This is a genomic window from Mesorhizobium sp. WSM4823, assembly GCF_055811195.1.
Window position 1 is genome coordinate 507170 of the sequence record NZ_JBVVQL010000002.1, and the last position, 57467, is coordinate 564636.

Genomic DNA, 57467 nt, shown 5'->3' on the forward strand with positions numbered 1-57467 from the left:
ATTTCTCGTTCGGGAAGGAAGATCCGCAGGGGCTGCATTGCCCACTGGGCTCGCATGTGAGGCGCTCCAATCCGCGCGACTCGCTGAGCGAGGATCACGACAGCCAGATCAGAATCAACAAGCGTCACCGTATCCTGCGCGTCGGCCGCACCTATGAACGGGATGAGGAGAAGGGTTTGCTCTTCATGTGCCTGAACGCCGATATCGAACGTCAATACGAGTTCATCCAGCAGAGCTGGGTTTCGGCCGTCTCCTTCCACGGCTTGCAGGAAGAAAAGGACCCAACGATCGGCGCGCAGAACGGAGGCGGCCGATTCACGATCCCGTTACCGGGCGGAGGCGTCGTGATCGAGAAGCTTCCTGATTTCGTGACCACACGCGGCGGCGGCTATTTCTTCATGCCGAGCCGTTCGGCAATGCGCTATCTCATCTCCCGGCTGTGAACAGTGGACGACGGATCACTCGTCCTCTAAATCGGCAATATCGCGCAAGGCCTGCTTGTCTGTGATGCGAATGCCACCCCTCTTTATCGCGATAAAGGATCGGCTTCGCCAGTAGTTCAGCGTCTTGTTGATCGATTCGCGCGTTGCGCCGAGGAACTCTGCGACATCGGCTTGCGAGATCGGTATCCAGCCCTCCGCGTCGGCTAACAGGCCGGACAGGAAGATCAGCCGCTTGGCCAACCGCGTCTCGATCTTGAGCAAGGCATGGTCGCCCATTTCGCCACTGATCCAGCGCAGGCGCGCGCAAAGCAATTCGATCAGCGCGCGCGCCAGCGGCGGGTGCTCGTCAATCCGCTCGAAAAGCTTCGCGCGACTGACCGAAACCAGCTCACAATCGGTAAGGCATATGGCGGTCGCCGTGCGGGGCCCTCCGTCGAGAGCGCCGATTTCTCCCACGAGGCTCTGCAACAGTTCGATGTTGGCGACAAGCTTGCGGCCGCCGGGCGAATAGAGCGATATCTCTATCGTGCCGCTTATGACGCCGTAGACGCGATCGGAACTATCTTCCTGCATAAAGAGATGCTGTCCGGCACTGTAGCGCTCGGCCTTGCACCCCTTGAACAGTAGGCTGAAGAGGTCAGGCTTCAACCTAGCTATAGGCAAATCCGATCCGCCGCGGTTCCCCGCGCCGGCGCGCGGCAATCGGTCATCTTCGGATGGCATGAATAGTTAACTCGTTCATTCAACTCCAAGACGCAAGGACATTCTGTCCGCGACGCAACGCGCGACTAGCTAGCCATGTTGAAAGGCCCCCAATTCCGGTCGTCTGGATGACGACGTCCGGTGCCTGGATCCAAACGGCGATCCTTATGGCAAGACCGAAATACGCCCCAGAAGAGCCACCAACTCCGCTTGGCGTCTCGTTTCGGTCTTGGCGAAGAGCGAGGCAAGCTGGGAGCGGATCGTGGTGCGGCTGAGGCGCCAGCTGCGGGCGATCTCCAACGGCGCATCGCCCTGAGCCAGACGCAGGGCCAGGTGGGTTTCTGCGCTCGTCAAGCCAAACATCCTTTGCAGCGTCTGCGGATTTGGCCCCGACCTGTTCTCACGATCCAGCAATGCCACGATGCTGGTTCCGTCAGGCGCGACAACTCCGTTCTCTTTCAGTATCACCGGCCTGTCGCCTGCGCTGCGGATCACCACCCAAGACAGTGAACCCGGCAGGAAATGGGCCGGAACGTTGGCGACCAGCCGCCTCAGGGCGATCGAAAGCTCACTGGCTGTTTCAGCCACTTCGCCCTGGCGCTCCAGCGTGGTTTGAGCGGCTGCGTTCCACTCGATCACTTTTCGTTCGCGGTTCAGCACGAGATAGCCGCAGCCGATGCGATCAAGCATGCCAGTGATGGATTCAAGGCTGCGTCTCCTTGGTTCGTCGCCGCCTGCATCCGGCCGATCAGATGCACGAGTTGAAGGATAAGGATATGAGGGCCGCAGCATCTCGGGGCTATACGCCTCAGGGGCATACTTGGCGCCCACTACGATGTATCGGTTGCGCGCTACAGCATCACTGTGTCTGTCGATCAGAGTCATCTTGTTAATCTCCCCAAAGTTTAACCAGCCCGAAATAAGTTATTCGGGATTTACACGCAGTCTTTTGTGTATAGGGCTAAAAAAATGACCCTATCACCTTGAAACTCTATATATTATGAGGAGTTCTGACCAAGTCATTCTCCCCCCGCCACATAAAATGCGCGCTGTGACAGCGGTATGGCAATCCGGCAGTCGTACTAGGTTGTACGTTTTCTGTTCTAGTCTCGACGGCCTAGTTAAAAGGTTGTAGCCTATGTCTATGAACTCGCATTCGCGCAGGACGATTTCGTACCCGCCAGGCAGATTGCTAACTCATATAGCCTCCGCGTCGGTACTAATTGCTACCCTAATATTCGAAACAAAAGCCTCGGTATATGTCGGAGGAGGTTCGAGTTTTTTAGAGTTTATTCCAGCTATTATTATTATTTCTTATCTCGAAGATCGCGGGCCTGCACTTGCCGCGACGATTCTGATGGTGGCAGCCGGCCTATGGGTACGGGGCGCCCTGCACGGTCAGATCTCCAGCGAAGATTGGGCGCGCGCCATCCTGCTTCTGGTTTCGGGTGCAGTGATTGCCATGACCTTCAATCGGCTGCGGCAGGATTTGCGTGATGTACTGGAAGTAGCGGAAGCGAGACTTGCTGCCGTCGAAGCAACCGAAAGCCGCTACCGTTGGGCCTTCGAACGCGCCGCTATGGGATTTGCAAACACCAACGAGCAAGGTGAGTTGCTGCAATCCAACAGACGTCTTTGTGAGATGATAGGTTACAAGGAGGAGGAGCTTGCGCATTTGCGGCTCAGGGCACTCGTCCATCCGGCCGACCGCGATGCCTTGGCACGGTTATTGGCGGGCCTGGGGAACGACAGTGCTCCGTTCGCTTCGGAGGTCCGTCTGACACGAAAGGACGGTACGGCATTCTGGGCTCGGCTAACCTTGTCTTCGTCAGTGCCCGACGGGGTTCTCTCAGAAAGTATCTTCGTGGTGGTCGACGATATTTCGGAACGACGGGCTGTACACGAAGCGCTTCGGGCTCAGAAGGAGTGGCTGGATCTCGCCTTGTCTGCTGGACGCCTGGCCACGTGGCGGATCGACCTCAAAGACGGGATCGTCACCGGCTCGGGCACGTTCTGGGACATTCTCGGCCTGCCCCCCGCCGCCAGCCGCCGCCTCGATGAGCTGACAGCCGTCATTCATCCAGTGGACTGGCCAAAGCTGTTGGCATCGAGGAAGCTCGCATCGGTCACGAACTACGACGTCGAGATCCGCGTCCGACGACCGGACGGACATATCCGCTGGGTTGCCTTACGCGGAAGGGAAGAGAAGTACGATGATCGTCTACAGCGGATCGGAGTGGCCGCCGACCTGACCGAGCGACGACAAACCACCCTGTTGCGCGCCGCGGCAAAGAAGCGGGAGCGCATTATGCTGGAACAACGACACAGGTTCAGCAATCTGTTCCCAGTGATCACTGCGCTCGTGAACATGGTCGATGCTCCAGAGAACAATGTCGCCAAGTACAAGGAGACGCTCATCGACCGGATCCGTGCGCTCGAGGCAACGCATTTGCTGCTTTCACGCAACGGCAACGCAACGGGGATGCTCCATGATCTCGTTGTCCTGGAGCTGCAGCCTTATATGGGAACCCGCGACATATCGGTCAGCGGTCCCTCCGTCGTGATATCAGGCGGCGCCGCTGAAAGCTTTGCGATGGTTGTTCACGAGCTGACGACCAATTCCTTGAAACATGGGGCGCTTGGCGATCCCAAGGGCCGGATCGAGGTAAGCTGGACATTCGCATCGGAAGATCCGGGCAGTGACGTCGTGTTCGAGTGGGTGGAATCGGGGCGGCGGCAGACCGCAAGAGTCGTCCGTCATGGTTTCGGGTCCATGATAATCGGGGTGGATGGGGCGCCGCTTGTCGGTCACTCCCCCAAGCTGGAAATATCGGATCACGGGCTGCGATATTCGCTACGACTGTCACGCAAGGAAATCGGCGCCTAACGCATCGTGCTTCCAGAAATCGGAACCGATTTTGGAAGCACGAAGCGTAATTCCAGAGTTTGTTTAGAGCGCCGTTTGCGTATCCAGAAGGGCGCGCACGACGCTCTAATTGATATTGTTGATATTGCCCGTTAGCCAGGTCTTCAGCATAACGGCAGCCTCTGTCCGATTCCGCACCCCAAGCTCGCGCAGAACCGCAGCGGCATGGATTTTCGTTGTCGCTTCGGCAATTTCGAGATCGCGCGCGATTTCCTTGTTGGAATACCCTTCCGCCATCAGCTTCAGGACCTCCTTTTGCCTCGAGGTCAGCCTGCCAAGGTTGCCGGTATTGGTACGTCGCTGTGGGATTTGCTCGGCGGGAGCAGGCGCGTGGGTCGCTAGCGCCGCACCCGGGCGCGACAGAAGGGCAGGGACATAGATGCGGCCCGAGAGGATTTCGTTGACGGCCATGACGACCTCCTCGTCCCTTTGCGACTTTACGATATAGCCGTGAAGTCCGATCGATAGAGCCGTGAGGATCTCGGAGCGTGAATCGTTTCCGGAAACGATCGCAAATCGGGTGTCGGGATAAGCCGACAGAATGCCACCGAGCACTTCCTGATTGAACAATCCCGGCATGTTCAGGTCCAGGATCGCAAGATCAACGGACGCCTGTTCGGCCAACAGACTAAGTACGGCATCGAAACACGATGCCTCAAATATCTCTACACCTGGAATGCCTGCGGTCAGTGCCAACCGCAGGCCACGACGATACAAGCCGTGATCGTCGGCGATGACGATTCGATACATTGAACTACCCCAACGAAACCTGGAACCATTGAACGGTGATGGCCTTAAGATCATGGCCGACCACTCGTCGATTTATCCAGTCAACACCTGCTGTGCCCCAACACGGCAAGCGTCAGATTGCTAATATAACCCCAAATAACCGGAAACGCTCCTCTTATTTTGAGCCCTGCGATCGGAATCCGCTGACTTGCCGAATATCCGTTCTCAACCGCCGAGACCCGTGTCCAACAGCGCGCTTCGATGCCGATATCTCGCAATCGCCGGGTTGTTGTAGGTCGTTCCGGCAATTGATGGACACTTGGCTCACTGCAAGCACTCATTCGGGTTTTTGTCGGTCTCATGGCCACAGCTGATCGGCCAAGAACTGTTCGCTGAACCCCGCTCCGAACCTGCCTTTGCGACAGGCGTCAGCCTTCGTCGATCAGCACGGCCATTGAACACCATAATGTCTAGATCGCTACCATTCGAATGCACGACGACATCAACCCCGGCGGCCACATACCATCCAGATGCAATGTCCGGATAAGGGCCGACGGGAATCCCATCGGTCTTTGTAAGAGAACAAGAAAGTGACTTTCGGATGCTGCGGCCGTGACGACAGCGCTCAGGCCGAGTGAACATGGGGAGAATTCAGATGAAAGCAGTGATTCAATGTGGCGGAATGGGCACACGCCTTCGCCCCTTCACATCGGTCTTGCCGAAGCCGCTCATGCCGATTGGTGCCCGGCCGGTTCTCGAGATGCTTCTGAAGTGGCTGCGCCGCAATGGTATCCAGGAGGTCTACATCACAACCGGATATCTCGGCCACTTGATCCGCACAGTGTGCGGAGATGGCTCGCAGTGGAACCTGAAAATTCGATATACGCAAGAGATGGAGCCGCTCGGCACCATCGGCCCGCTCTCGTTGATCAGAGATGAGCTGACGGAACCGTTCATAGTTCTCAATGGCGATGTCCTCACCGATTTGAGCCTCAGTCGATTTGTGGCTGCCCATCGCAAGCATACCGACCCGGTAACGATCGCCACAGCCTGCCGCCTGATCAAGATGGACTTCGGCGTCATCGACGAAGTCGATAACACCGTTCAGGTCTTTCGCGAGAAGCCGACGCTTTCGCACCTTGTCAGCATGGGAATCTACTGCATGAATCCAGACGTTCTGCCGTTTATTCCATCCGGCATTCCCTTCGGGTTCGACGACCTGATGCTGCAGATGATGCAGAACGGAACAGCCGTCCATGTATACAAGCATGATGGTCTCTGGCTCGATATCGGGCGCGTCGACGACTTCCAGAACGCACAAGCCATTTCCTGGGAAGACCAGTCGGCCTCGATCGAGGTCACTGCCACGGCCGCATGACGAGATCACGAAGCCAATCCCGTAGTCTAACAGTCTAGGAGGTTATGATGCTCTTGGTCAGTGCCCCAATTTTGGGTGTGCCGGAGAAGGCAGCTTTGTCCAAGGTCGTCGATAGCGGATGGCTGACGATGGGAGAGCAGGTGAAGGCCTTTGAAGAGGCTTTTGCCGCCATGCATGGCGCGGATGATTGCGTCGCGGTCAGTTCTTGTACCGCAGCGCTTCATCTCATTTTGCATGCACTCGGTATCGGACCAGGCGACGAAGTGCTGGTCCCGTCGATGACTTTCGTCGCGACCGCAAACGCGGTCCTCTACGTCGGTGCCACTCCGGTCTTTGTCGACATCGAGTCCGCCGACGTGCCGCTGATGTCGATCGTGGAAGCCGAAGCGCGATGCACGGCGCGCACCAAAGCGGTCATTCTCGTACATTTTGCCGGCTACCTTCCCAATCGGGAAGAATGGCAGAAATTCGCCCGCTCCCGGGGGCTGCAGATCATCGAGGATGCCGCGCATGCGCCCGGCTTGAAGGAAGTGGGTACATATGGTGCCGCGGCCGCCTTCAGCTTTTATGGCAACAAGAATATGACCACGGCGGAAGGTGGAGCCGTGATCGCCCGAGATCGCAAGCTGCTTGAGACGATCCGTCAGGCCCGTGGTCACGGCATGACCACGGGGACACATCAGAGGCTGAACAGTCGCACGCCGCAGTATGATGTTACCATGCTCGGATTCAACTATCGCATGGATGAAATGCGGGCTGCCATCGGATTGGTCCAGCTGCAGAACTTGCAGGAGTGGAACGAGATCAGGCGCATACTGGTTATACTGTATCGACGTCTCATCGCAAAACATTGTCCGGCCGTAACAGTCCCGTTCCACGAGCCGCGGACGTCGGCTTATCATATCATGCCAGTCCTTTTGCCGCGTTATGCCGACAGGCAAGACGTCATCGACGAGTTGCGCAGGCAAGGAATACAAACCACCATCCACTATCCGCCGGTGCACCAAATGACGCTCTATCGCGAGCTTTTTCCCGGCACCCATTTGCCGCGGACAGAAGACTTTGCCCAGCGTGAGCTCACGGTGCCGCTGCATCCCCAAATCACCGCGCCTGTGGTCGAATCGGTGGCGGTTGCGCTTGCCACTGCGATCAACAGCTGCGCCCAAGCAGGAACAGCAGCATGAATGCCTTGGATTTATCCATGCATCGACCCATTGTCTCGAGCGCCGCCCATGGCTTCGCGAGACGGGCAATTGATCTCATCGTCGCTACGGCAGCCGTCATCGTCTTCGCTCCGCTGATGATCGTGATCGCCCTGGCGCTCTTACTGGAAGGCGGCCGGCCTGTCTTCTTTGCGCAGACCCGCGTGGGTGCTGGTGGGCGGCCATTCCGCATGTACAAGTTCCGCAAATTCGCCGTGCGATGCGACGCCGGCGGCCTGGCGCTGACCATGGCCGGCGACAGTCGTATGACGACGATAGGGCGGTTTCTTGCACTCACCAAGTTCGACGAGCTTCCGCAACTGTGGAATGTCTTAAGAGGCGACATGGCAATTGTCGGACCGCGACCGGAGAGCCTTGTCTTCGCCGATTGTTTCCGCGGCGGCTTTGAGGCCGTCCTGCAATACAAGCCGGGCTTGCTGGGTCCGGCCCAGGTTCTCTTCCGGCATGAAGCCCATTTTTATCCGCGATCCGAGGATCCGCTACTTTTCTACCGTGAGGTTCTGTTCCCTGCCAAGGCCAGGCTTGACCTTGCCTATTATCCGCAGCGAACCGTCGCCTCCGATATCGTTTGGATGGTGCGCGGTTTTCTGGCGGTCATCGGCCTGGTTTCACCGCCGCCGATCGGCCCGGTCACGCCGCCGATCGGCATGTGAGAGCAGCTCGGGCATGGCCGCGCTCTGTTGGATTTGCAAGGTCAGCGCTTCACGTTATAGGGGGAACGCACAGTCATGAATTACAGGGGCAGGAAAGTTCTGGTTACGGGCGCCGATGGGTTCATCGGGTCGCATCTCACCGAAGCGCTCGTCCGTAACGGGGCGGATGTGACGGCGTTGGCCCTCTACAATTCCTTCGACAGTCATGGCTGGCTCGATGATTTGCCGGACACCATTCGAAGCCAGCTGAATCTTGTCCGCGGCGACGTTCGCGACAGTGCGTTCCTGAACCGGATCGTGCGTGGCCAGGCCGTCGTGTTTCATCTCGCCGCACTCATTGCGATTCCCTATTCATATGCGGCCGCCCAGTCCTATGTGGAGACCAACATACTGGGCACGGTGAATGTTCTCGAAGCGGCGCGCCAATGGGAGACCGAGCGTGTGGTGCACACTTCGACCAGCGAGGTTTATGGCACCGCCCTGACGATGCCAATCGATGAATCCCATCCACTGCAGGGCCAGTCACCATATTCGGCATCCAAGATCGGCGCAGACATGATGGCGGAGTCCTTCGCCAGGTCGTTCGACACCCCCGTGGTCATCATGAGGCCGTTCAATACGTATGGCCCACGTCAGAGTGAACGGGCCATCGTACCGACCATCATAAGGCAAGTCCTCGACAAGAATTGCCCGGCGATCATGGTCGGGGACACAAGCCCGATCCGCGACCTCACCTTTGTGGAAGACACTGCCGCGGCGTTCCTGACCGCAGGTTCGGCCGAGCTTGAATTTGGTCGCCCCTACAATGCCGGGAGCCAACGCGCTGTGACGATCTCGGACATTTTGGATCTGGTGCTCGAGCTGAGCCGCACCAAAAAGCCCGTCCATCGCGACGAACGCCGCCTGCGGCCGCAGAATTCCGAGGTCCGTGCCCTATTGGCCGATTCTTCGCGCCTCGAGAGCAAGACCGGGTGGCGGGCACAGACCAGTCTGCGTGAAGGGTTGGAGCGAACCATCGGATGGTGGGAGGCGCGCCTCAGTGAAGGCCGTGTCCGACACGAAATGAGCTATATGACATGACCTTTCACCAACGTGCATTGGCTCCGCTGTTGATTGCCGCTGCCATGTCGTTGGGTCTGCCTACGGCCGGAGGTCAGCAAAGCAGCGCGTCGGCCCAGTTTACCGCGCCGGTGGCGATGGATTTGCCCGATTATTTGCGCCCAGCGATAGACCCCGCGTTTGGGACAGTCTTCACCCGCATTACCAAGCCAGGAGTTCTTGGCAATGGGATTGCATGCGGAAAAAAATATTGCAGCCACCGTTACTCGAGCGCCCAAGCCTGGAATGCAGACCAAAGCCTGCTCGTCATCACCAACGGCTGCAATGGTATGTGCTTCTTCGACGGGCAAACGTATGTCCCGCTGTTTCGCCGCAATAGATCGGGCGAATGTGAATGGCACCCGCGAAATGCCGACTTGATGATCTGCGTCCAGGATCGGAAGATCTCGACCTGGGCGCCTCGGACCAATCGCGAAGATGTGCTGTTTGTCGGGACAAATTATAACGAGCTGAGGTTCGGGCCGTCCAAAGGCAATCCAAGCCGTGATGGTGATCGCATAGCGGTGCGCGCAATCCGTGCGGATGGCGCGATGGTCGTTTTTGCATACGATCTCAACCAGCGGCGGAAATTCCCGGACATCGATCTGGCTCAGCTTGCCGGAAGCAACAGCGCCTGCTCGATCTCCCCCCTCGGAACGAATATCCTTTGCTTTCAAAACCTGTCGGACGGCACTGAACAAAGAGGCATTTTCGCCGTTGATGGCACGTTGCGCCAAAGGTGGACGGAGCACCATCGACCCGGTCACGGCGATCTGACAATCGATGAGGATGGCAGCGAAGTCTATGTAGGCATCAGCAAAGCCGATCCCGACAAATATCAGGTGATCAAGCGGAGGCTCTCTGACGGGAAGGTCACCTCGATTATGAAGTTCGGCGAGGCCGAGCATGCATCGCTGCGTGCACTGGACAGGTCCAGTTGGGTGTTCCTCAGTTATGGCGGCAATCCTGACGAGATAGCAGCCAATCCGGACTGGGCGCCGTATGCGCGAGAAGTGATCGCGCTGCGCATCGACGGTGGAGAGGTTCGGCGTATCGTGCAAACGCGGAACGCTCCGTTCGACTATTGGAGCGAGACCCATGCTTCGCCTTCGCCAGACGGCTCACAGGTGATCTGGTCGAGTAACTGGGGCGTGCCTGGCGGGCCGGTGCACGAATTCGTCGCCCGTCTCGATTGGGCTGAAGAATCAGGATCGAAGCAGAAGGAGATTGTCGCCAATGACCCTCATTAATCGAATCCTTCTTGCCGCGCTTGGTATGTTGTCTGCCGTGGGTATGGCGGCCGCAGCGGAGACGCGGGTCGCTTATCGACTTTCCGCCGGCGACACCGTCGAGATAGGAATTGCCTCCATCCCCGAACGAACGCAACGTGCCACGGTCCAGATGGACGGCACGATCGCGCTTCCCGAAGTCGGGATGGTTTCGGTCGGCGGTCTGACGCCAGCCGAATTGCAGACGCGGATGGAGACGATCTTGCCAACCAAGATCTTCCACCAGCGCCTGCCTGATGGGCGAGAGCAAATGATCGTCATCAAGCCGAGCGACGTGACCGCAGTGATAGCAGACTATCGCCCGATCTACGTGACCGGCGACGTGCTCACTCCCGGGCAGCAGGCCTACCGGCCGCTCATGACGGTGCGGCAGGCGATTGCGGTGTCTGGCGGTTTCAGCCTGTTGCGGTCGCGGGCGAACCAGGTCGGCCCCGATCCGGTGGATCTGCGGCGCGACTATGAATCGCTTTGGGGAGAATACACCAGAGATCACTTTCATAGCGCCCGCCTTCGCTCCGAACTCCAGAACGAGGCGAAATTCGACATGCAGGCACCAAAAGGGTCACCCCTATCGACCGCTTTTGTGTCGGCGATCGCCCAGGCTGAAGCAGAAGGGCTCAAGATTTCCGTGGACAACTTCCAGCAGGAGCAAAACTACCTCGAAAAAAGCGCCAAGGATGCTGCAGCGCAAATCGAAGTCCTGCTCAAGCGCGAACAGGCCGAAGTGGAAGCCGTGAAAGCGGACGAGGACGATCTGGCACGGGTAACAAAAGCACATAAAGCAGGCAATCTGACCAACGACAGGCTCGCCGATGTCCGGCGTGGTGTGCTTCTGTCGTCCAGCCGCGCGCTCGAAACGTCGGTCGAACTCATGACAACACGACGCCAGCAGGACGATTTCGTCAGGCAGCATGAGCGCAATAACAACCTGAGAAGGATCGGTCTCTTGACCGAGCTGAAGGATACCAACGTGCGCCTTGCCGATACCACCGCAAGACTTCGCGCCGCCAGCCAGAAGTTGCAGCCCACGGGAGCGTCCGCCCAGCCGCTGCCGGTTGCCGGCGAGACCATCCAGGCTCAGATCACAATCGTCCGCAAGGTCGGTGAGGAATGGCGCAAACAGTCTGCCGGAGAGGACACCGAGGTGGCACCGGGAGATACGATCGAGGTAAGGTTCAGCAGTGCGCTTGAAAGTGCAGCGGTCCAATAGACCGCCTGCACCTTCGTCCTGTCCGGATCGTCGATTGCGTCACTGTTTGAAGGCTCTGGAAACCTGGTCGGTGAAGGGTTTCAGCAAATAGGACCAGACATTGCGCTCGTCGGTACTTATGTGAACTTCGGCGGGCATGCCGGGTTTGAGTATTTTCGCTCCTGTCAGGCAGGTCGCCGCATTTTCGACGTTGATGCGCGTCGAAAAGTACGAAAGCTGACGTTGCTGGTCTTTAATCAGATCTGCAGACATGCGTTTGACCGAACCCTGGCAAACAGGTGTCGTTCCTACATCGAAGGCCGGAAAGCGGATTGAAACCCGCTGCCCAGGCCGTACGTCATCGATACGCTCTGGAGAAACGAGCGCGTCCACAACCAGGTTGTCGGCATCGGGCACAATCATCATGAGCACTTCTCCGGGGGCAATCACGCCTCCGATGGTGTGGATGGAAGATTCTTGTACAGTTCCTGACTGTGGCGCGCGGATATCTGTCCTGGCGAGTTCGTCTTCCGCCACGACTTTGCGCTCATTGAGTTCGGTCTGCTTGGCTTCCGTTTCGCGAAGTTCGCTCGTTACCTCGCTCCGCATTTGCTCGTCGAGCTGAAGCACCTGAAGGTCGGTCTCACTGATGCGAGCTTGGACCTCCGCGATTGCCGCGACGAGGCGTCCCGACTCGCCGCGAGTCCGGCTCTTCTCCAAGCTGACAGTGCTCAGCCTCTCCTTGGAGACCAACTTCTTTGCGTAGAGAGATTCGACGTCAGCAAGGTTCTGCGTCAGCAGATCCAGCGACTCGTCCATTGCCGCCTGCTGTGCTTTGAGGCCATCGATCTGACGCTCCAATTGCTTCGAGCGGCTTTGCAATTGTGCCTTCTGGCCAGCCAATGCCGCCGCCCGGCTTTCGAACACGGCGCGTTCGCCACGGACAAGTGCCGCCAGTTGCGGGTCGCCCATCTGGGCCCGAACGCTGGGTGGGAGTTGCATTTCCGGCAGGCCCTGCCGCTCGGCCTCCAGTCGCGCCAGACGAATGGTGGCGCGATCGAGATCCTCGCTGACTATCTGCAGGTTTGCTCGCGTCAACGTGTCGTTCAGCCTGACTAAGACGTCGCCGGCACGCACATGATCCCCGTCCTGGGCGAAGATGCCGCCGACGGTGCCGCCGGTTTGATGCTGGACTTTCTTTATGTTGCTTTCGACCACCACGGTGGCGGGCGCAATCACCGCGCCTGCAATCTTGGTCAACCCCAGCCAGAGCCCTCCGCCGAAGATCAACAGGAAGGTGGTCACCAGGCCCAGGAGCAGATTGGCCCTGATACCATCCGGCTCGTCGGTTGGATTCGTCGGGATCAGTTCGCTTTCGCTGACCGCGGCATATGATGACACGGTCCCGGTAGAGCAATACCTCACATATGCCTGCCTGCACCTTTCCACGGCGGAACGACAATGTGCGGCCAGACCCAAGAGCAGATTGGTCCGGATGCCATTCGGCTCTGGCTTTGCCCCAGCCGATTGGCTTTCGCCACCGACCGCAGCATATGACGACATGGTCATGTTAGACACTGGCGATCCCTCACGCATGCCCGCTTGCCCCTTGCTGCAGCGGGACGACAGTATTTGGCCGCGGGAAGGGCCGGATCACATTTGCCAGAACGTCTTCGCGCGAGCCAAAGGAATGGAGCATGCCATTCGACAAGACGAGTACCTGATCGATGTTGACGAGAGCTGACGGACGATGCGCAACGACGATTGCGATGCCGCCGCGTTGGCGCACCGCCAGGATTGCCCCGGCCAGGGCAACGTCGCCGTCGGCATCCAGATTGGAATTTGGTTCGTCGAGAACGACAAGGAATGGATCGCCATAAAGTGCTCTGGCGAGCCCGACCAGCTGCCTCTGGCCAGCCGACAGGGCCGCTCCGCCTTCGCCGACGCGCGTTTGAAAACCTTCCGGCAGCCGCATGATCATCTTGTCCACGCCCGCAGCCCTGGCGGCTGCCAGCACGCCTTTGGCATCGCTCTTGCCGCCGAACCTTGAAATGTTGTCTGCGATCGTTCCGTCGAAGAGCTCAACGTCCTGGGGCAGATAGCCGATATGAGCGCCGAGCAGCTCCGAATTCCATTGATCGAGCGAGGCGCCGTCCAACCTTACCGTTCCGCGAAGCGGCTTCCAGGCCCCGACCAAAGCACGCACGAGCGTCGTTTTGCCGGAGCCGCTCGGGCCGACGATCGCCAACCCCGCGCCACTCGACAAGCGAAAGCTTACATTGACGAGCGTTGGTCTCTGCAGGCTTGGTGGCGCGACCGTCAGTTCCTCGACGACAAGCTGTGTCTGCGGGCGCGGCAGTTCCATAGGGTCGTTCTGGCTGCCGAAAGCGTCCAGCGCTGCCGCCAGATCGGAATAGCTTCGCCGGGTGGCCAGAAACCCTCTCCAGTTTGCGATCGCCACGTCGACCGGCGCCAATGAGCGGCCCAGCAATATGGACGATGCGATGATCACGCCGGGCGAAGCCTCGCCGCCGATCACGAGATACGCGCCCAGCCCCAGTACGGACGATTGCAGCGCCATTCGGAGTGTTTTCGACAATGAACTCGCTGCGCCGACGACATCGGAGAGCTGTTCCTGGTTCTTGAGATAAAGATGACTGATCTCGTTCCAGCGCCGACCGAGCTGGGCGGAAAGACCCATCGCCTGGACAACTTCAGCGTTGCGGCGGCCGGAATCGGCAAGAAGCCGCTGTGCGACGAGCGTTTCAGACGCACGCGCGGCGGGCTTGCGGGCAACGACTTCCGCGACGACCGTCAAAAGTACGACAGCAGCCGCGCCAAGCGTTGCCAGCACACCAAGCGAAGGGTGCAGCAGATAGATGACCACCATGTAAAACGGTATCCAGGGAGCGTCGAAGACGACTGTTGGCCCCAGTCCGGAAAGAAAGCCGCGCAGCTGATCCAGATCGCGAAGCGGCTGCACCCGGTTCGCATCCTGCCCTGCAGTGAGCGGCAAGGAAAGCGAGGCAGCGAACGCCTTTTGCTGAAGATTTCTATGCAGGCGGCTGCCGATGCGGACCAACAGGCGAAGCCGGACGAAATCGAGAAGCCCGTAGACCGCGTAGAGGCCCAGCATCCCGATCGTAAATCCGACAAGGGTCGGCACGCTCTGCGAAGGCAGCACGCGATCGTAGATCTGGAGCATGTAGACGGAGCCGGTCAAGGCGAGAACGTTTATCACTGCCGAGAAAACGCCGACGCCAACCAGTCCGTGCATTGAACCGAACATAGCAGAACGTAGATCGGGCGAGCGCCCTTGCGTAGACTTCATGATCTGCGGTCTTTCGCGCGGAGAAGCCGCGCAATCTTATTGGTAACGATGATGGGTAAATCCTCTTGCCTTGCGGAAAGCGGTTGCGTTCCGTTAGCTACTGAAACATTACGAGTTGCTCACGTATGTGCCATTTGATCAAAATGTAGCAAAATCGTGGCGCAGGTCAGAGAATTCGGGAATTGGTCGCGCGAGGCTGGGGATAACCGGCAGGGAAAAGGGAATACTCCCAATGATGAGACAATATTCCCAACCATACGACAGATGAGAGGCTTGTGATCACTCTTTGTTGCATGATGTCTTCAAAGCCTATGGCAGCGAGTGTTTTTCGATCTGCCCATCGAGAATTTAATGAATTTGAGATACACTTAATTGATACGCGGTTGTCGGGTATCGGTAAATTCAGGAAGGCAGGTCTGTCGTGAGCGAAGAGATCAATGTCGCCGACGCCTACAGCAAAGGCCGCACCGTCTTCATGGGGCTGGAGCTGCTTATCGCGCCCGGTGCGCTCGTTCCTCGGCCTGAGACGGAGTTGCTCGGTGCGACCGCTCTCGATGTTCTCAGTCAAATGAACATGCCGGCGCCGCGCATCGTCGACATGTGCTGTGGGGCCGGCAATCTGGCGTGCGCCATCGCGCACTACGCTCCCACCGCGCGTGTCTGGGCGAGCGATCTCACCGATGGTTCCGTCGAAATCGCGCGTCGCAACGTCGCTCATCACGGCATGGCGGATCGCGTGTCGGTGCTTCAGGGCGATTTGTTCAGCGCTTTCTCAGGCTTGGAACTTGAGGGCACGATCGACGTGATCGTCTGCAATCCGCCTTATATTTCGGACAAGCGGCTTGAGGGCGACCGTGCGCATTTGACCGAGCTCGAGCCGCGTGAGGCGTTTGCGGCTGGCCCCTATGGCCTGAGCATTCATATGCGGGTAATCAAGGATGCGCCGCGTTACTTGCGGCGCGGAGGCATCCTGCTCTTCGAGGTCGGACTCGGCCAGGACCGGCAGGTCATGAGCTTGCTGGAGCGTTCCAGGGCCTACGAAACCATACGCGCGGTCACGAACGAGGCCGGCGAGGGCAGGGTGGTTGTGGCGCATACCATGTCGCAAGCGTGAGCCACGCCGCGACTGCGGCAGGCCCGGTCGAGCTGCAGCGGGCAAAGCGCAGCGCTACGCAAGATTTCGGCGATCAGTTTTTCTTGCGGAGAACGTATTGCGCAATCCCTTGGATCGAATCGAGGTTCTCCGGCAGGAGCTCGCTGTCTTCGACTATGATGCCGAAGGTCTCCTCGATAAAGCCGATAACCTCAAGTACCCCGGTCGAGTCCACGATGCCTTGGTCGAGAAGGGACGTGTCGCTCTCCAGAGCATCCGCATCGGCTATGTAGAAATTCGACGCCAGGAACGCGCGGATCTGGTCCTTGCAGGTTTCGGCTCTATCCTTGGTAGACAACATTGTATTCTCCTCCGATTCAAAAGATGAATGCTGGTCAAGTTCATCCAGAAACCGCCTCATGACAGGGCTGTTTTCTTAAGTTTGCCCGTGTCTGTCATCGGTAGGCTGGGTACGATCACGATAGACTTCGGAACCATGAAGTTCTCCAATCGCTTCTGGCATTCTTTCTGCAATTGCCTTTCGCCAATGACCCTTCCTTGCTCCATCACGACAAACGCCTTGACCGCTTGCCCGAGTAGCTCGTCCGGAACGCCAATGACCGCAGCTTCCCGCACGCCGGGAATATCCAGCAGTACGTTTTCCACTTCCCTGGGCGCGACCTTCTCCCCTCGTGATTTTATGATCTCGTCGCCGCGACCGACGAAGTAAAGGTAACCCTCGGCGTCCATCCGGCAGTAGTCGCCGGTGTACAGGACCTGCTCGCCCGGCAGCGGACCGGGTTTGAGTTTCCTGGCCGTAGCCTCCGGCTTGCCCCAATAGCCTTTCATCACCGTCGCTCCGCGGATGACGAGCTGGCCGACGACATCGGGGGCGACCCGCCCGTCATGCTCGTCGACAATCCACATTTCCGTGTTCGGGATGGCGATCCCAACGCTCAACGGCTTTCGCTCAAGGTCTTCCGGTGGCAGGTAGGTGCAGCGCTTGCATTCGGTGAGGCCGTACATTGAATAGATGCGCGCATCCGGAAACAGCTCCTGGAGCATGAGAATATGCTTGAGCGGCAGGGCGGCTGCAGTGTTCGTGACATAGCGAATGCTTGAAAAGTCTTGATCTTTCAGGGATTTGAGATCGGAGAGTGCGGCGAAGATGGTCGGCACGCCGGGAAAGCCTGTCACCCTCTCTTCCTTGATCAGCCCGAGGATCTGCGCCGGGAAAGCGAACGAGCGTTCAAGCACCAGCCGAGCGCCGGTGCGAAACGCCATGATCATCTGGTACAGGCCGTAATCGAAGGCGAGGGGCAGGACGTTGAGGATCACCTCGTCTTCGCGTAGCTCCAGGTATGAAGCGATCGATGTACACGCGGTGATCATGTTCCTGTGCGTCAGCATCACGCCCTTGGGTTCGCCTGTCGACCCGGAGGTGTAGATGATGGCAGCGAGATCGATATCGATGCAGCGGCGTGCCGGCGGTGCGCTGCCGCCGGTGGCGACCGCGATGTCCCAGCGCACTGCGTGCGGCAATCCCGTCAGTTGGGCGTCGTCGATCGGTCCGGAGACGATTATCCGGCGCAATGACGGGCAGTTGCGCGCCGGTTCGCTGAAGACCGAGTGCAGGTGCCTGTCGGTGATCAGTGCCGTCGGCCGGCAGTCGTTGAGCAGATAATCGAGCTTGTCGCTCTTGGTGAGCGGATTGACGATGCACACCACGGCATTCGCCTTGAGCACCGCCCAGAAGGCGATGACCGTCTCGACGGTGTTGTCGGCGAAGATCGTCACGCGATCGCCGCGTGCGATCCCAGCCGTGGCCAGGTGTTGCGCGATGGCGTTGGAGCGCGCTTCGATCTCGCCATAGGTGACACGCTGCCCGCCGCACACCAGCGCCACTTTCCCGCCGACCCGGCTGGCGGAGTGGGCGAGGTAGTCATGCAGCAGCGGTACTGCGTCATGCATCATGCCAGCACCTCTTCGCGATGCTCGTGGTCGATGTCGACGGTGAGGTCGACCTTGTGGGCTCCACCGGGACGGCTTGCGACAAACTGCTGGTGAAGGAGCTGGGTCGACAGCACGCCGACCAGCGCCATGTTGTCGGAGTTGGAGAGATCGCCGTCCCCAGTCCTGGCTCGACACTTGTCCAGCAGGCGCGTCACCGACTTCGCATCGAAGACGTTCGCGGCGCGCAGCGCCGTCTCCGAAAGTGCTTCGCGGACATAGGCCGGGGCATCATCGGCAATGAAGCAAAGTGCGTTGGGCGCCCGGTACGGCTGCTTCTTGCGGGCTACGATTTCCTCCGGCACGATCGCTTTCGCGGCGCGCTTCAACACGTGCTTTTCGTCGAGGACGCGCAGCTTGTAGGCCGCCGGAAGCGAATTCGCGAGCCTCACAAGTTCATCATCCAGGAACGGGAAGCGCCCCTCGATAGAGTGGGCCATGAGCATCCTGTCCCCCTGTGAGGAAAGCAGATATCCCGACATTAGCGTCTGGATCTCGAGATACTGGTCCTGCGCCAGAGAGTCCCATCGCGGAAACTCCGCCGGCAGGCGGGCGATCAGCTCGGATACGGCATTACGGCGCTCGGATTCGGCGCGCATGTCGGCGGTGAACAATCGCTTGATAGCGCCAGTGGTGCGCCAGCGCGTGTCATGTGCGAAGCCGGGCGCGTCGTAGGCCTGGATATCGCGCCCGAAGAACTGGCGCGCCATTGCCTGCTGATGCACCGGCGAGCGGCTGAGATAGGGATAGAGGCGCTCCAGCAGCCGCGAGCGTCGTGTCGAGGCGGGCTGGCGGCCCCAGAAACGGCGGACCTTGCCTTCGCGGAACAGGTCGTAGCCAGCGAACATTTCGTCGGCTCCTTCGCCGGTCAGCACCACCTTGATGCCGTGTTCTCGCACCAGCCTCGAAAGCAGGAACAGCGGCGCAGGCGCGGTCCTCAGGATCGGACGCTCGGTGTGATAGATGACCTCGGGAAAGACCTCGGCGATGTCGCTGCGCGAGACCACCACCTCATGGTGCTCGCTCCCGATTGCGCCGGTGACCAGACGCTGGAAACGGGTCTCGTCATACTCAGTGTCGGCAAAGCGCAGGGAGAAGGTCTGGAACCGCTCGCCGGCGTAGCGCCTTCCCAGTGTGGCGACTAGAGAGCTGTCGAGCCCGCCCGACAGATAGCAGCCGACAGGCACGTCGGCCTGCACGATTCTGAGCGCCGTCGCAGCCTCCAGGGCGCCGCGCACCTGGTCCACCGCGTCGTCGAGCGAACCGGTGAATTCGTTATGGCGCGGACCGGAAATTTCAGGGTAGCAAGGCTTCCAGAAGGCCCGCTCGCGAACGGTGTCCCGGTCGTAAATGCGAACATGCCCTGGGGTGAGTTCGCTGATTCCTTGAAATACGCCTTGCGGCGGCACGACTGTCCAGAGCGTGAAAGTCTGATCGATGCCGGCCGGATCGAGGGCGCGGGGAATGGCCATGTCGGCCGCGAAAATCGCTTTCACTTCGCTGGCAAAGTAAAGCCGCCCCCCATGCTCGCAGAAGTGCAAGGGGCAGATGCCGAACCGATCGCGTGACAATACGAGACGGCTCGCCGCGGAGTCCCAGATCGCGACCGCCCATTGTCCGTTCATCCGCTCGAAGGCGGCCTCGCCCCATTCGCGATAGGCGTGGACGATGACCTCCGTATCGCTGTGGGTGCGGAAGCGGTGGCCGAGGGCGATCAACTTCTCACGCAGCTCGAGGTAGTTGAAGATTTCGCCGTTGAAGACGATCCAAATCGTGCCGCCTGCGTCCGCGAGTGGCTGCTGGCCATTGGAGAGATCGACGACAGACAGACGGGCGTGCGCCAATCCGGCGCGTTTGTCGCGGTAAAGACCGCGCTCGTCCGGGCCGCGATGTGCGAGCGCGCCAGCCATGCGCATCAGCGCTTCGCGCGAAGGTGGCGCCACGGCGCCGCTCAGCGACACGATTCCGGCGATGCCGCACATTGCTTAGGCCTCGCTCATTGCGGCAGACAGCAAAGGCCGTGCGTGAAGATAGCGTGCGGCACGGCGTTTGCTGTCGATGTCCTTGAAGACTTTCTGAACCTGGGCCGTGGTGAGGCCGGCAGCTGCCGCGACCTCGTCGGCAGAAATTCCGTGGTTCAAGCCGTAAAGGCACAGATCCATCAGATTGTAAGGCAGCGCGAAATAGAATTCCTCCTGGCTTTGGGCCATGGAGAAAGTGTCCGTGGTCGGCGGCCGCCGCCGGACCTCTTCATCCACCCCCAGGTATTCAGCCAGCTGGTAGACCTGGGTCTTGTAGAGGTGGACGATCGGCATCAGGTCGGCAATTCCGTCGCCCTGCTTGACGAAAAATCCTTGGTCATGCTCCAGCCGGTTTGGCGTCCCTGCCACAGCGTAGTTGAGGCGGTCCGCATGGTAGTACTCGGTCATCTTGCGCAGGCGCTGCTTGTAGTTGGTTGCAGCGACGATCTGCAGATAGGCTGCCGGCGACAGACGCACCGTGTCGGTCCTGCCCGCTGGGTCCTGAACCGTGAGACGTGTGATGTTGAGCCCGTTGCCCTCGAGAACCGACGCGAGCACCAGTTTGCATTTCCAGCCGTCCCCGTACCGGGGAACGACGGTCTGGATCGCCTCGACCTGTCGACTGTAGGCGCCGACGGCATCGAGGGCGGGTGTTATGTCCTCCAGCGCCGTATCGATGCCAAGCTGCGCGGCGACACGGCGGCCGAGCCTGAGCGAGTCGTCGGAGGAATGACGCTCCGGCATGAATATCCCGAGGACCTTGTCTTTCCCGAACGCGCGTGCGCACAACGCCGCGACAACGGAGCTGTCGATGCCTCCGGAGAGGCCGACAACCGCCCCACGCCGCCGCAACGTGCCGAAAACTTGCTCTCGCAAACCTTCCACGATGCGATCGATCTCCGCGCGGGCATCGAGTACAAGGGCGTCCTTGCTGAATCCAGAGATCACGTCGATGACCCGTACTCCCGTTTGCGAGACTCGGTTGAAGAATAGGTCTGCGCCACGGCCTTCTCGATCAGCGGGCGGTTGGTGGCGAGGTGAGGTTCTATGACCAGGTCGATGTGGCTGCCGACGATTGGAATCACGTCCAGATGTGCGAAAGCACGATCCCATCCGATGGCTGGAGGCATTCCTGGCCGAGCGCAGCGGAACAAAGTGCCGGTAATCGGCAGCGCCGGCTTCGGTCCCGCCAACCACTGAAAGAACGCTCGCGCCCGCAAAACCTCCTGCAGTTCCAGTTTGGTCCTGAAACTCGTCGCGTTGAACTGTCCCTGGGCATAGCGATCGAGGATTCGGGTGAGCTGCGCCTCCAACCCCATTTTGACTGTGACTTTTGCAAGGGCGCGGCAAGCCATCCGGTAGGCGGATATGCGGTTGGTCCGGATACGATCGAATGTCCGGGTAAACGTCTCCCAGTGGTCGCTGCGTTCGCCGATGAGGCTTGTGTCCAGGATTCCCACGAATTTCACGGATCGCCCGGCAGCCAGCAGTCGTGCTGCGGCTTCGAATGCGACCGCGCCACCGAGCGAATGGCCGAGAAGTCGTATGTGACCCGCTGGCTGGGCGCGGCGGATCTGCTCGACCGCGGCATCGGCGATGGTGGCGAGGGTGTTTTGGCCGCGCAATATCATCGCCAGGGCGGGGTACCTGATGGGGGCTACTCTGGCGACCTTGCCCATCGCGGCTGCAAAGGCGGCGAGGCTCGGGCCATAGCCGACCGATCCCGGGAACAGAAAAAGGATTGGCGGGTCGTGTTCCTGCGCGCGCTGGTCGCCTGCTTGTGCCGACACGACGGCCTTGACCATTTCATCCACGCTCATCCCGACGGTGAAATCCCCAAGGCCAAGTTCCTGCCCGATGGCGCTTTCGATCTCCATGACGCAGTGCAGCAGCTTCAGCGAATCTCCTCCTGCATCGTCCCAGCGTCCTGCGGCCACGCGCGTGTTGAGGATCTTGGTCCAGGCATCCCGCACTATCTGATGCGTCTTCAGCTCGCTTCCTGAATTGGGTGGTTGCGCGGCCGGCACTGTCCTTCTGGCTGAGAGATCCATTTCCGCAAGCGCCGCCATGTCGACCTTACCGCTCGCCAAGCGCGGAATCTCGGCGACCGTATGCAAGCGCAGGGGACGCAGCGGTGGCGGCAGCTTCGTTCTGACAAGCTGTCGAAGCTCGTCCGAAAAAGCTGCCCCGGCCCAATGCCGGGGAACGGCGAAAGCGACAAGCTCATTTGCCGCCGTCACGATTGCCACCGCATCCTCCACCGAAGGCGCGTAGCGCAATACCCGTTCGAGCTCGGCTGGTTCGACGCGCCGACCATTGATTTTTATCTGGCGCCCCTTGCGACCGACGATCCGCAGCAGGCCATGACTGTCGAGCTGGACGAGATCACCCGTTGCGAAAATCCGAAGATCCGGATCCTCCGGATCCGATGCCAAGGGCACGACGGCTCCGTTCTCCCACTGTCCAAGCAGGACAAACGGGCTTCTTATCAAGAGTTCTCCGCTCTTGCCGGGCTGAACGGGGTGCCCGCTTTCGTTGACAATCGCGAAGGTTATTCCAGGAAGCAGCCACCCGACAGGGACCGAGGCGCCTTGCTCCGGCCAGTCTCGCGGCAAGAACCATTGCGAGCCGGTTGTCTCTGTAGACGAGTAACCGATCTGGATCAGGCAAGTCTTCGAAACGGCTTTGCGCAGCAGCGCGATATCGGCCCAAGACACCTTCTCGCCCCCAATCCGGGCCACTCTGAGTGAGCGGAAAGCGTCGGCAGGCTTGTCCGCCATGAGCGCGCGAAGCAGCGCCGGCACCAGATAGGTAATCGTCACGCCCTCGGATTTCACTCGGCCGCGAACGGCGCGCAAGCCGACTGCTTCGACCTCGAGAAGATGCAAAGTGGCGCCAGTGAGAAGGGCGGCGAGAACCTCCCGGCAACCGGCGATTGTGGCCGGCCCGGTCAAGGGCAGGAAAACATCATCCGAGTTGATATGGCATGCGTCGACATATTGCTGAACCCGCCACAGCAGACTGCGCTGGCTATTGACGATTCCTTTGGGTCGGCCGGTGCTGCCTGAAGTATAGAGCACTATTGCTGGCGCATCGACGGAGACGGAACAGGACTGGTGTATCGGTAGAGCTTGTGGCTCGACGCTGGTGGTCACATCGATCCAGTGGACCTCCTGCGCCAAATCGGCTGGGCGGACATTTCCGTCGCCTATGATGGCCGAGAGCCGCGCGGCAGCAACGATCTCATTGGTGCGCGAACCGGGATCTCTCGTGTTGAGCGGCACCGAAGGCCGCCCGACAGCCATGCTCGCCAGCATCGCCACAGGGTACCAGATCGAGTTGGCCTGAAGAATTCCGACCGCCTGTCCGTCGGGAACGGTGGCTGCGATCCGGTGCGACAGCATTTCGACAGCCCGGAAAAGCTCGGAATAGGTCAGGCGGTTGGTGCCGTCGCTGATCGCAAGCTTGTCGGGATATCGGCTGGTGACGTTTCTCAGATGGTCGAAGACGGCGACATCCGAAAAATCGGCGCCCATCCGTTGATAAGGGCGCAGCACCGGACCGCCTTGGTCAAGCGCGTAATCCGGGACGTTTGACCATCTATGGGAGGCCGTCGGTTGACAGTCCGCCCCTAGATCCAGACGCACCTTTTCTGATCCCAAATTCGCTGGAGACATGAGTGGCTCACGCTAAGATTAAAGTCACTTATCGCCCCCGGCCGAAATGTTTTCATCGATCATTCTGATGAAGCCGCGATGTTCGCCAAAAGGCCGGGGTCGGTTCTGGGCTGTCGTCCAGCGGGCGCAACCATCCCTATAGGCATAGCTCGTGGTGCTCGCGGTTCTGTCGATATGACGCAAGGTATGGCAATCGGCACCCGCTGTCCGTCGCAGTCACGAGCTCTCGTAACTTGCGCGACACAGCGAGGAGCAAAAGATCGGTAGTTTGCGCTACCCGGCTCTCTGATCAGCTCTTTGGGGTTTTCTTGGTTTTTCCGACGCTTTTGGCGGGCCATGCCGGCTGCTGTCGGAGTCTTCATCAGAAACAAAGCAGTACGCGAAAATATGTCCCCGATTCTCGTCGGTTACTCGGATCCAGTCTTTTTCCCACGTTCGGACGGTAACATTTCGATCTGTGGACAACGCCGCGGCTTTGAACGGGCTCGGCGCGTTGACAATACGCACCGTGACCACGTCATCGCCCTCCATTCGCTCGACGAGATACGTCTGCATAAATGCCCCCCCAACGCCACCGAAATTCTAACGTCGGTCAAACGGTTCGGTTGCAGCGTAGCAAAGAGATTTTTGACAAGTGTGACGAACCATCTGTCGGGGAAGTATGACTGAAGGCAGCTTACGGATCGCTTACGTATCGGGGTCTTGCCGCGGTTGGTGACGTGTTCGGGCGAGAGCTACCGCTGGATCGACCAGGCGGCACGCAGGTCGTCGGCCTGGGCGGCCCGGACGCCGCAAGCGGTCAGGGCGCATTTGGTTGCGGTTACGAGCGCGGCATTGTCCTTGGCGGTTGTGCCGTCGGCGAGAGTAAAATTGTTCTCGAAGCCGACGCGGACATGGCCGCCCAGCAGCGCACCGGCCGTCACGCAGGCGGTTTCTTCCCGACCGAAGGCGCAGACCATCCAGTGGGCGAAGCGCGGTCGATCCTGCGCAAGGAAGGGAAGCAGGTCGGTCGGACGTGAAACCTGTCCCGGCGTGTATCGGCCGAGCACGTAGAGCACCGGGATGTCGTCGAAAGGCACCAGCCCGCGCTGCCGCAAGTCGGCTAGGGCCGACGCCTCTTCGGGCGCGTAAAGGATTATCTGAGGGGCGATCCGCTCGCTCTTCAGCCACCATAGGAACTCCGCGAAGGCGGTCTCATAGGCAACGTCCGGCACCAGTTCTCGCAGCGCCAGCGAAACCGCCTCGGGGCGGGTAGCGCGCACCACCGCCATCTGCTCGGCCGGTTGGTATCGACCGATCGCTTCGCTGGTGATCTGGATGACCAACCGTTCGCCCACCGCATCACGTATCGCTTTCGTCATCTCGCGATAGGCATGTGCGTCGAGCAAATGGCCACCGTCGCGATCGCGGACATGGGCATGGATCATGGCGGCGCCCGCTTCGAGGCAGGCGGCGGCGGTCCGGGCCAATTCCTTGGGCCCGATCGGCAGGGCAGGGTGGTCTTCCTTGCCACGCCGTCCACCATTCGGCGCAACGGCGATCGCCGTTGGCGCGATGAGTCCGGGGCCGGGCACCTCGCTGTCGACGGTCATAGATGTAGTCCAACTGTTTCAGTATTGCGTATTATGTAACATATGTTGCATGATAGGTTCGCTTCAAATTGCGCCATCGTCAATCGAGAAAAGCATGACACATATCCTGCATCGCCAGATCCATGCGACCCTGCCCGTCGTGGCTGGCGGCAAGGGTGTAGAACTCTTCGACCGCGATGGTCGCGCCTATATCGACGCGTCAGGCGGCGCGGCGGTTTCCTGCCTCGGCCACGGCCATCCCGACGTGACGGCCGCGCTCCACGCACAGGCCGACAGGCTCGCCTATGCCCACACCAGCTTCTTCACCAATGAGCCGGCCGAGACATTGGCCGACAAGCTCGTCGCCGGCGCGCCGCAAGGCATAAGCCACGCCTATTTCGTGTCCGGCGGCTCCGAGGCGGTGGAGGCGGCGCTCAAAATGGCACGGCAGTTTTTCGTGGAGACTGACAGACCCGAGCGGCGAAACGTCATCGCCCGCCGACAGAGCTATCACGGCAACACGCTTGGCGCTCTCGCCGCCGGGGGTAATGAATGGCGCCGCGCCCAATTTCGCCCGTTGCTGATCGATACGCATCACATCGACCCGTGTTATGCCTACCGCTACCAGAAAGCCAGTGAGAGCGAGGAGGCCTACGGCCTGCGCGCCGCCCAGGCGCTCGAGGACAAGATTGTCGAACTCGGTGCGGACACTGTGATGGCTTTCATCGCGGAACCTGTCGTCGGCGCGACAGCAGGGGCGGTGCCTGCCGTTCCCGGCTATTTCAGGCGCATCCGCGAAATCTGCGACCGCTACGGTGTGCTCCTCATCCTCGACGAGGTGATGTGCGGCATGGGCCGTACCGGCACGATGCACGCCTGCGAGCAGGACGGCGTCGCGCCCGATCTGATGACGATCGCCAAAGGCCTCGGCGGAGGCTACCAGCCCATTGGCGCAGTGCTGCTTTCGCGCCGCATCTTCGACGCTTTTGCCGAAGGCTCCGGCCTCTTTCAGCACGGCCACACCTACATATGCCACCCCATGGCGTGCGCCGCGGCGCTGGCCGTCCAGGAGGTGATCGCTCGCGACGATCTGCTCGTCAATGTTCGGGCGATGGGCGCACATCTTTCGCGGCGACTGGGCGAACGGTTCGGCAATCATGCTCATGTCGGCGACATTCGCGGGCGCGGTCTTTTCATGGGTGTGGAGCTGGTCGAGGACCGCTCGACCAAAGCGCCCTTTGACCCGAAACTGAAGCTCAATGCGAAGATCAAGCGCGAGGCGATGGCGCGCGGCCTGCTCGTCTATCCCGCGGGAGGCACGATCGACGGCATGCGCGGCGATCATGTGCTGCTTGCGCCCCCGTTCATCATAGACGCCGCGGCAATCGACGCGGTTGTCGAACGGCTCGGCGACGCGATAGACGCTGCGGTGGCATAGCCCAGCGCTCCTCATTCCGGCAGATAGGCCCCGAACGCCTGTAACTCCAGTTCCGTCTCCCTGACACGAGCCGCGGCCGCCGTTCCGCTGCGCGCCAGCATCGTTGCAGCCAGCGCTTCCACGATGGCCATAGCTGCGGTTACCGACGGGAAGAAGGAGGGGCTGTCGGTAGAGAAACGCAAGGTAACGTCGGCATGCCGCGCGATCGGAGCAGCCATGCTGTCGGCGATCGCGACAATCGGGACGCTGTGTCGTTGTGCAGCCTCCACCACCGGCCCGAGTTCACGCGAATAAGGCAAAAAGCCGATCGCGACGACCGCGTCCCTCTTTCCGAGCGCCGCGAGTTCCGCCTCGATCGCACCGCCGTCGCCGCCGAGCAGCGTGATCTCGCGCCGAAACATCCGGCAGAGATAGACGAGCGCGTGAGCGGGCGCGCGGCAGCTTCGGAACCCGGCGACGCGTATGTGCTGCGCCTTCTCCAGGATCGCGCAAGCCTTTGCGATTTCGTCGTTGTCATTGACCGTTTCGGCCACTGCCAAATTGGCCATCGTCGTTTTCAGCGATTCCGCGAAGATTGCCTCCGACCCGCGCATAACAAGTGCATCGGCCCTTGCCGCGAAAGGCGCCTTGCCGGAGCGCAGCCGGTCTTCGAACGGCTTGCGAAGCGCCGCCCAGTCGCCGAAGCCCAGCCGCCGCGCCAGTCGCACGAAAGTCGTCGGCGTCACCTCTGATCGCGAGGCCAGCACCCGCATTGAAACCAGCGCCACCTCGTCCGGGTGATCGACCAGGAACCGCGCCGCCTTGCGCAGTTCCGAGCTTAGTTCGGGGAGTTCGGATAGTATGCGCGCCAGAAGCGCGTCGAAACCCATCTCCCGCGTATTCATTGTAACAAGCATTTCCCTTGATTGATAAAGCGCAACAATCGTAGCATGCATCGACGTGCCTCACACTAACACACCGGACGGCCGCGACGGCACGCAAAGTACCAAGGGAGAACCAGATGATACATGCCCGGATTGCACGCCATGGAGCGCAGATCGCCGCCTTGTCGGCCGCACTGCTGTTTTCGGCCAGCGCAATGGCGCAGCAGAATTTCGTTACCATCGGGACCGGTGGCGTCACCGGCGTCTACTATGCCGCCGGCGGTGCTATCTGCCGCCTGCTCAACAAGGATCGCAAGACACACGGCATCCGCTGCTCGGTCGAATCGACCGGCGGATCGGCATTCAACGTGAACACGATCAAGGAAGGCGAACTCGACTTCGGCATGGCGCAGTCCGACGTCCAGTACAACGCTTTCAAAGGCCAGGAATCATTCAAGGACGGTGGCGCCCATACCGACCTGCGCGCGGTTTTCTCGATCCATCCGGAGCCGTTCACTGTCCTGGCGCATCCGAATGCTGGCGTGACGAAATTCGAAGACTTCAAGGGCAAACGCTTCAATGTCGGCAATCCCGGTTCCGGAACGCGCTCTTCCATGGAACGCCTGCTTGGTGCGATGGGCTGGACATTAGCCGACTTTTCGCTCGCATCGGAGTTGAAGGCTGACGAGCACGGCCCGGCGCTCTGCGACGGCAAGATCGATGGGTTCTTCTACGGCGTCGGTCATCCCTCAGCGAACATCCAGGATCCGACGACCACCTGCGGTGCCAAGCTGGTGCCGTTGACTGGAGAGGTCGTGGACAAGCTTGTCGCCGAGAATCCCTACTACGCCAAGGCGATCATTCCGGGCGGTCTTTACGCAAACAATCCCGATGATACCGGGACTTTCGGTGTGCTCGCCACGCTGGTCACTTCGGCCAAGGTTCCCGATGAGAGCGTCTATCAATTGACCAGGGCGGTGTTCGAGAACTTCGACGAGTTCAAGTCGCTGCACCCGGCTTTCGCCAATCTCGAGCCGGCCAAGATGGTGTCGGAGGGAAATTCCGCGCCGCTGCATCCGGGTGCTGAAAAATATTTCAAGGAGAAGGGCTGGCTGAAGTAGGCTTCGTGACCTGACGACAGCTCGGCGGGTTCAACGAACCCGCCGGGCCATCCGCAACAGGAGGCGTCATGAGCGAAGTCAAGGAACAACCGGCCGGCGTCGATCTCGGTGAGCTCGAACAGCTTGTCGCGGAGGCCGATACCGGTGGCAGGCATCCCAGCGGAACAGTCGCTCGAATTCTGCTCTGGGTTGCAGTTGCCTGGTCGCTTTTTCAGCTCTGGTACGCTTCGCCGTTGCCGTTCGTGTTCGGCTTCGGCATCCTCAATGACACCGAAGCGCGCGCTATCCATCTCGGCTTCGCGCTGTTCTTGACCTTCCTCGCCTATCCGGCGCTGAGATCCTCGCCCCGCGATCGTGTGCCGCTGCTCGACTGGGTGCTGGCCGTAGTCGGCGGATTTGCCGGCGCTTATCTCTTTCTCTTTTACGTCCAGCTTTCCGGACGGCCGGGCCAGCCGACCACGCTCGATCTCGTCACCGGCACTGTTGGTATTTTGTTGCTCCTCGAGGCTACGCGCCGCGCGCTCGGCCTTCCGATGGTGGTCGTGGCATGTGTCTTCATCTTCTACACCTTTGCCGGCCAGTACATGCCGGACGTAATCCAGCATCGCGGTGCATCACTCACCAAGTTTCTCAACCATCAATGGCTGACCACCGAAGGCGTCTTCGGGATTGCACTTGGCGTATCGACGAGCTTCGTCTTTCTTTTCGTCTTGTTCGGCACGCTTCTCGAAAAGGCCGGCGCCGGCAACTGGATGATGCAGATCTCCATCGCGCTGCTCGGCCATCTGCGCGGCGGCCCGGCAAAAGTCGCGGTGGTCTCGTCGGCTCTTAATGGCGTCGTATCCGGCTCGTCCGTCTCCAACGTGGTTTCAGGCGGCATCTTCACCATCCCGTTGATGAAGCGCACCGGCCTTTCCGGGGTCAAGGCGGGCGCCATCGAGGCTTCGGCCTCGATCAACGGTCAGATCATGCCGCCCGTCATGGGCGCGGCCGCCTTCCTGATGGTCGAATATGTTGGCATTCCCTATTCGGAAATCGTCAAGCACGCGCTGTTGCCGGCGGTTTTTTCCTACATAGCACTGCTCTACATGGTTCACCTCGAAGCGATAAAGATGGGCCTAAAGACGATCCCGCAGCGTCCGACGCCAGCAAGAGAACGGATGTTGCGGATGGGTCTGGGACTGTCAGGCAGCGTTCTCGCTGTCTGTATCGTCTATTATGGCATCGTTGCCATCCAGGCTGTCTTCGGTGGGGCGGCACCGCCGGTGCTCGCAATCGCAGGCGTGGCTCTCTACGTCGCCTCCGTCTGGTATTCCTCCCGCTATCCGGACCTCGCACTCGACGATCCGAACGCGCCGATCCTGGAACTGCCGCGCGCCTGGGACGTCACGCGGACCGGGCTCGACTTCCTCATCCCGATCGCCGTACTTCTGTGGTGCCTGATGGTCGAGCAGATGTCGCCCGGCCTCTCGGCGTTCTGGGCGACCGTTTCAATCCTCGGCATCGTCGCCACCCGCAAGCCGCTGATGGCGGTATTCCGTAACGAAAACCTCGCCGCCTCAGTCCGTGCCGCCTGGGACGACGTGATCGACGGGCTGGCACTCGGCGCCCGCAACATGATCGGTATCGGTATCGCCACCGCCACCGCCGGCATCGTCGTCGGCACGATCACGCTGACCGGCCTCGGCCTGATGATGACGGAACTCGTCGAGTTCATCTCCGGCGGCAATGTCATCCTGATGCTGATCCTGATTGCCGCGATCAGTCTTGTGCTCGGCATGGGTATTCCGACCACCGCAAATTACATCCTGGTGGCGACGCTGATGGCGCCGGTTGTGGTCGATCTCGGTGCGCAGGCAGGATTGCCAATCCCGCTGATCGCGGTCCACCTCTTCGTCTTTTACTTTGGCATCATGGCCGACATCACCCCGCCCGTCGGGCTAGCGGCCTTCGCGGCGGCAGCGATTTCCAAGGAGGATCCGATCGCCACCGGTTTCCAGGGCGCGCTCTATTCGCTGCGTACCGCGATCCTGCCGTTCGTCTTCATCTTCAATCCGGCGATCCTGCTGATCGGGGTCGACACCTGGCCTCAGACGATCTGGGTGGCGACGATCTCGTTGATCGCCATCCTGCTGTTTTCGGCAGCGACGATGAACTGGTTCGTGACGAAAAGCCGCCTGTGGGAAAGTGCCGCCCTGCTGCTCATCTGCTTCACGCTGTTTCGGCCGGACTGGTGGCTCAACCAGGTGTCGCCGCCTTACGAGGAGTTGCCGGCGAGCGAGTTCCTGTCGGCGGTCGGGCAGGCGCCGGCCGACGGCCGCATCAATTTCGTCGTCGAGGGTGTCGACCTCATGGGCGAAGATGTGCGCAAGACGGTCAACATACCGCTCGGCGAGCCGGGCGAACCGCTGGAGCGGCTGCGCGGCATCGGTCTCACCATCACGCAAGCGGGCGACGCGCTGATGATCAGCAATGTCGACTTCGGCTCCTACGCCAAGCGCATCGGGCTGGATGTCGGATATGACGTCGTGGCCGTGCTCAGAAAGGCCGACCAGCCTTCGAGCCTCATTCCGATCGGCCTGGCGCTTGCTGCGACCGCCGGCGTTGCGGCTCTGCAGTTTGCTCGGGCGCGCAAGCAGGCGGAGGAAGGCGGGCCGGCGCGCTGAGTCTGGAAAGGTTGATAACAGCAGGCGCCGGGAAAACCTCAGTCGGCGGTCAGCACTACCTTGACGCTCTGCGAGCGGTCGGCGGCCAGGGCAAACGCATCGCGGGCCGAGGAAAGGGGTCGCTCGGCGGTCACCAGCTTCAGGACGTCTATGTCCCCGCCGACAATGAGATCGACCGCCTGGTTGAATTCCGCGCCGAAACGGAACGTGCCGTTCAGGTTGATTTCCTTGGCCATCACCGCATTGGCCGCCACGGGGATCTGACCGCCCGGAAGATTGCCGACCTGAACGACCGTGCCGCCGCGCCGGACGCTGGCGATCGCCGCCGCGAGACCCGCTGCGGTGCCTGAAATCTCGAACGCGATATCGATAGCCTTGTCGGACGCGAATGCCTTGAGCTCCTCGTCGCCGCCAAACAGGTCGATCGTCCTGTTTGCTCCAAGTTTGCTGGCGAAGGCGAGCGGCGCCGCTGCTATGTCGACGATGGTGAGCTCGCCACATCCCTTGAGCCTGGCCGCGAGCATGGTCAGAAGCCCGATGGGACCGGCGCCGAACAGGATGACGTTGCGGCCGGCGATATCGCCGGCCCGTGCCACAGCGTGCAGGCTGACGGCGAGCGGTTCCGCGAGTGCCGCCGCCCGGTAGGCGATATCAAGCGGGACCTTGACGCATTGCGCAGGCGTGGCGTCGAACACGCTGGCAAAACCACCTTGCATGTGGGGCGTTTTCGACGCCGATCCCATGAAATAGATGTTCTCGCAGAGATTGGCGCGGCCCTCCGCGCATCGCGCGCATCGTCCGCACCAGCGCGACGGATTGACCGCCACGCGATCGCCGACGGCAAGTCCAGGCGCGTCCGCGTTGATTTCGACGATCTCTCCGGCGACCTCGTGACCGAGCACCAGCGGCGATGTGACGACAAAATCGCCGGTTCGCGCATGGCGGAAATAGTGCAGGTCGGAACCGCAGATGCCGCCTGCGCCGAAGCGCACGCGCACCATTCCCGGCGCGAGGGAGCCGAGCGGGCGCTCGACGACGCGCAGATCCTCAGGGCCGAACAGCGTCGCGGCGATTGCGTTGTCGATCAACGGATCAGCCCCATTTGCGTCGGCAGCCACAGCGTGATGGCGGGGATGAAGGTGATCAGGATCAGCGCGACGATCAACGGCACGAGCCACGGCAGAATTGCCATGGTCGTGCGCTCGACCGACAGCTTGGCGACCCGCGAGAGGACGAACAGCACCATGCCGAGCGGCGGATGGAGGAGGCCAATCATCAGATTGAGCGTCATGATCAGACCGAAATGCACCGGATCGATCCCGTAGAGGACCACGATTGGCAGGAGGATCGGAACGAGGATCGTGATCGCGGCGATCGTATCGAGGAAACAGCCGACCACCAGCATCAGGATGTTCACCAGGATCAGGAACACCCATTTGTTTTCGGTCAGCGATGTGATGAAGACCGAGAAGAGCTGCGCCGCCTGGCTGACCGTGAGCAACCAGGCGAAGATCGACGCTGCGGTGACGATGAAGAGCACCGACGCGGTCGTCTCGATCGTGTCGAAACTGGCCTTTGCCAAGGCTGCGAAGGTCATCGTGCGATAGCGCACGAGCCCTAGAAACAACGACCAGATAACGGCGGCCATGGCCGCTTCGGTCGGCGTGAACCAGCCCATGGTCATGCCGCCGATCAGGATGATCGGTGTCATCAGCGCCATGACGGCGGAGAAGTCGAAATACCAGTCGCAGGCGATCAGGACGACGAGCGCGATGCCGACGGCAACATTGAGCGACAGTCCCATCTGGACAAGGACATAAGCGGCAAGCGGAAAGCAGCACACGACGGCCACTTCGATCGAGGCGGCGGCGAGCCGGCTCAACTTGAAAGGCGTGTCCGAACCCCAGCCTCGGCGGTAGGCGAAGATCGCGACCGTCACCATCATCAGCACCGTCATGACGACGCCGGGCAGGATGCCGGCCATGAACAGCGCGCCGATCGAGACGTTGGCCATCATGCCGTAGATGACGAAGGGCAGCGACGGCGGGAAGATCGGGCCGAGCGTCGAGGAGGCCGCGGTGACGCCGACGGCCGCCTCCACTGGGTAGCCATGGTCGCGCATGGCCTTGATCTCGATGGTGCCGATACCGGCGGCGTCGGCAAGGGCTGCGCCCGACATGCCGGCGAAGACCACCGATCCGATGATGTTCACCTGGGCGAGGCCGCCCTTCATCCAGCCGACAAGCGCCAGCGCGAAGGAATAGATACGCCCGGTGACACCGGCGATGTTCATGAGGTTGCCAGCGAAGATGAAGAACGGCACGGCAAGCAGCGGAAAGCTCTCGACCCCGGCGATCATACGCTGCGCGGCAATGATGTCGGGCGCCACGCCATAGAAGACGAGGTAGAGCAGCGACGACACCGCCATCGACACTGCGACAGGCACGCCGACCAGCATCAGGACGAGAAAGGCTCCGATCAGAAGCAGCATGGCCTATTCCCCCAGTCCGTCGAACGCGGCGGGGCGCTCCAGCGCCGAGTAGCCACGGCGGATGTTGCCGATGAATACCTGGATAGCGCGCAGCATCATCAGCACGAAACCGGCGAATACGGCGTAGAAGACGACGTTGCGCGGCAGGTTGATGGTGACCATCCGTTCCCGGTGGACGATGCCGACATAGCGCCAGAGAAGCCAGGACATATAGGCGAAGAAGCAAATGGTGATCAGATTGACCGCAAGCGCCATGTAGCGCCCCACGCCCGCGGGGAGATAATGATAGAGCACGTCGACGTGGATGTGGCGCGTGGTGCGCGTGCACATGACCGAGCCCAGGAAGACCACGACGACGAGGCAGTTGATGGCGATCTCCTCGGTCCAGGCAAAACTGTTGTTCATGACGTAGCGGGTGAAGAACTGCAGGAAGACGCAGAACGACATGCCCCAGAACACGGCGAGCGTGACCCAGTCCTCCACCGCGTATCGCGACAGATCGACGGGCGGCGTTTCTTCCTCGAATGCATGCGCCAGTTCTTCGGGGGTGACCTGGGTGTGGACTTCTTGGGTCATCGGCAAGCTCCGGACACTGTTGGGACAGCGGGCTCAACAGACCCGACGCGCTTGTCGCGCCGGGCCTGGATTGATGCAGGTTACTTGACGGCGCGGATCGCCTCCCAGTCTTCCTTGCGGTAGCCGAACTCCTCGAACGTCACCTTCTCCATCACGTTCTTTTCGAAATCGGCGCGATCGACTTCGGTGACGGTGAGGCCGCGCTCCTTGAAGGTTTCAACCAGGGCCTTCTCGCGATCGACGATGATCTTCGTCGCTCGCGCGGCCGCTTCCTGCATTACTTCGGTGAAGATCGCCTTGTCCTCGTCCGACAATTGCGACCAGCGCGATTGCGACACGATCGTGTTGAGATGATCGACGATGTGCCCGGTCAGGATTATGTGCTTTTGCACTTCGTAGAACTTCTTGGCGTCGATGGTCGTCAGCGGGTTTTCCTGCGCTTCCACCGTGCCTTGCTGCAAGGCGAGATAGACCTCGGCGAAGGCGATCGGCGCGGTGTTGGCGCCGCAGGCGCGCGGCATGGCGAGATAGGCCGGCACATCAGGCACGCGGATCTTCAGACCCTGCATGTCGGCGCATTTCTCGATCGGCCGGTTGGAGGTCGTGTGACGCGTGCCGTAGTAGGTGGTCGCTGTGATGTGATGGCCGGACGCCTCTTCGTAGCCGCCGGTCAATTCCTTGTATTTGTCGCTCTTGGTGTAAGCGAGCAGATGATCCGCATCGCGGAAGATGAACGGGAAGTAGGTCACGCCGATCGGCGGATATTCGCGGGCGGCGAAGCTCGATCCGGAGATGATGATGTCGACCGTGCCGAGAGTCAGCCCCTGGTTGATGTCGGCTTCCTTGCCGAGTTGCGAGGCCGGAAAGACGTCGATCGTATAGCGGCCGTCGGTGCGCTTTTTGATCTCTTCCGCTGCCCAGACGGACTCCGTGTGGAAGGGTTCGGACGTTTCGTAAACATGAGCCCATTTCAGCGCGGTTTGTGCAGAGGCCGAAGCCATGGGCAGAGCGATTGCGGCGATCGTGCCGAGCAGAACGGCGTATTTTCTCAACATCAATATTCCTCCCTGTGATTGGATTTTGACCGTGCCGACAGGATCCTCCAGGTCGGCTGCCTCCTATTCCGCGACCTCCCTGGCCGCGGATTTCTCACCGAAATTGCGTGAGAATCTCAGTTGCGACTGACGCAGATGTTCCTGCATGGCGGCCTTCGCCCGTTCGGGCTCGCGCGCCGCAATCGCATCGCGCACCGCGCGATGCTCCTCCGCGGCGGCCCGCCAGGATTCCCTGTTCTCGAAATAGCTCGACAGGAGTTCGAAATATGGGTTCATCCGCTGGTCGAAAAGCTCGCCGATGCAGCGCACCAGAACGGCGTTTCCGAGGATGCCCGCCACCATCGTATGGAACTCGCGGTCGAGCGCGATCGTCGTCTTGGTCGGGTGGGGGATGTCCTCCATTCGGCGCAGCACGTCGTCCATATGTTCGATGTCGATCGGCCGAACATGGAGGGCGGCTTCGGCGGCGATCGCCCCTTCGATGAACTCGCGTGCCCGTAACAGCTCGAACGGGCCTTCATCCATCTCTGCAGTCAAAACCTCGGCACGCGGGCGGTCGGTGACATAGATGCCGGAGCCGACGCGAATGCGTATGCGCCCCTCGACCTCGAGCGCGATCAGCGCTTCACGGACGGTGGGGCGGGAGATGCCAAGCTGATCGGCCAATTCGCGCTCGGTCGGCAAGCGATCGCCGACTGCGAACTCGCCCGCGTCGATCAGCTGCCTGAGCTGATCGGCGATCTGACGATAAAGTCGACGCGGTTCAACGGCCTGGATCGGCATTGTCACTCAGTTCTGCTTCACAAAATCATCCAGCGGATCCCGGATCGGTAAATTGGTCTGACCTATTAATCGAAAAGTGCCGCGAATAAAACGGAGAGTCAAGCAGCAGAGAATGCCCATGGAACTCATTCTCCGTGACTTTCTTGGAAACCAGGATCGGCAACTTGGCTCGGCGGCAACCCTTGACCTTCCAGCAACTGGAAGGCTTATCGAATGGTTTCGCCGCCAGCACCATCTCCGGGAGTTTCTAGGGGAGTGGCCTGCGACGCGGTTCGTTCAAGGGGGCGGACGAAGCAGTCCGTCGCTCTAGGGTCAGTGGAGAGAAAACCGACAGGAGTCCCGCAATGTTCGTACAGCCCGTCGACTACTTTCTTGCAGTCTGGTTCGTTCTAGCAGGCCTCAGTACGGCTTATGTGGCGTGGGACCAGTTCCGCAACAATCCCGAACCGGTGGTGATGAAATGGGGCTTCATCCTGGTCACGTTCTATATGGGACCGCTGGGGCTGCTGATTTACGTGCTGGCCGACAAGGAGCCGCGGCCAGGCGAACACGAGGCGTTCACCAAGCCACTCTGGAAGCAAGGCGTCGGCTCGACGATCCACTGCGTCGCCGGCGACGCCACCGGCATCATCCTCGCGGCGGCAATCACCGCCGCGCTCGGGCTGCCTATGTGGATCGATCTCATCGTGGAGTATGTTGCCGGATTCGCCTTCGGCCTTTTCATTTTCCAGTCGCTGTTCATGAAATCGATGATGGGCGGCACCTATTGGGAGAATGTCCGCAAGAGCTTCATGCCGGAATTCATCAGCATGAATTTCATGATGGCGGGCATGGCGCCGGTCATGAGTTTCCTGATGATGGGCAGCGACATGCGGGCGATGGAGCCGACCGAGCTCCTGTTCTGGGGCGTGATGTCGCTCGGCGTCATCGTTGGGTTCATCACTGCATATCCCGCCAACGTATGGATGGTGGCCCGTGGCCTGAAGCATGGGCTGATGACCGAACGCGAACCGGAATTCGACAAGGCTAGGCAAGGCCGGCGCGAGCACGCACATGGCGGCGCGGAAGCCGGGGTAGCGGGGCACCGTCACGACGAGGAAAAGCACAAGCCTGAACCGACGGGAGATCGCCCAAGCCACAGCGCTCACGCGCGCGTCGATGAACACGCCAACCCTGGACATGGCGGCGCGGGCGGCAATCCCGGGGTGAGCCATCATGGATCCGGCCACGGATCGACGCATGGGGAAGCGGGCATCGCTGCCTTTGCGAGGATCGGCCGTCATCCGCTTCATCCTATGCTCGTGCCGCTTCCAATCGGGTTTTTCATAGCGGCACTGCTTGCCGACATCGCCTATTGGCTTACGGCTTCGCCGGCGACGGCGAACGCAGCCACATGGCTGATGGCCGGGGGCGTCGTGACCGGCACCGTTGCCGCTGTCGCGGGTCTGGCCGACTTTTTGGGAAACGCCGAGATTCGCGCGCTCTACCACGCACGCTATCATCTCGCCGGAAACATCGCGGTTCTGGCGATAGGAGCGGCCAGCCTGTGGTTGCGAGGTTCGGTGGGTGAGGCCGATGCCGTGCTGCCCTGGGGCCTCTCAATGTCCGCTGGAGTCGTCGCGCTGTTGGCATTCACGGGTTGGCATGGAGGCGAGATGGTCTTTGGCCACGGCGTCGGCATGCAGCCGCATCGGCATGGAGCGGGGCACGGAGGAAATCGGCAGGGACCTCGATCCGGCCATAGCTCCTCCCACGCCAATGGCTCTTCCCACGGCAGTGGGGGAGGCGGGTCGCGTAGTCCGCATGGAGGTCACGGGATGGAATCGGATGCAACCGTGCCGCAGCTCGCGGCCTTCGGGGGCGTGTCCGTGCTGGCGCTGGCGCTCGGTATGATCGCTCCGGCCAATTGGGTGAACCTCACCCTCAGCGCGCGAGACGTCGGCGGCGCCATCATGCCGCCCGGCATGGTCATGGACCGCGACACGCCGGCTGCAGCAATGCTTGACATGGCCGCTGTGCATCCTCGCCTGGTTACGGCCAGTCATGGTCTGGAGGTTCGCGGCGACCGGGAACTGGAAGCCAGGATGGAAAACGGGGTGAAGGTGTTCGATCTGGAAACGTCGGTCATCCGCTGGGCGATCCTGCCGGACGTGAAAGTCGATGCCTATGCGATCAACGGTCAGGTTCCGGGCCCGCGGCTGCATATCCGGCAAGGCGACCGGGTGCGCATCAACGTCACGAACCGCCTGCCGGAGAGCACGACCCTGCACTGGCACGGGTTGATCCTGCCGAACGAAATGGATGGCCCGGCCGAGATCACGCAGGAGCCGATCCCGCCCGGCGGCAGCTACCGATACGAATTCACGGCGGGCCAATCGGGAACCTATTTCTATCACTCTCATGACCATGTCGATCGCCAGCAGGCGCTCGGGCTCTACGGCGCGCTTATCATCGATCCCGCCAATCCCCAGGACGAGATTGCGGCCGACCACGAGTATGTTATCCAGCTTCAGGAATGGCTCATGCGAGAGGGCCTGACTTTTCCCTCCATGCCGATGGATGGCGGGCAGCCGAATTATTTTACCATCAACGGCCGCGCCTATCCGTCAACGGACACAGTCAGGATGAAGGTCGGCGAAACTCTGAAAGTGCGCTTCATCGGCACCAACAATGGGTTTATCCACCCGATGCACATCCATGGCGGTCCATTCGAAGTTGTCGCCCGCGACGGCGAGACTATCCCAGAGTCGGCGCGTTTCCTTGCCGACACGGTCAACGTCGGACCAGGGCAACGCTACGATGTCGTCTGGCAGGCACGTCGACCCGGAAAGTGGCTGATCCACTGCCATATCGGGCATCATACGACCAACAACAATGTCGAAGAGAAGGGCGGTGGCGGACTGATGGTCGTGATCGATGTGCAACCCTGAAACCTTTCCGCAAAGCGAAAACATAGATGGATGTGTTTGCCGTATACGGCGGCCTGTTTGTGGCTGCCTTCGCCGCGGCCACTATTCTTCCGGCGCAGTCGGAGGCGGCCCTTGCAGGGCTCCTCGCTACAGCTTCGTTCTCACCCGCAATGCTGGTCCTTGTCGCCAGCATAGGCAATGTCCTGGGTTCGGTGGTGAACTGGGCCCTTGGTCGAGGGATCGAACGCTTCCGGGACAAGTCCTGGTTTCCGCTGCGTCCCACGACGCTCAACCGTGGCATGAGCTGGTATCGCCGTTATGGAAAATGGTCGCTCCTGTTAAGCTGGATGCCGATCATCGGCGACCCGCTGACCGTGGTCGCTGGAGTTTTGCGCGAGCCGCTTTGGAGCTTTGTCGCAATCGTCGCCCTCGCGAAGATCTCGCGTTATCTCATTGTCGCCGGAGCGGTGCTGGGCCTGATGTAAAGCCGAAATGGCAGGCATCGCAGCAGGCAGTTGCGTTCACTTTTGGTTGCACCCCAGCAAAGTGGCCGCCACGACCTTGACAAATCAGACGAACAATTGTCGGAAGGGTGTGATGAGGACTCATGGTCGATTCACGATCCTAGGAAACATACCGCTCCGGGCAATGCTGGCGGTCGTATTCCTGGTCATGTCGGCTCTTCAGCCTGGTCTGTTCGCCACAGCGAATGCGGCGGGTTTTCACGCCGGGGCGGATCTCCAGGCCGGAATAGATCTCCAAGCCGAGACATCCGCACACGACATGGGCCATCACGACGCCACGGCGACGGATGACACGGACACGTCGGAGCATCATCACGGCGCCAAGCAATCCGCCGACAAGAGCTGTGAAGTCCATTGCGCGCCGGCGAATGCGGTGCCGGTCGACTGCCCTGACTTGGAGCATGTCGTCTCCCGCTGCTTTGCGCCCGTCATTGCCGTCACTTTGCCGCTTGGCGAATACACAGCGCTCATAAGGCCTCCCAAACACATCTGAACTGACGCGCCCTCGTCGGGCATTCGCGCGCTGCGTCGGGAATCCGTTCCCGCGCGGCCAAACGCATACGTCAAGCTTCAGGTCGACAATGAAAATCGCAAGCTCCGCGATGCTGCTCGCATCGCTGTTAGTTGCCGGATGTGCGGCAACCACGCCGCCGGACATCCTTCCCGCCTTCGATCCGGCCGATCCCGCAATGGGCGTCCGTGATGTGCACTACCACCCGGTCGTCGCCGACTATCGCCACCGGGAGCCAGTCGATCCGCAGGATTGGCGGCGTCTCAATCAAGAACGTTCTCCCGCGAACCCGGGAGCCGGATCATGACGCGCCGGTTCATGACCATAGCTGCGATGGTGACCATCCCGCTGATCGCAGCCGGGTGCACGACCAGCGGCGATCTTGATGGCATCTCAGCCCCGATGGCCGGCTTCACGACAGTCGCGGCGCGTGCCGAATCCGTGACCGGCAATCAAACGGTGTGGGTGCAATCCAGCGAGGAAGCACGAACGGTCTCAGAGCGCGTGAATAGCCTCGTCCAGAAAAAGACGATCGGCCCGGACACCGCGGTGCAGGTCGCCTTGCTCAACAACAAGGGCCTACAGGCCGCCTATGCCGAGATCGGCCTGTCGGCGGCCGACATGTGGCAGGAGACGATGCTCGTCAATCCAACGATCTCTGTCGGCATGATCGGCGTCGATCCCGTGCGGACGATTGAAGGAGCGGTGGTCAGCAACATCCTTGCGATGGCGACCCACAAGCGGCGCGTCGCAGCCGCGGATGCACGTTTCCGTCAGGCCCAGCTCCGCGCCGCCGAAGAAACGCTACGGCTGGCCGCGGACACGCGGCGGGCCTGGATCAACGTTGTCTCGGCTTGGGAGAGCGTTTCCTATCTGAACAAGGCGCAGGCCGCAGCCGACGCTGCCTCCGAACTCGCTAAAAAACTTGGCGATACGGGCGCTTTCACAAAGACCGGCCAAGCCCGCGAACACGTCTTTTATGCCGAGATCACCGGTCAGGCGGCGGAAGCGCGGCTCGCTGCCCGGACTGCCAAGGAAGAGCTCACCCGGCTAATGGGTCTATGGGGCCCGGACGTCGATTACTCAGTCCCCAACATGCTTCCAGCCTTACCGAAAGGCGCCAAGGCCAAACGCGCGATCGAGGCTGAGGCGCTAAGAAATCGCGTCGACCTCGAGATCGCGAAACTTGAACTGGAAGCGCTGGCGAAATCCTATGGTCTGAGCGAGGCGACGCGCTACGTCAGCGACCTGGAACTACTTTCCGGCGTGGAGGTGGAACGCGAGGAGTCGGAGGAGGGCGGAACAGAGACCAGTGTCTCACCCACCCTCGAGCTCGAGTTCGTCATTCCGATCTTCGACACCGGCAAGGCACGCATGCGCAAGGCCGAACTTGCCTACATGCAAGCCGCAAACCGGCTCGCGGAAAGGGCGGTCAACATCCGGTCGGAGGCCAGATCCGCCTATGACGCCTACCGTTCGACCTACGACATTGCCCGGCACTATCGGAACAATGTTGTGCCGCTGCGAACAAAGATCGAGGCGGAGTCGGTTCTCACCTACAACGGCATGATCACCAACACGTTCGAGTTGCTGGCGGACACACGCGCGAAAATCAGCTCGATCATGCTTTCCCTCAACGCCAAGCGCAATTTCTGGCTGGCCGATGTCAATCTCGGAACCGCCATCCACGGCGGCGGCGCGAGTTCGTCCGGGGGCGGCGACGCACCGGCCGCCGCCGAAGCAGGCGCCGAAGGCCACTGATCTCAAGGAGAAGAAAAAATGCTTTCAAGACGTCAGTTGTTAGGCGCGGGAGCCCTGCTTGCCGGTGCCACTGCATGGACCAAAACGTCCGCGATGGGGCTGCCCGACGCTCCAATCATGGAGTCCCCTGATATGCAGCCTCCGATCTTCCCGACGAGCGGACCGGACTACCAGCCGGTCGTGACGCTCAACGGCTGGACACTTCCGCATCGCATGAACAACAGCGTGAAGGAGTTCCACCTCGTGGCCGAGCCGGTCGAGCGCGAGATGTCGCCCGGCATGACTGCCTATCTCTGGGGCTACAATGGTCAATCTCCCGGCCCGACCATAGAGGCGGTTGAGGGCGACCGAGTCCGCATTTTCGTAACAAACAAGCTGCCGGAGCACACGACGATCCATTGGCACGGCATGATCCTGCCCAACGGCATGGACGGTGTGACCGGTCTTACCCAGCCCGGAATCCCGCCCGGCAAGACCTTCGTCTACGAGTTCGACCTCGTGAAGAGCGGCACATTCATGTACCACCCCCATGCCGACGAAATGGTCCAGATGGCGATGGGCATGATGGGCTTCTTCGTCATTCATCCCAAAGATCCGAAATTCATGCGCGTGGACCGCGATTTCGTGTTCCTGCTGAACGCCTTCGACATCGAACCGGGGTCGTACGTCCCGCGCATCATGGAGATGACGGATTTCAATCTCTGGGGTTGGAATAGCCGCGTCTTTCCGGGGATCAGTCATCTTCCTGTGGCGAAAAACGACCGCGTCAGGGTCCGCGTCGGCAACCTGACCATGACCAATCATCCGATCCACATGCATGGCTACGACTTCGAGGTGACCTGCACCGATGGCGGCTGGGTCCGGCCGGAGGCGCGGTGGCCGGAAGTGTCGATCGACATCCCCGTCGGCGCCATGCGGGCTTATGAGTTCGAAGCAAAATACGAGGGCGACTGGGCAATCCATTGCCATAAGTCGCACCACACAATGAACGCTATGGGCCACGACGTGCCCACGTTAATTGGCGTCGACAACTCGAAGGTCACCGACAAGATCCGCCGGGTTCAACCCGAATACATGGCCATGGGTGACCGCGGCATGGCCGACATGGGCGAGATGGAGATGCCACTTCCCGACAACACGATTCCGATGATGAGCGGCTGGGGCCAATTCGGCGCCATCGAGATGGGCGGCATGTTCTCGGTCGTGAAGGTTCGCGACGGCCTGGCCTCGAACGATTACGCCGATCCGGGATGGTACCAGCATCCAGAGGGAACCGTGGCTTACGAATGGAAGGGGGATGTCCCCGCTCCGACGAAATCAGGCGACGCAAAAACGATGGCCCCGGCAGCGCACGGCGGTCACGGCAAACAGGGATGAGAAACCGAAACCCCTCAACCTCAACAACGAGAGAAAGTGCAGCATGAAACGTACAATCGCAGCGGCCGTTTTGATGGCGGTCAGTTCGGGAGCAGCCCTTGCCGGTGGAACCCATGCCGGAGGACATGGCGATAAAGCCGCCACGATGCCGATCGGCAGCCCTGGCGAGGCTGGCAAGGCAAAGCGGACCATCAACATTTCGATGTCGGAGAAGGACGATGGAAAAATGTTGTTCCAGCCGGCCGTCCTCAAGGTGAAGAAGGGCGAGACCGTTCGCCTGAAATTCATCAACAAGGGCCAAATCGATCACGAGTTCGTCATGGACGTCCACGACGGAATTATGGAGCACAAGGCGCTGATGGAGAAATTCCCCGAGATGGAGCACGCCGATCCCAACGCGATCCGGCTGGCGCCCGGCGCCAGAGGCGAGATCATCTGGACGTTCGCCAATGGCGGCGAGTTCGGCTTCGCCTGCCTGGTTCCGGGTCACTACGATTCCGGCATGAAGGGCGACATCACCGTCGCCAACTGACCGCCAAACCGCAAAGGAAGCTAATCATGACAGTATTGGTAAAGACCCTCTCGGCACTCGCGCTCGTGCTTGCCATCGGCGGGAGCGCGCTTGCGCAGGAATACGTGAAGGGCGAAGTCATCAAGGTCGACGCCAAACAGAAGAAGCTGACGATCAAGCATGAACCGCTGACCAATCTCGACATGCCCGCAATGACGATGGTGTTCGTCGTCGCCGAGCAGGGCCTGCTCGAGAAGGTCAAAACCGGTGAGGCGATCGAGTTCACAGCCGACCGCGTCAACGGACGCATCACGGTTACCGACATCAAGTGATTCGGACCGGCGCCGCGGGTTGAAAAATCAACTCGCGGCCCTGTGCTGTCGAAAATGCCATGAGTACGGAAATTAGGATGAAGGGGCCGCGCAGAAAATCCTCCAGAGATTTTCTTTCCAGTCGTCATGTGCGGAGCGGTTCAGAGATATCTCTATGGGATATTTTCGCATGCCTACGCTCACATATGCCGGATAATTACAGCGAACGCGTGCATGATGCCTGCCGGTATCTCCGTACTTGATGACGCCGTTCGCGTCCGTCTCGACGAGGCCAATAGCGACGTCAAAGTCATAATCCCCATATGGCGAGACACTGTTGTCCACGACGCTGAGCTGGACCGAGGTGGCATCTGGAAAACTGGCGGTGTAAAAGATCAGTTGCTCCGCCGCCATCGAGGGCGTAGCCACCAACACGCCGGCAGACAATGCAATGGCGCGCATTTCCTCCTCCCGAGGATCCAGGGCGAGACTATCACCTCTCGCGTCGATATTCTAATTACTGTTCCGGGCAGTGGGCCGAGGCATTCCGATGCGCATTGCGTTGCATGTCTCCTCCCAGCCGTTATCTCCAGTCAGGACCATCAATGGCAAATCCTCCGCGCCGACCGACAAATCCAATGGCTGCCGCCGAAGCCGCCTTCAAGCCAGTCAAGAAGCCGGCCCCACCGGTTCGCGAAGCCGCAGCTGCTCCAAGTGTCAGAGAGCTTGTTTCGATCAGGATTGATCGAGCTGTCCTGGATTATTTCCAGGGGGACGGACCGGGCTGGCAGGACCGTATTAATGATGCTTTACGGGCTATGGTCGAGAAGCGGATCGCCGACGAGGGCGATCGTTCAGACGACATCACCTGACGAAAATGTGAGCGCCTTTGGTTTCATCAGCGGACACTATTGCGCGCCCGCACCTTCCAGATAGCCGATGATCGCGGCGCGCTGGGCGGCGTTGGGAACGCCCACTGTCATCGACGTGCCCGGAACGCTCTGGCGTGGCGCTGCGAGGAAGGTATCAAGCGTACCGCCATCCCAGACGATATCAGACTCCCGCAGCGCGGCCGAATAGCGGGCGCCCTCGACGCTGCCGGCCTTGCGGCCGATGACGCCCGACAGATGCGGACCGGTTCTGTTCTGGCCTGGCTCCAAGCTGTGGCAGGTCCCGCAGCGTTGCCGGAACAGCCGCTCGCCGTCGGCCTGTTGTGCTGAAGCGGCGGCGGGCGACAGCAGGCCGACGACAGCCAAGAGCGCAGCCAGGGAGGTGCGCGCTCGGGTGATAGACGTCCCCAAGGATGCGGTCGCAACTCCGGCGGAAATGACATGGTTACGTGTGGTGACTTGTGAATGGTTCATCTGATGACCTCTGCGGAACGTTCGGGAGGGCTTTGCTGGTGGCCGGAAGCTTCCGGCAGGACCAACCGCTCACCTGCGGGAGCGGCGGCTGGGTCGAGGAGGTGCGGGAGGATGCAGGTCGTGACTTGTCCTTCGCTGCGACAGCGATGATCTAATTATGGCGCGGCAGCGCGGGAGTTCCGATCGCGGGACGGTTTCGGGATCGCAGTCCGGTCGGAGGTTTCGTCTCAGGCGTGGGCGCCGGGGCAAGCTGCTTGGCCATGTCGATCAGCGGCAGCCTGATGACCGCGCGAAGGCCCTCGCTCCGGTTCTCCAGCACGATGTCGCCGCCGTGGTGGCGGGCGATGGCGCGGGCAATTGACAGGCCGAGCCCAACGCCGCCAGTCTCCCGGTTGCGCGACTGCTCCAGGCGGAAGAAAGGGGCGAACACCTGTTCCATATCGCCTTGCGGAATGCCGGGTCCGGCGTCCTCGACTACGATGTCCAGGCTGTCGGCACTCCTAATCAGGCTCACCTTGGCTTGCTCGCCGTAACGGACGGCATTTTCGACGAGGTTGCGGATCGCCCGGCGCAGCGAGTCCGGCCGGCAGCGATACAGCACCTTGGCCCCGTCAATGACGGTGACGTTTTGGCCCAGCTCCGCGAGATCGTCGCAGAGGCTGCCGACCAGTGCTGAAAGGTCGACGGTGCGTGTCGCCTCTACCGCGGCGTCCTCGCGCGCGAAGGCCAACGCCGCTTCCGTCATCGTCTGGATCTCCTCGATGGTCTTCAGCATCTTTTCCTGGAGTTCGTGATCCTGGACAAACTCCGCGCGCAGCCGCAGCGAGGTCAGCGGCGTGCGCAGGTCGTGGCTGATCGCCGCCAGCATACGCGTGCGGTCCTCGACGAAGCGCTGCAGGCGCTCCTGCATGCGGTTGAACGCCTCGGCGGTCTGGCGGATATCGTCGGGCCCTGATTCCGGCAGCCGCGGCACGGCCTCGCCACGGCCGAACAGTTCAGCGGCATTGGCGAGCCGTCGCAGCGGACGCGCGATTGCCTGCGCCCCGAAAATCGCGATGGCGGACAGGATGAGCGCGGTGAGTGTCAGCGATATCGCCGATTGCGTCGTCCAGAAGGCGTTCGGCATTGCCTTGGCATAGGCGGCATTCAGCCAGGTGCTGTCGTCGAGGCGAACCGAAAGGCCCATGCCGTTTGGGGCGGCGTCCATATAAAGAAACTTGGCCGGCCGCGAGAAGGGCCTGCCACTGCCGGACAAATCCAACATGCGCGGCGGCACGGAAGGATCGGCGGCATCGACTGCGTTCGAAGCCTGCCCGTTCATGTAGGCGGCATATTTGCCGGCAATCCCGGGCAGCGGCTTGGCGAGCTGGGTAAATGCCTCCTGTTGCCAGGCGAGGGGGTTGCTCGGTCCGTCGTCCGAGGTCCAGAAACGCGTATAGGCCGTGCCGCTGACGTTGAGGATGTCGGGCCGAAGCGATGGCGGCGTGGTGTCCAGCAGAAGCGCCAGCGAGGAGGTGCGGCTGACGAACTCGCCCTTGGCTGCCGCGTGTAGAGCCTGGCCGCGCTCGTCCCATGAGATCAAAAACGTGATCGCCTGCGACAGGGCGAGCGCCAGAAGCACCAGCATGAGGAAGCGGGCCGCCAGGCTGCGTCTCCACAACAGCATCATGCCTGGGCCACCTCGGCGGTGAAGCAGTAGCCGCCGCCCCAGTGCGTCTTGATCAGCATCGGACTCTTCGGATCCGCCTCGATCTTCTTGCGCAGCCGGCTGACCTGGTTGTCGACGGCCCGGTCGAAACCGTCGGCGGTGCGCCCGACCGTGAGGTCGAGCAGCTGATCCCGGCTAAGCACGATCCCGACATGCTCGATGAAGGCAGTGAGAAGGCGGAATTCAGCCGTGCTGAGCGCGACTGCCACGCCGTCGAGCCCGACCAGCTCGCGGCGGCCGACATTCAGCGTCCAGCGGTCGAACCGAAGTGCGTTCGACTTGAGACGGCCGCGCTGCGGCGGCAGGCTGTGGACGCGCCTGAGCACGGCCTTGATCCGCGCCAGCAGTTCCCGCGGATTGAACGGCTTGGTCAGGTAGTCGTCGGCCCCGATCTCGAGGCCCACGATCCGGTCGATCTCCTCGGCCATGGCGGTGAGGAAGATGATCGGAACGTTGACCGTCCCGCGCACGTGCCGGCAGGCGGCGATGCCGTCCTCGCCAGGCATCATGACGTCGAGCACGATGAGATCGGGCAGGCTGCGGTCGAGCAACCGCTTGAGCGCGGCGGTGCTGTCGGCGACACTGACGCGATAACCCTGCTGGGTGAGGTATTTCCCGACGAGATCGCGGATGTCCCGGTGGTCGTCGACGACCGCGATGTGCTGCGCCACTTCCATGCAATGCTCCAAAGCCGCTGCCAAATAGTCGGCCAGTATCGACGATATCTAGTTTGCGTCTACACGGATGATCACCTTCCGCACCATGGCGGCAATCTCGCACGACATCAACAAACCGTGAGAAGTGTAACGAAGTGTATCAGAACGCTTCGCCTGCGACAGCTTGCGATGAACTGCCGGTCATCGGGACAAGGTTCTGCGACAGGTCCTGGCTAACTTGGCCTCGTCGCTAGCCGGGATTTCCGGTCTCTGCCGCCGGGCCACGCCAGGCGGCATCCGGACGGTGGTCCTCGCCAGCCTTTGATCGAAAGGATTGCACAATGGCCACATTGATCGTCAACGGCATGCCACGTGACATCGAGGTCGACCCAGACACGCCGCTGCTGTGGGTGATCCGCGAACAGGTCGGACTTACCGGGACGAAGTACGGTTGCGGGGTTGCCGCCTGCGGAGCCTGCACCGTCCATATTGACGGCGCCGCCACGCGCTCCTGCGTGCTTCCGGTGAGCGCGGTCGGGCCGGATCAGCAGATCACCACTATCGAGGGGCTTTCGCCGGACAGTTCGCATCCAGTCCAGCAGGCGTGGCTGGCGCTCGATGTGCCGCAATGCGGTTATTGCCAGGCCGGCATGATCATGGCTGTGGCTGGTCTGCTCATGCAGAACCCGAACCCCACGGACGAGGACATCAATACCGAGATCACCAACATCTGCCGCTGCGGCACCTACAACCGGGTCCGCGCCGCGATCAAGCTGGCCGCCAATGGCGGCGAAGCCACGCAACGCGGTTGAGGAGAACAGTCATGAACGCCATAATTTCCATCTCCCGCCGCAGCTTCATCATCGGCGTGGCCTCCACGGCCGGCGGCATGTCCCTCGGGTTCAACGTGCCGTTCATCAAGCCTGCACTTGCCGAGGGCGCCGAGACCGCGCCGGAGATCAATGCCTGGGTGGTGATCAGGCCCGACGACACGGTGGTCATCCGCATCGCCCGCTCCGAGATGGGGCAGGGGACGCTGACAGGCCTTGCGCAACTCGTCGCCGAGGAGCTGAATTGCGACTGGTCGAAGGTCACGACCGAGTATCCGTCGCCGGCCCAAAACCTCGCGCGCGACCGCGTGTGGGGCAATTTCTCGACTGGTGGCAGCCGCGGCATCCGGGAATCGCACGAATATGTGCGTATTGGTGGCGCCATCGCGCGTGAGATGCTGATTGCCGCTGCGGCCGCCGAATGGGGAGTGCCGGCCAGCGAATGCACCGCAAGGATGGGCATGGTCACGCATGCAGCATCGGATCGCGCCACCTTTTATGGACAGTTGGCTGCCGCCGCCGCGCGGATGACGCCGCCGGCTAATGTCACGCTGAAGGACCCGAAGGACTGGACCATAGCCGGCAAGCCGCTGCCGCGGCTCGACACTGTCGGCAAGCTCAACGGCAGCCAGATTTACGGCGCCGATCTCAAGCTGCCGAACATGCTCAACGCAGCGATCCGGGCCTGCCCGTATTTCGGCGGCAAGGTGAAGAGCTTCGACGCGGCGGCGGTGGCTGAAATGCCCGGCGTGCGGACCGTCGTTCAGGTCGACGAAACCGCTGTTGCGGTTGTCGCCGACACTTGGTGGCGGGCGAAGACCGCTCTCGATGCCTTGCCGGTCGTCTGGGACGAAGGTCCCAACAGGCAGGTCAGCAGCGCCTCGATCGCGGCGATGCTCGAAGAGGGCCTTGGCGCAAATGACGCCTTCGTTGGCGCCGAGCAAGGTGACGCGGGTGCCGCCCTGTCCGCTGCCGGCCGAACGATCACGGCGACTTATGCCTATCCCTATCAGAACCACGCAACCATGGAGCCGATGAACGCCACGGCGCTCTACACGCCGGAGCGCTGCGAGGTATGGGTGCCGACCCAGAACGGCGAGGCGAGCCTTGCCGCAGCGGCCGAGGCCGCCGGCCTGCCGGTTCAGCAATGCGAGGTGCACAAGATCCATCTCGGCGGCGGCTTCGGCCGGCGCGGCAACTTCCAGGACTATGTGCGCCAAGCGGTCAGCATCGCCAAGCAGGTGCCGGGAGCACCCGTAAAGCTCATCTGGTCGCGTGAAGAGGACATGCTGCACGGTGCCTATCACCCGACCACGCGGTGCCGGCTGACGGGCGAGCTCGATGCGGACGGCAACCTGACCGCTCTGCACATGCGTATATCCGGCCAGTCGATCCTTGCGGCGGTGCGGCCGGAAGGCATGCAGAACGGCATGGACCCGGTCGTCTTCCAGGGCCTCGTCCTCAGTGGCACGGAAGGCACACTGGGCTACACGGTCGACAATCTGCGGATCGACCATGCCATGCGCAATCCGCCGATCCCGCCAGGCTTCTGGCGTGGCGTGAACCTCAACCAGAATGCGCTCTACGTCGAGTGTTTCATGGACGAACTCGCCCATGCGGCCGGCGTCGACCCGCTCGCCTTCCGTCGCAAGCTGATGGCCAAGCATCCGAAACACCTCGCCGTGCTGGAGGCGGTTGCCGAACGGATCGGCTGGGACACCCCGCCCGCGACCGGCGTTCACCGCGGCCTGGCGCAAATCATGGGCTTCGGCAGTTATGTGGCGGCGGCAGCGGAGGTTTCGGTCACCGATGGGCAGCTCAGGATCCATCGCATCGTGGCGGCCACCGATCCGGGTCATGTCGTCAACCCCGCACAAGTGGAGCGGCAGGTCGAGGGCTCGTTCGTCTATGGGCTTTCCGCCTGCATCTACGGCGAATGCACCGTCAATGGCGGCCGCATGGAGCAGGAGAACTTCGACAGCTACGAGGTCATGCGCATGGCCGAAATGCCTGATGTGGAGACGATCATCCTGCCGTCCGGAGGCTTCTGGGGCGGCGTCGGCGAGCCGACCATCGCGGTCGCCGCGCCGGCCGTCCTCAATGCCATCTTCGCCGCCACCGGAAAGCGCATCCGCACACTGCCGCTGAAGAACCATGACCTCGCATGACATGAGGCACGCGAAGAACAGGCGCGGCGGACGACCGTTCGCGCCCGTCCTGTTTGCGGTGCTCGCGGCTAGCGCGCCGGCATGGGCCGACGCGGCGCCCGGTGCTGCAGCGTGCACCGGCTGTCACGGGCCGGCGGCGCTCGGCTCAGCCATCCCCTCGCTCGACGGCCACGCGGCGGAAGACATCGTCGCCCAGATGCAAGCCTTCCGTTCCGGTGAGCGCAAGGCGACGGTCATGGACCGCATCGCCAGGGGGTTTACCGAGGAAGAGACGCGTGCCATCGCCCAATGGCTCGCCAGACCGGAGGCGGCACACCATGCCCAGCCGTAGAGCCTTGATCGGCGGCGCGGCGGCCAGCGTCGCCGCGGCCGTCCTTGCCGCGCCGCAGGTACGCGCACAGGCGCAGCCCCAAGTGGTCGTGGTCGGCGGCGGCTTTGCCGGGGCAAGCTGCGCCCGCGCACTGAAACAGCTCGATCGCGACCTTGCCGTGACGCTGATCGAGCCAGAGACAGCCTATCTGGCCTGCCCGTTCAGCAATGCCGTGCTTGCAGGGCTGCGCGGCATCGAGGCGCAGACCTTCGGTTATGACAGGTTCGGCGATATCGGGCTCATCCGCAAGCGCGCTATCTCTGTCGATGCCGAGCGCCGGCGTGTTCGGCTGGAGGACGGTACTGACATCGGCTACGTCAGGCTGGTGCTGGCACCTGGCGTCGACCTGCGCTTCGACGCATTGCCGGGCTACGACGAGACGGCGGCGGAGATCATGCCGCATGCCTGGAAGGCGGGGCCGCAGACGCTGCTGCTGCGCGACCAGCTCGCGGCGATGCCGGACGGTGGGGTCGTCATCCTCTCCGCGCCAGCCAATCCGTTCCGCTGCCCGCCCGGCCCCTACGAGCGGGCAAGCCTGATCGCGCATTACCTCAAGGCCAGCAAGCCACGCTCCAAGCTGATCATCCTCGACGCCAAGGACGCCTTTTCGAAGCAGCGGCTGTTCGAAGCGGCATGGCGAGAGCTCTATCCCGGCCTGATCGAATGGGTGCCGCTGTCTTCGGGCGGCAGGGTGACGGAAGTCCAACCGGCGACAAGGACGCTGGTCACCGAGTTCGGCAGCCATAAGGCCGATGTCGCCAACGTGATCCCGCCGCAGCGCGCGGGCAGGATCGCGCAGTCGGCCGGTGTCGCCGATCAGACGGGCTGGTGCCCGATCGACCCGGTCACCTTCGAGTCCCGCCTGCAGCCGGCGATCCACGTCGTCGGCGACGCGGCGATCGGCGGGGCGATGCCGAAATCCGCCTTCAGCGCCAACGCCCAGGCAAAAGCCTGCGCTGCGGCGGTCGCCGCGCTGGTCAGGGAGCGGCAGCCGGTGCAGCCGAAGCTCATCAACACCTGCTACAGCCTGGTCGCGCCCGGCTACGGCATTTCGATCGCAGGCGTCTACCAGCCGCGCGACGGTCTGCTTGCCGAGGTGGACGGTGCGGGCGGCATCAGCCCGCTCGAAGCGCCGTCCTCTGTCCGCGAACTGGAAGCGGCCTATGCGGAGGACTGGTTCCGGACAATCACCAGCGAAGTGTTCGGATGATGAGGATGGCTTGCCTCGCTGTTGCGGGATTGCTGCTTGCCTCCTCGCCCGGTGCCGGCGAGGAGGCGGGATCTTACGTCGTGACCGGCGATGCGATCATGGAGCCTCTGGTCGGCGGCAAGGGTGATCCGGCGCGCGGCGCCACGCTGGTCTCGGACCGGCAGCGCAGCCTCTGCACGCTCTGCCACAGCGGGCCGTTCCCCGATGCGCATCTGCATGGCACGCTGGCGCCCGACCTGACCGGCGTCGGGGCAAGACTTTCGGAAGGCCAGATCCGGCTGCGCTTAGTCGACATAAAGCAGCTGGCGCCAAATACGATCATGCCTTCCTACTACCGGGTCGCGGAAGAGGAAGGCCGGCGCGTCGCCACCGCCTGGCGCAGCAAGCCGATCCTGACCGGCGCCGATATCGAGGATATCGTCGCCTATCTCACGACGCTGAAGGGGTGATTATGCGCGAAGACCCGCTTCGAGTTCACGCAGGCTTGGTTGGACGGCGGCAGTTTCTTCGGGCCGGCATGGCCGGGCTTCTGGTGATCAGTCTGCCGCGCTGGGCTCTTGCCCGCCCGAGCCTCGATGAAGCGATCCGTACCTTCACCGGGGGAGCCGATATTCTCGACGGCCGCGTCCGGCTCGACCTGCCGCCTTTGGTCGAAAACGGCAACGCGGTCGGGATCACGGTCGCCGCCGAGAGCCCGATGACCGCGGACGATCATGTCCGGCGCATCGCGGTCTTCAACGAGAAGAACCCGGAGGCGAATGTCGCGGTTTTCCGTCTCGGGCCGCGCTCGGGCCGCGCCACCGTCTCGACGCGGATCCGGCTCGCGACCTCCCAGGTGGTCGTCGCGGTCGCGGAGATGAGCGACGGCAATTTCTGGTCGAGCCGTGCAAGCGCGATCGTCACGCTGGCCGCCTGTATCGAGGATCTTTCATAATGGCGCGTGCGCTCGTCAACGTGCCGAAAGCGGCCAGGCAGGGCGAGATCGTCGAGGTTCGAGCGATGGTCGCCCATCCGATGGAAACCGGCTACCGTATCGGCCCGAACGGCTCCAACATCCCCCGCCACATCATCCGCCGGTTTGCCTGCACCTATAACGGCGAGGAGGTGTTTTCGGCCGATCTCTTTCCAGCGGTGTCGGCCAATCCGTTCATTGCCTTCACGCTCGTCGCCACGACGAGCGGCACGATCGACTTCACCTGGACGGGCGATGCCGGGAAGACCCAAACGGCGTCGGCCGAAATCACGGTGAGCTGATGCGCGCCCTCTGGGGCCTGGTGGGGATCATCGCGGCGGTCGTCTGCAGCATGGCCATCGCCGCCGGCATCGAAGATAGCGCGAAGCGCTCCGGTTTCGACTTCATGACGCCGGAGACGCAGGCGCTGCAAGCCGACGACATGAGCAATCCCGGCATGCTGTGGGTGCTGCAGGGCGAGCAGCTCTGGCAACAGGCCGAGGGCAGGGCGGATCTCGCCTGTTCCGGCTGCCATGACGATGCCAGTCAGACGATGCGCGGCGTTGCCACGCGCTACCCGGCCTTTGACGAGGTGACGGGACGGCCGATCGACCTTGCCGGGCGCATCAATTCCTGCCGCGCGGAGCGGCAGCAGGCCGAGCCGCTGGCGCCGGAATCTGACGCGTTGCTCGCCCTGACGGCCTATGTGACGCATCAGTCGCGCGGCATGCCAATCACACCGGCGACCGACGCCCGGCTGGCGCCGTTTCGCGACAACGGCCGGCGTCTGTTCCAGAGCCGTATCGGCCAGCTCGACCTGTCCTGCGCCTCCTGCCACGACGACAATTGGGGCAAACGGCTCGGCGGCAGTGTCATCCCGCAGGCGCATCCGACCGGCTATCCGCTCTACCGGCTGGAGTGGCAGGCGGTCGGTTCGTTGCAGCGGCGCCTGCGCAACTGCATGATCGGGGTCAGGGCCGAGCCCTTCGCCTTTGGCGCACCGGAACTCGTTGACCTGGAGCTCCATCTGACGGAGCGAGCCCGAGGCCTGCTGGTCGAGACGCCGGCGGTCCGGCCGTGATGCCGGCCTGCGGGCCGCTTTTCACCTGTTGCCGGCGGACAGTTGATCGCAACGCGGCGCGCGTCTGGCAGGGTCTTGCCAACCTCGCACATGTCATCGATATGTGTTTAACGAGTTTCACCGAAGGTTTTGAGGCGCTTGCACTCGGTCGTCGAAACGTGGCGAAACGCGCGGTATCGTGGCGTACGCTCGTGTGTACTTGACATGGGCTAACGATTTAAAGTTAAACAAAACGATGACATATCAAATACATAGGGTATCTATCGCACCTATGATGGATTGGACGGGATAGGTAGTAAAAATCAAATAGTTACGGAACGCTGTGTGCAAAAATCGCACGCGAAAGTTCTCCTTCTCTTCCATTTTCGTTCCCACGACAGAGCCGCCGACAGCTCTTTTCGGACGGTCTTTTGCCGCCGATGCTGACCGTTGCTGTGTGGACGTTCGCCAGAATATCCGTGAACGTCATCGTCCGCTGCAGTGTTCAGTTTGCATGGGGTTCCTGGATGCTTTTCGAACTTTTTGTCTCGCACCTCCAGCCGAATTGCGAGCGTTTGTGGAAGAGATCAGGATACCTGAACACGCTATGGGACAAGCTTGATTGACGCATTAGCTCTCTAGATCCCCTCAGCGGTTCACGACAGAGAGGTCCACCTGGGCTGTCGCGTTTGCCAGCTCTCGGGGTTCGAGCTGGAAGACCGCTACATTGCGAGGCTTACTATGGGAGAGGCGTTCTTCTACTATCGGCGACGTGCGGATTATTCGAAAATTTTCCAATTATAGCGATAAAATGTTGGGCCTATTGCTTGGATGCCAGAAGTCGTCGTCGAACATCCTTGGTGTACATCTTATATATGCTCCTCGCCATCCTCAAAAGAGGCCGAGTGTTTGCAGCAGGCTTTCGAATGTGACCTTGGGTCTCTTATCTGTTTGCCTATCCGGGTACGTGTAGTCTTTGGACGACTGCTTGCGTATGTTGCTCGGGCTATAGCCGAACTGCTGAGTGAAAGCTCGACTGAAATTCGCCGCTGAATCAAAACCGATTGCTTGACCAACTTCGGCGACCTTTCGGGTGTCGGAAGGATCCGCTAACATTGCATGAGCTGCGGATAGACGTCGTCGACGAATGTAATTCGCAACGCCGCCGGACGTTTCGAAAAGCTCATAGAGCCGTGTCCTCGAGGTCGCCAGTTCCCGGGCGAGAGCATCCGGTGTCAGGTCGGGCGAGGCAAGATTGCTCGAAATGAAGCGTCTCGCCCGCGTCATCAATCCGATTTGTGAGATCTGATCGTTGCCGTCATCGCGATCCACCAAAGGTATAACTGCGTCGAATACCATTTTCCGCAAACGGTCCTTGATTCTGGGAAGGTCGTCTTGTGTGAAGCGATCGAGATTGGCTTCAACGCTTGACATAAGATCGATCAGCAGTTTGGCCCGGTGTCCACCCAAAACGACGTTGTTGCTTGCCGCCGGCAAGCTACCTCCATCGGCAAACAGATCGACGGGAACGATCAGGCTGATCGACTCTGTTGCCAGTGCCCGCCCGCTAAACGGATGCCCGAGCGAGCGGATTTCAATCATGCCCGGTTCATTTTGCGCGACACGTCCGTCAACTCCGGTCCAGGTGCGACCGGCGCGGAGAACGGTGATCTGCCAATGGTCGATTGGACTGAACCGGACCGCGTCTGGCGAGCGTTCGTAACTGAAGGCCGGAACGGTTTGTTGCAACAAAAGCATGCCGCCCAGATTCCACACCGCCTGCTGGACAACAAATCCATCCTCGGGATTCTCATTGTTCGGCAGACGCGAATCCATCAATATCGCCATATGCTTCCGCCAGGCAGCAAACTGCTGGATTGGTGGAAGGATTTCCGTCTCAAAGCGCAACGACGTCAGGACGGCCTTCCCCACCTCATCCTCACCGAGTGGATCCTGCGACATGCGCGGCCAGCGGCGACGTTCGACAGATGTCGGCTCCCTGTCGTTAGGTGGGACCGTCTTATCCGACATCACTGCCTCCAGCCTCGACCCGAAAGGCCGCGATGTCGCGCTGCTTCAGGAGATATGCCACGATCATCGCCATGGGAGGAACTGACCGACCGCATAGACACATTCCGACCCCGTCACGTCACCTCCGAAGTGTATTGTTTATAAGGCAAACAAGATCCTTAGATATATTTAAGAACTCCCTACTTGTAGAGCGATTAATTATATCGCGCATCAAGTCAACAAAGCTTAGCCCTTGGCGGCTCGACCCTGAACCGACCATGAATGGGTTTCTTGGCTCGGATTGAGATAAAGGCTTTTGGCAGCATCGGCACAGGCAATCGAATCGCTTGAAGCCCACCGTCTCCATCAAAAAACGATGTCTGCAGCGGGTCAGCTGCAAAAATGGACACTGTGAAAAGTTTCCGGATTCCCTGATATCGCAACGTAGGAACCGGGGAGGTATTGGACATCATCAAATTCACTTCAGAAAGAAAACCTGAAGTCTCAGTGCATTCTAGACACATGTCTTCATTTTGGCACTGATGGTAAATGAATGAGGTGTTCCCGTGACTATCGCATTTCAGTCTGCAAAGTTGCAATCTGGTCTTTTTTCGCAACGGAGGGTACTTGTTGCAGGCGGGGCCGGATTTCTCGGATCACATCTGTGCGAACGTCTTTTGCAAGACGGTCATTCTGTTATCTGCGTAGACAATTTATCCACGGGGCGGCTTGAGAATTTGCGCCACCTCCTGAACTACGACACGTTCAGCTTTGTGCGCCACGATATTGTGGAACGGCTCGATCTGCCGGTCAACGAGATCTACAATCTCGCCTGCCCGGCTTCACCGCCGCACTACCAGGCCGACCCGGTCCATACGTTGAAGACGAACGTGATCGGGTCGCTCAATC

The 57467-nt window shown here is 61.1% G+C and carries 51 protein-coding genes (2 of these 51 running past the window's edge); 28 read left to right on the forward strand and 23 right to left on the reverse strand.

Annotated features, from left to right (window positions below):
- Positions 1–443, forward strand: partial view of a cytochrome P450 gene (locus tag AC0L26_RS07305; RefSeq protein ID WP_473631934.1) — the final stretch only. The gene continues 3721 nt to the left of window position 1, outside the view; only the last 443 of its 4164 coding nucleotides appear in the window; its start codon lies off the left edge, out of view; the stop codon is at positions 441–443.
- Positions 444–458: 15 nt separating this feature from the next.
- On the opposite strand, the gene AC0L26_RS07310 is transcribed toward AC0L26_RS07305, so the two are convergent.
- Together AC0L26_RS07310 and AC0L26_RS07315 are read right to left on the reverse strand one after the other, a co-directional pair.
- Positions 459–1166 carry a Crp/Fnr family transcriptional regulator gene (locus tag AC0L26_RS07310; RefSeq protein ID WP_473631935.1) on the reverse strand — a complete coding sequence of 236 codons (708 nt, stop codon included), beginning with the start codon at positions 1164–1166 and terminating at the stop codon, positions 459–461.
- Positions 1167–1310: 144 nt separating this feature from the next.
- Complete coding sequence (locus tag AC0L26_RS07315; RefSeq protein ID WP_473631936.1) at positions 1311–2030, reverse strand: helix-turn-helix transcriptional regulator; 720 nt, start codon at positions 2028–2030, stop codon at positions 1311–1313.
- A gap of 259 nt (positions 2031–2289) precedes the next feature.
- Here AC0L26_RS07315 and AC0L26_RS07320 point away from each other — a divergent pair, with 259 nt between their 5' ends.
- Positions 2290–4032, forward strand: coding sequence for a PAS domain S-box protein (locus AC0L26_RS07320; protein WP_473631937.1), 1743 nt, complete (start codon positions 2290–2292; stop codon positions 4030–4032).
- 105 nt (positions 4033–4137) lie between these two features.
- Here the strand turns inward: AC0L26_RS07320 and AC0L26_RS07325 are convergent, their stop codons facing one another.
- The gene (locus AC0L26_RS07325) at positions 4138–4821 is read right to left on the reverse strand and encodes a response regulator transcription factor (RefSeq protein WP_352929994.1); all 684 of its coding nucleotides are present in this window, start codon (positions 4819–4821) and stop codon (positions 4138–4140) included.
- Between the two features lie 634 nt (positions 4822–5455).
- Between AC0L26_RS07325 and AC0L26_RS07330 the strand changes: the two genes are divergently transcribed.
- The 6 genes from AC0L26_RS07330 to AC0L26_RS07355 all read left to right on the forward strand — a co-directional run bounded on the left by AC0L26_RS07330 (position 5456) and on the right by AC0L26_RS07355 (position 11651).
- The gene (locus AC0L26_RS07330) at positions 5456–6178 is read left to right on the forward strand and encodes a nucleotidyltransferase family protein (protein WP_352930743.1); all 723 of its coding nucleotides are present in this window, start codon (positions 5456–5458) and stop codon (positions 6176–6178) included.
- A 47-nt stretch (positions 6179–6225) separates the two neighbouring features.
- A complete protein-coding gene (locus AC0L26_RS07335; RefSeq protein WP_352930745.1) occupies positions 6226–7362 on the forward strand; it encodes a DegT/DnrJ/EryC1/StrS family aminotransferase in 1137 nt (378 codons plus the stop codon).
- Positions 7359–8054: a sugar transferase gene (locus AC0L26_RS07340; protein ID WP_473631938.1), complete on the forward strand. Its 696-nt coding sequence runs from the start codon at positions 7359–7361 to the stop codon at positions 8052–8054. Before AC0L26_RS07335 ends, AC0L26_RS07340 begins: the two co-directional genes overlap by 4 nt.
- A 75-nt stretch (positions 8055–8129) precedes the next feature.
- Positions 8130–9134, forward strand: a complete 1005-nt coding sequence (locus AC0L26_RS07345; protein ID WP_473631939.1) for an SDR family NAD(P)-dependent oxidoreductase — start codon at positions 8130–8132, stop codon at positions 9132–9134.
- Entirely contained in the window at positions 9131–10402 is a 1272-nt protein-coding gene (locus tag AC0L26_RS07350) for a hypothetical protein (RefSeq protein ID WP_473631940.1), read from the forward strand. Before AC0L26_RS07345 ends, AC0L26_RS07350 begins: the two co-directional genes overlap by 4 nt.
- Positions 10389–11651 carry a polysaccharide biosynthesis/export family protein gene (locus AC0L26_RS07355; protein ID WP_473631941.1) on the forward strand — a complete coding sequence of 421 codons (1263 nt, stop codon included), beginning with the start codon at positions 10389–10391 and terminating at the stop codon, positions 11649–11651. The genes AC0L26_RS07350 and AC0L26_RS07355 overlap by 14 nt, the downstream gene beginning before the upstream one ends.
- Before the next feature lie 39 nt (positions 11652–11690).
- Here the strand turns inward: AC0L26_RS07355 and AC0L26_RS07360 are convergent, their stop codons facing one another.
- Both AC0L26_RS07360 and AC0L26_RS07365 read right to left on the reverse strand, forming a co-directional pair.
- The gene (locus AC0L26_RS07360) at positions 11691–13031 is read right to left on the reverse strand and encodes an HlyD family type I secretion periplasmic adaptor subunit (protein ID WP_473631942.1); all 1341 of its coding nucleotides are present in this window, start codon (positions 13029–13031) and stop codon (positions 11691–11693) included.
- Between the two features lie 187 nt (positions 13032–13218).
- The gene (locus AC0L26_RS07365) at positions 13219–14961 is read right to left on the reverse strand and encodes a type I secretion system permease/ATPase (RefSeq protein ID WP_473631943.1); all 1743 of its coding nucleotides are present in this window, start codon (positions 14959–14961) and stop codon (positions 13219–13221) included.
- 421 nt (positions 14962–15382) lie between these two features.
- Here AC0L26_RS07365 and AC0L26_RS07370 point away from each other — a divergent pair, with 421 nt between their 5' ends.
- The gene (locus tag AC0L26_RS07370) at positions 15383–16075 is read left to right on the forward strand and encodes a N5-glutamine methyltransferase family protein (protein WP_352930014.1); all 693 of its coding nucleotides are present in this window, start codon (positions 15383–15385) and stop codon (positions 16073–16075) included.
- Positions 16076–16148: 73 nt separating this feature from the next.
- Here the strand turns inward: AC0L26_RS07370 and AC0L26_RS07375 are convergent, their stop codons facing one another.
- The 6 genes from AC0L26_RS07375 to AC0L26_RS07400 all read right to left on the reverse strand — a co-directional run bounded on the left by AC0L26_RS07375 (position 16149) and on the right by AC0L26_RS07400 (position 25354).
- Positions 16149–16415 carry an acyl carrier protein gene (locus AC0L26_RS07375; RefSeq protein WP_352930017.1) on the reverse strand — a complete coding sequence of 89 codons (267 nt, stop codon included), beginning with the start codon at positions 16413–16415 and terminating at the stop codon, positions 16149–16151.
- A gap of 56 nt (positions 16416–16471) precedes the next feature.
- On the reverse strand, positions 16472–18028 hold the full coding sequence (locus AC0L26_RS07380; RefSeq protein ID WP_473631944.1) for a class I adenylate-forming enzyme family protein: 1557 nt from the start codon (positions 18026–18028) through the stop codon (positions 16472–16474).
- Positions 18025–20046 (reverse strand): asparagine synthase (glutamine-hydrolyzing), encoded by a 2022-nt coding sequence (gene asnB, locus AC0L26_RS07385; protein WP_473631945.1) that lies wholly within the window; start codon positions 20044–20046, stop codon positions 18025–18027. The genes AC0L26_RS07380 and asnB overlap by 4 nt, the downstream gene beginning before the upstream one ends.
- A 3-nt stretch (positions 20047–20049) precedes the next feature.
- A complete protein-coding gene (nadE, locus tag AC0L26_RS07390; RefSeq protein WP_473631946.1) occupies positions 20050–21033 on the reverse strand; it encodes an NAD(+) synthase in 984 nt (327 codons plus the stop codon).
- Positions 21030–23762 carry an AMP-binding protein gene (locus AC0L26_RS07395; protein WP_473631947.1) on the reverse strand — a complete coding sequence of 911 codons (2733 nt, stop codon included), beginning with the start codon at positions 23760–23762 and terminating at the stop codon, positions 21030–21032. The genes nadE and AC0L26_RS07395 overlap by 4 nt, the downstream gene beginning before the upstream one ends.
- A gap of 734 nt (positions 23763–24496) precedes the next feature.
- Positions 24497–25354 carry a beta-keto acid cleavage family enzyme gene (locus AC0L26_RS07400; protein ID WP_473631948.1) on the reverse strand — a complete coding sequence of 286 codons (858 nt, stop codon included), beginning with the start codon at positions 25352–25354 and terminating at the stop codon, positions 24497–24499.
- A 94-nt stretch (positions 25355–25448) separates the two neighbouring features.
- Here AC0L26_RS07400 and AC0L26_RS07405 point away from each other — a divergent pair, with 94 nt between their 5' ends.
- Complete coding sequence (locus AC0L26_RS07405; RefSeq protein WP_473631949.1) at positions 25449–26771, forward strand: aspartate aminotransferase family protein; 1323 nt, start codon at positions 25449–25451, stop codon at positions 26769–26771.
- A gap of 11 nt (positions 26772–26782) precedes the next feature.
- On the opposite strand, the gene AC0L26_RS07410 is transcribed toward AC0L26_RS07405, so the two are convergent.
- Positions 26783–27655, reverse strand: coding sequence for a MurR/RpiR family transcriptional regulator (locus tag AC0L26_RS07410; RefSeq protein WP_473631950.1), 873 nt, complete (start codon positions 27653–27655; stop codon positions 26783–26785).
- Between the two features lie 116 nt (positions 27656–27771).
- Between AC0L26_RS07410 and AC0L26_RS07415 the strand changes: the two genes are divergently transcribed.
- Together AC0L26_RS07415 and AC0L26_RS07420 are read left to right on the forward strand one after the other, a co-directional pair.
- Complete coding sequence (locus AC0L26_RS07415; RefSeq protein WP_473631951.1) at positions 27772–28755, forward strand: TAXI family TRAP transporter solute-binding subunit; 984 nt, start codon at positions 27772–27774, stop codon at positions 28753–28755.
- Between the two features lie 68 nt (positions 28756–28823).
- Complete coding sequence (locus tag AC0L26_RS07420) at positions 28824–31421, forward strand: TRAP transporter permease (protein ID WP_473631952.1); 2598 nt, start codon at positions 28824–28826, stop codon at positions 31419–31421.
- A 38-nt stretch (positions 31422–31459) separates the two neighbouring features.
- On the opposite strand, the gene AC0L26_RS07425 is transcribed toward AC0L26_RS07420, so the two are convergent.
- The 5 genes from AC0L26_RS07425 to AC0L26_RS07445 all read right to left on the reverse strand — a co-directional run bounded on the left by AC0L26_RS07425 (position 31460) and on the right by AC0L26_RS07445 (position 36326).
- Complete coding sequence (locus AC0L26_RS07425; protein WP_473631953.1) at positions 31460–32509, reverse strand: L-idonate 5-dehydrogenase; 1050 nt, start codon at positions 32507–32509, stop codon at positions 31460–31462.
- Positions 32506–33912: a TRAP transporter large permease gene (locus tag AC0L26_RS07430; RefSeq protein ID WP_473631954.1), complete on the reverse strand. Its 1407-nt coding sequence runs from the start codon at positions 33910–33912 to the stop codon at positions 32506–32508. The genes AC0L26_RS07425 and AC0L26_RS07430 overlap by 4 nt, the downstream gene beginning before the upstream one ends.
- A 3-nt stretch (positions 33913–33915) precedes the next feature.
- Positions 33916–34488 carry a TRAP transporter small permease gene (locus tag AC0L26_RS07435; protein WP_473631955.1) on the reverse strand — a complete coding sequence of 191 codons (573 nt, stop codon included), beginning with the start codon at positions 34486–34488 and terminating at the stop codon, positions 33916–33918.
- Between the two features lie 80 nt (positions 34489–34568).
- A complete protein-coding gene (locus tag AC0L26_RS07440; RefSeq protein ID WP_473631956.1) occupies positions 34569–35543 on the reverse strand; it encodes a sialic acid TRAP transporter substrate-binding protein SiaP in 975 nt (324 codons plus the stop codon).
- A 63-nt stretch (positions 35544–35606) separates the two neighbouring features.
- A complete protein-coding gene (locus tag AC0L26_RS07445) occupies positions 35607–36326 on the reverse strand; it encodes a FadR/GntR family transcriptional regulator (protein ID WP_473632147.1) in 720 nt (239 codons plus the stop codon).
- Between the two features lie 344 nt (positions 36327–36670).
- On the opposite strand from AC0L26_RS07445, the gene AC0L26_RS07450 reads away from it, so the two are divergent.
- On the forward strand, positions 36671–39256 hold the full coding sequence (locus AC0L26_RS07450; RefSeq protein ID WP_473631957.1) for a multicopper oxidase domain-containing protein: 2586 nt from the start codon (positions 36671–36673) through the stop codon (positions 39254–39256).
- A gap of 26 nt (positions 39257–39282) precedes the next feature.
- On the forward strand, positions 39283–39720 hold the full coding sequence (locus AC0L26_RS07455; protein WP_473631958.1) for a YqaA family protein: 438 nt from the start codon (positions 39283–39285) through the stop codon (positions 39718–39720).
- A 139-nt stretch (positions 39721–39859) separates the two neighbouring features.
- Here the strand turns inward: AC0L26_RS07455 and AC0L26_RS07460 are convergent, their stop codons facing one another.
- A complete protein-coding gene (locus AC0L26_RS07460; RefSeq protein ID WP_473631959.1) occupies positions 39860–40417 on the reverse strand; it encodes a hypothetical protein in 558 nt (185 codons plus the stop codon).
- A gap of 156 nt (positions 40418–40573) precedes the next feature.
- On the opposite strand from AC0L26_RS07460, the gene AC0L26_RS07465 reads away from it, so the two are divergent.
- The 4 genes from AC0L26_RS07465 to AC0L26_RS07480 are packed head-to-tail and all read left to right on the forward strand — an operon-like array spanning position 40574 to position 44251.
- Positions 40574–42031 (forward strand): TolC family protein, encoded by a 1458-nt coding sequence (locus tag AC0L26_RS07465; RefSeq protein WP_473631960.1) that lies wholly within the window; start codon positions 40574–40576, stop codon positions 42029–42031.
- A gap of 18 nt (positions 42032–42049) precedes the next feature.
- Positions 42050–43408, forward strand: coding sequence for a multicopper oxidase family protein (locus AC0L26_RS07470; protein ID WP_473631961.1), 1359 nt, complete (start codon positions 42050–42052; stop codon positions 43406–43408).
- Between the two features lie 43 nt (positions 43409–43451).
- Positions 43452–43940, forward strand: a complete 489-nt coding sequence (locus AC0L26_RS07475) for a cupredoxin domain-containing protein (protein WP_473631963.1) — start codon at positions 43452–43454, stop codon at positions 43938–43940.
- A 26-nt stretch (positions 43941–43966) separates the two neighbouring features.
- A complete protein-coding gene (locus AC0L26_RS07480) occupies positions 43967–44251 on the forward strand; it encodes a copper-binding protein (protein ID WP_473631964.1) in 285 nt (94 codons plus the stop codon).
- A 72-nt stretch (positions 44252–44323) separates the two neighbouring features.
- Here AC0L26_RS07480 and AC0L26_RS07485 read toward each other — a convergent pair whose 3' ends face one another.
- Positions 44324–44692 carry a hypothetical protein gene (locus AC0L26_RS07485; protein WP_473631965.1) on the reverse strand — a complete coding sequence of 123 codons (369 nt, stop codon included), beginning with the start codon at positions 44690–44692 and terminating at the stop codon, positions 44324–44326.
- Positions 44693–44835: 143 nt separating this feature from the next.
- On the opposite strand from AC0L26_RS07485, the gene AC0L26_RS07490 reads away from it, so the two are divergent.
- On the forward strand, positions 44836–45102 hold the full coding sequence (locus tag AC0L26_RS07490) for a BrnA antitoxin family protein (RefSeq protein WP_473631966.1): 267 nt from the start codon (positions 44836–44838) through the stop codon (positions 45100–45102).
- Between the two features lie 36 nt (positions 45103–45138).
- Here the strand turns inward: AC0L26_RS07490 and AC0L26_RS07495 are convergent, their stop codons facing one another.
- The 3 genes from AC0L26_RS07495 to AC0L26_RS07505 all read right to left on the reverse strand — a co-directional run bounded on the left by AC0L26_RS07495 (position 45139) and on the right by AC0L26_RS07505 (position 47979).
- Positions 45139–45594 carry a c-type cytochrome gene (locus tag AC0L26_RS07495; protein WP_473631967.1) on the reverse strand — a complete coding sequence of 152 codons (456 nt, stop codon included), beginning with the start codon at positions 45592–45594 and terminating at the stop codon, positions 45139–45141.
- Between the two features lie 151 nt (positions 45595–45745).
- Positions 45746–47263, reverse strand: a complete 1518-nt coding sequence (locus AC0L26_RS07500; RefSeq protein WP_473631968.1) for an ATP-binding protein — start codon at positions 47261–47263, stop codon at positions 45746–45748.
- Positions 47260–47979 (reverse strand): response regulator, encoded by a 720-nt coding sequence (locus AC0L26_RS07505; protein WP_473631969.1) that lies wholly within the window; start codon positions 47977–47979, stop codon positions 47260–47262. The genes AC0L26_RS07500 and AC0L26_RS07505 overlap by 4 nt, the downstream gene beginning before the upstream one ends.
- 320 nt (positions 47980–48299) lie before the next feature.
- Between AC0L26_RS07505 and AC0L26_RS07510 the strand changes: the two genes are divergently transcribed.
- From AC0L26_RS07510 to soxA, 8 genes are read left to right on the forward strand one after another with little or no spacing between them, the layout of a single operon-like run.
- Positions 48300–48770: a (2Fe-2S)-binding protein gene (locus tag AC0L26_RS07510; protein WP_473631970.1), complete on the forward strand. Its 471-nt coding sequence runs from the start codon at positions 48300–48302 to the stop codon at positions 48768–48770.
- A gap of 11 nt (positions 48771–48781) precedes the next feature.
- Complete coding sequence (locus tag AC0L26_RS07515; protein WP_473631971.1) at positions 48782–50956, forward strand: xanthine dehydrogenase family protein molybdopterin-binding subunit; 2175 nt, start codon at positions 48782–48784, stop codon at positions 50954–50956.
- The gene (locus AC0L26_RS07520) at positions 50943–51287 is read left to right on the forward strand and encodes a c-type cytochrome (protein WP_473631972.1); all 345 of its coding nucleotides are present in this window, start codon (positions 50943–50945) and stop codon (positions 51285–51287) included. The genes AC0L26_RS07515 and AC0L26_RS07520 overlap by 14 nt, the downstream gene beginning before the upstream one ends.
- Positions 51274–52536 (forward strand): NAD(P)/FAD-dependent oxidoreductase, encoded by a 1263-nt coding sequence (locus AC0L26_RS07525; protein ID WP_473631973.1) that lies wholly within the window; start codon positions 51274–51276, stop codon positions 52534–52536. Before AC0L26_RS07520 ends, AC0L26_RS07525 begins: the two co-directional genes overlap by 14 nt.
- Before the next feature lie 5 nt (positions 52537–52541).
- On the forward strand, positions 52542–52985 hold the full coding sequence (soxX, locus tag AC0L26_RS07530) for a sulfur oxidation c-type cytochrome SoxX (RefSeq protein ID WP_473631974.1): 444 nt from the start codon (positions 52542–52544) through the stop codon (positions 52983–52985).
- 2 nt (positions 52986–52987) lie between these two features.
- The gene (locus AC0L26_RS07535; protein ID WP_473631975.1) at positions 52988–53470 is read left to right on the forward strand and encodes a SoxY-related AACIE arm protein; all 483 of its coding nucleotides are present in this window, start codon (positions 52988–52990) and stop codon (positions 53468–53470) included.
- Entirely contained in the window at positions 53470–53790 is a 321-nt protein-coding gene (gene soxZ, locus AC0L26_RS07540) for a thiosulfate oxidation carrier complex protein SoxZ (protein WP_473631976.1), read from the forward strand. The genes AC0L26_RS07535 and soxZ overlap by 1 nt, the downstream gene beginning before the upstream one ends.
- On the forward strand, positions 53790–54569 hold the full coding sequence (gene soxA, locus AC0L26_RS07545) for a sulfur oxidation c-type cytochrome SoxA (protein ID WP_473631977.1): 780 nt from the start codon (positions 53790–53792) through the stop codon (positions 54567–54569). The genes soxZ and soxA overlap by 1 nt, the downstream gene beginning before the upstream one ends.
- An 870-nt stretch (positions 54570–55439) precedes the next feature.
- Here the strand turns inward: soxA and AC0L26_RS07550 are convergent.
- Positions 55440–56579: a helix-turn-helix domain-containing protein gene (locus AC0L26_RS07550; RefSeq protein ID WP_473631978.1), complete on the reverse strand. Its 1140-nt coding sequence runs from the start codon at positions 56577–56579 to the stop codon at positions 55440–55442.
- Positions 56580–57124: 545 nt separating this feature from the next.
- Between AC0L26_RS07550 and AC0L26_RS07555 the strand changes: the two genes are divergently transcribed.
- Positions 57125–57467 carry the 5' portion of a UDP-glucuronic acid decarboxylase family protein gene (locus AC0L26_RS07555; protein WP_473631979.1) on the forward strand. It continues 671 nt past the right edge of the window, so 343 of the gene's 1014 nt are visible here — the first part of the coding sequence; its start codon is at positions 57125–57127; the stop codon falls past the right edge of the window.

Coding starts and splice junctions, on each gene's coding strand:
- AC0L26_RS07310 (WP_473631935.1), bottom strand. CDS start 1,166: ATGCCATCCGAAGATGACCGATTGCCGCGCGCCGGCGCGGGGAACCGC.
- AC0L26_RS07315 (WP_473631936.1), bottom strand. CDS start 2,030: ATGACTCTGATCGACAGACACAGTGATGCTGTAGCGCGCAACCGATAC.
- AC0L26_RS07320 (WP_473631937.1), top strand. CDS start 2,290: ATGAACTCGCATTCGCGCAGGACGATTTCGTACCCGCCAGGCAGATTG.
- AC0L26_RS07325 (WP_352929994.1), bottom strand. CDS start 4,821: ATGTATCGAATCGTCATCGCCGACGATCACGGCTTGTATCGTCGTGGC.
- AC0L26_RS07330 (WP_352930743.1), top strand. CDS start 5,456: ATGAAAGCAGTGATTCAATGTGGCGGAATGGGCACACGCCTTCGCCCC.
- AC0L26_RS07335 (WP_352930745.1), top strand. CDS start 6,226: ATGCTCTTGGTCAGTGCCCCAATTTTGGGTGTGCCGGAGAAGGCAGCT.
- AC0L26_RS07340 (WP_473631938.1), top strand. CDS start 7,359: ATGAATGCCTTGGATTTATCCATGCATCGACCCATTGTCTCGAGCGCC.
- AC0L26_RS07345 (WP_473631939.1), top strand. CDS start 8,130: ATGAATTACAGGGGCAGGAAAGTTCTGGTTACGGGCGCCGATGGGTTC.
- AC0L26_RS07350 (WP_473631940.1), top strand. CDS start 9,131: ATGACCTTTCACCAACGTGCATTGGCTCCGCTGTTGATTGCCGCTGCC.
- AC0L26_RS07355 (WP_473631941.1), top strand. CDS start 10,389: ATGACCCTCATTAATCGAATCCTTCTTGCCGCGCTTGGTATGTTGTCT.
- AC0L26_RS07365 (WP_473631943.1), bottom strand. CDS start 14,961: ATGAAGTCTACGCAAGGGCGCTCGCCCGATCTACGTTCTGCTATGTTC.
- AC0L26_RS07375 (WP_352930017.1), bottom strand. CDS start 16,415: ATGTTGTCTACCAAGGATAGAGCCGAAACCTGCAAGGACCAGATCCGC.
- AC0L26_RS07380 (WP_473631944.1), bottom strand. CDS start 18,028: ATGATGCATGACGCAGTACCGCTGCTGCATGACTACCTCGCCCACTCC.
- asnB (WP_473631945.1), bottom strand. CDS start 20,046: ATGTGCGGCATCGCCGGAATCGTGTCGCTGAGCGGCGCCGTGGCGCCA.
- AC0L26_RS07395 (WP_473631947.1), bottom strand. CDS start 23,762: ATGTCTCCAGCGAATTTGGGATCAGAAAAGGTGCGTCTGGATCTAGGG.
- AC0L26_RS07400 (WP_473631948.1), bottom strand. CDS start 25,354: ATGACCGTCGACAGCGAGGTGCCCGGCCCCGGACTCATCGCGCCAACG.
- AC0L26_RS07405 (WP_473631949.1), top strand. CDS start 25,449: ATGACACATATCCTGCATCGCCAGATCCATGCGACCCTGCCCGTCGTG.
- AC0L26_RS07410 (WP_473631950.1), bottom strand. CDS start 27,655: ATGAATACGCGGGAGATGGGTTTCGACGCGCTTCTGGCGCGCATACTA.
- AC0L26_RS07415 (WP_473631951.1), top strand. CDS start 27,772: ATGATACATGCCCGGATTGCACGCCATGGAGCGCAGATCGCCGCCTTG.
- AC0L26_RS07420 (WP_473631952.1), top strand. CDS start 28,824: ATGAGCGAAGTCAAGGAACAACCGGCCGGCGTCGATCTCGGTGAGCTC.
- AC0L26_RS07430 (WP_473631954.1), bottom strand. CDS start 33,912: ATGCTGCTTCTGATCGGAGCCTTTCTCGTCCTGATGCTGGTCGGCGTG.
- AC0L26_RS07435 (WP_473631955.1), bottom strand. CDS start 34,488: ATGACCCAAGAAGTCCACACCCAGGTCACCCCCGAAGAACTGGCGCAT.
- AC0L26_RS07440 (WP_473631956.1), bottom strand. CDS start 35,543: ATGTTGAGAAAATACGCCGTTCTGCTCGGCACGATCGCCGCAATCGCT.
- AC0L26_RS07445 (WP_473632147.1), bottom strand. CDS start 36,326: ATGCCGATCCAGGCCGTTGAACCGCGTCGACTTTATCGTCAGATCGCC.
- AC0L26_RS07450 (WP_473631957.1), top strand. CDS start 36,671: ATGTTCGTACAGCCCGTCGACTACTTTCTTGCAGTCTGGTTCGTTCTA.
- AC0L26_RS07455 (WP_473631958.1), top strand. CDS start 39,283: ATGGATGTGTTTGCCGTATACGGCGGCCTGTTTGTGGCTGCCTTCGCC.
- AC0L26_RS07460 (WP_473631959.1), bottom strand. CDS start 40,417: ATGTCCGGCGGCGTGGTTGCCGCACATCCGGCAACTAACAGCGATGCG.
- AC0L26_RS07465 (WP_473631960.1), top strand. CDS start 40,574: ATGACGCGCCGGTTCATGACCATAGCTGCGATGGTGACCATCCCGCTG.
- AC0L26_RS07470 (WP_473631961.1), top strand. CDS start 42,050: ATGCTTTCAAGACGTCAGTTGTTAGGCGCGGGAGCCCTGCTTGCCGGT.
- AC0L26_RS07475 (WP_473631963.1), top strand. CDS start 43,452: ATGAAACGTACAATCGCAGCGGCCGTTTTGATGGCGGTCAGTTCGGGA.
- AC0L26_RS07480 (WP_473631964.1), top strand. CDS start 43,967: ATGACAGTATTGGTAAAGACCCTCTCGGCACTCGCGCTCGTGCTTGCC.
- AC0L26_RS07485 (WP_473631965.1), bottom strand. CDS start 44,692: ATGCGCGCCATTGCATTGTCTGCCGGCGTGTTGGTGGCTACGCCCTCG.
- AC0L26_RS07490 (WP_473631966.1), top strand. CDS start 44,836: ATGGCAAATCCTCCGCGCCGACCGACAAATCCAATGGCTGCCGCCGAA.
- AC0L26_RS07495 (WP_473631967.1), bottom strand. CDS start 45,594: ATGAACCATTCACAAGTCACCACACGTAACCATGTCATTTCCGCCGGA.
- AC0L26_RS07500 (WP_473631968.1), bottom strand. CDS start 47,263: ATGATGCTGTTGTGGAGACGCAGCCTGGCGGCCCGCTTCCTCATGCTG.
- AC0L26_RS07505 (WP_473631969.1), bottom strand. CDS start 47,979: ATGGAAGTGGCGCAGCACATCGCGGTCGTCGACGACCACCGGGACATC.
- AC0L26_RS07510 (WP_473631970.1), top strand. CDS start 48,300: ATGGCCACATTGATCGTCAACGGCATGCCACGTGACATCGAGGTCGAC.
- AC0L26_RS07515 (WP_473631971.1), top strand. CDS start 48,782: ATGAACGCCATAATTTCCATCTCCCGCCGCAGCTTCATCATCGGCGTG.
- AC0L26_RS07520 (WP_473631972.1), top strand. CDS start 50,943: ATGACCTCGCATGACATGAGGCACGCGAAGAACAGGCGCGGCGGACGA.
- AC0L26_RS07525 (WP_473631973.1), top strand. CDS start 51,274: ATGCCCAGCCGTAGAGCCTTGATCGGCGGCGCGGCGGCCAGCGTCGCC.
- soxX (WP_473631974.1), top strand. CDS start 52,542: ATGGCTTGCCTCGCTGTTGCGGGATTGCTGCTTGCCTCCTCGCCCGGT.
- AC0L26_RS07535 (WP_473631975.1), top strand. CDS start 52,988: ATGCGCGAAGACCCGCTTCGAGTTCACGCAGGCTTGGTTGGACGGCGG.
- soxZ (WP_473631976.1), top strand. CDS start 53,470: ATGGCGCGTGCGCTCGTCAACGTGCCGAAAGCGGCCAGGCAGGGCGAG.
- soxA (WP_473631977.1), top strand. CDS start 53,790: ATGCGCGCCCTCTGGGGCCTGGTGGGGATCATCGCGGCGGTCGTCTGC.
- AC0L26_RS07550 (WP_473631978.1), bottom strand. CDS start 56,579: ATGTCGGATAAGACGGTCCCACCTAACGACAGGGAGCCGACATCTGTC.